The sequence below is a fragment of the Bradyrhizobium sp. SZCCHNS3002 genome, from assembly GCF_032377435.1.
GTDB lineage: Bacteria > Pseudomonadota > Alphaproteobacteria > Rhizobiales > Xanthobacteraceae > Bradyrhizobium.
The window spans coordinates 1-53,381 of the sequence record NZ_JAUHHY010000003.1 but is presented as its reverse complement, the minus strand read 5'-3'; the positions used below and the strand labels follow the sequence as shown (position 1 = coordinate 53,381).

Annotated in this window: 64 protein-coding genes and 1 pseudogene (1 of these 65 running past the window's edge); 53 read left to right on the top strand and 12 right to left on the bottom strand. The window is 66.2% G+C overall.

Annotation, left to right across the window (positions count from 1 at the left end; genetic code table 11):
• The 31 genes from tuf to QW845_RS07290 all read left to right on the top strand — a co-directional run.
• A protein-coding gene (tuf, locus tag QW845_RS07440) for an elongation factor Tu (protein ID WP_006611837.1) crosses the window boundary here: on the top strand, positions 1 to 700 show its 3' portion. 491 nt of this gene lie to the left of the window's left edge; the window shows 700 of its 1,191 coding nt (coding positions 492–1,191); its start codon lies beyond the left edge, outside the window; the stop codon is at positions 698 to 700.
• Positions 701 to 790: 90 nt separating this feature from the next.
• The gene (rpsJ, locus tag QW845_RS07435; protein WP_002712302.1) at positions 791 to 1,099 is read left to right on the top strand and encodes a 30S ribosomal protein S10; all 309 of its coding nucleotides are present in this window, start codon (positions 791 to 793) and stop codon (positions 1,097 to 1,099) included.
• A gap of 57 nt (positions 1,100 to 1,156) precedes the next feature.
• Complete coding sequence (gene rplC / locus QW845_RS07430; protein ID WP_006611838.1) at positions 1,157 to 1,876, top strand: 50S ribosomal protein L3; 720 nt, start codon at positions 1,157 to 1,159, stop codon at positions 1,874 to 1,876.
• A complete protein-coding gene (gene rplD, locus QW845_RS07425) occupies positions 1,877 to 2,497 on the top strand; it encodes a 50S ribosomal protein L4 (RefSeq protein WP_006611839.1) in 621 nt (206 codons plus the stop codon).
• Complete coding sequence (locus QW845_RS07420) at positions 2,494 to 2,793, top strand: 50S ribosomal protein L23 (RefSeq protein WP_172108066.1); 300 nt, start codon at positions 2,494 to 2,496, stop codon at positions 2,791 to 2,793. The genes rplD and QW845_RS07420 overlap by 4 nt, the downstream gene beginning before the upstream one ends.
• A 12-nt stretch (positions 2,794 to 2,805) precedes the next feature.
• Positions 2,806 to 3,639 carry a 50S ribosomal protein L2 gene (rplB, locus tag QW845_RS07415; protein ID WP_006611841.1) on the top strand — a complete coding sequence of 278 codons (834 nt, stop codon included), beginning with the start codon at positions 2,806 to 2,808 and terminating at the stop codon, positions 3,637 to 3,639.
• Between the two features lie 12 nt (positions 3,640 to 3,651).
• Positions 3,652 to 3,930, top strand: coding sequence for a 30S ribosomal protein S19 (gene rpsS / locus QW845_RS07410; RefSeq protein WP_006611842.1), 279 nt, complete (start codon positions 3,652 to 3,654; stop codon positions 3,928 to 3,930).
• Between the two features lie 10 nt (positions 3,931 to 3,940).
• Positions 3,941 to 4,321 carry a 50S ribosomal protein L22 gene (gene rplV / locus QW845_RS07405; protein WP_006611843.1) on the top strand — a complete coding sequence of 127 codons (381 nt, stop codon included), beginning with the start codon at positions 3,941 to 3,943 and terminating at the stop codon, positions 4,319 to 4,321.
• Between the two features lie 21 nt (positions 4,322 to 4,342).
• The gene (gene rpsC, locus QW845_RS07400; protein WP_012045041.1) at positions 4,343 to 5,053 is read left to right on the top strand and encodes a 30S ribosomal protein S3; all 711 of its coding nucleotides are present in this window, start codon (positions 4,343 to 4,345) and stop codon (positions 5,051 to 5,053) included.
• A gap of 40 nt (positions 5,054 to 5,093) precedes the next feature.
• A complete protein-coding gene (rplP, locus tag QW845_RS07395) occupies positions 5,094 to 5,507 on the top strand; it encodes a 50S ribosomal protein L16 (RefSeq protein WP_008963467.1) in 414 nt (137 codons plus the stop codon).
• A 5-nt stretch (positions 5,508 to 5,512) separates the two neighbouring features.
• A complete protein-coding gene (rpmC, locus tag QW845_RS07390; RefSeq protein WP_006611846.1) occupies positions 5,513 to 5,719 on the top strand; it encodes a 50S ribosomal protein L29 in 207 nt (68 codons plus the stop codon).
• A 10-nt stretch (positions 5,720 to 5,729) separates the two neighbouring features.
• Positions 5,730 to 5,978: a 30S ribosomal protein S17 gene (rpsQ, locus tag QW845_RS07385; RefSeq protein ID WP_015667612.1), complete on the top strand. Its 249-nt coding sequence runs from the start codon at positions 5,730 to 5,732 to the stop codon at positions 5,976 to 5,978.
• A gap of 99 nt (positions 5,979 to 6,077) precedes the next feature.
• Positions 6,078 to 6,446: a 50S ribosomal protein L14 gene (rplN, locus tag QW845_RS07380; RefSeq protein ID WP_006611848.1), complete on the top strand. Its 369-nt coding sequence runs from the start codon at positions 6,078 to 6,080 to the stop codon at positions 6,444 to 6,446.
• Complete coding sequence (gene rplX, locus QW845_RS07375) at positions 6,446 to 6,760, top strand: 50S ribosomal protein L24 (RefSeq protein ID WP_315737601.1); 315 nt, start codon at positions 6,446 to 6,448, stop codon at positions 6,758 to 6,760. The genes rplN and rplX overlap by 1 nt, the downstream gene beginning before the upstream one ends.
• Positions 6,753 to 7,310, top strand: a complete 558-nt coding sequence (gene rplE / locus QW845_RS07370) for a 50S ribosomal protein L5 (RefSeq protein WP_315800971.1) — start codon at positions 6,753 to 6,755, stop codon at positions 7,308 to 7,310. Before rplX ends, rplE begins: the two co-directional genes overlap by 8 nt.
• Before the next feature lie 43 nt (positions 7,311 to 7,353).
• A complete protein-coding gene (gene rpsN / locus QW845_RS07365) occupies positions 7,354 to 7,659 on the top strand; it encodes a 30S ribosomal protein S14 (protein ID WP_315800970.1) in 306 nt (101 codons plus the stop codon).
• 13 nt (positions 7,660 to 7,672) lie between these two features.
• Positions 7,673 to 8,071: a 30S ribosomal protein S8 gene (gene rpsH / locus QW845_RS07360; RefSeq protein ID WP_315714559.1), complete on the top strand. Its 399-nt coding sequence runs from the start codon at positions 7,673 to 7,675 to the stop codon at positions 8,069 to 8,071.
• Positions 8,072 to 8,084: 13 nt separating this feature from the next.
• A complete protein-coding gene (gene rplF, locus QW845_RS07355) occupies positions 8,085 to 8,618 on the top strand; it encodes a 50S ribosomal protein L6 (protein WP_172108074.1) in 534 nt (177 codons plus the stop codon).
• An 11-nt stretch (positions 8,619 to 8,629) separates the two neighbouring features.
• Complete coding sequence (gene rplR, locus QW845_RS07350) at positions 8,630 to 8,992, top strand: 50S ribosomal protein L18 (protein WP_006611854.1); 363 nt, start codon at positions 8,630 to 8,632, stop codon at positions 8,990 to 8,992.
• 48 nt (positions 8,993 to 9,040) lie between these two features.
• Entirely contained in the window at positions 9,041 to 9,613 is a 573-nt protein-coding gene (gene rpsE / locus QW845_RS07345; protein ID WP_006611855.1) for a 30S ribosomal protein S5, read from the top strand.
• Positions 9,614 to 9,657: 44 nt separating this feature from the next.
• On the top strand, positions 9,658 to 9,849 hold the full coding sequence (rpmD, locus tag QW845_RS07340) for a 50S ribosomal protein L30 (RefSeq protein WP_006611856.1): 192 nt from the start codon (positions 9,658 to 9,660) through the stop codon (positions 9,847 to 9,849).
• Positions 9,850 to 9,860: 11 nt separating this feature from the next.
• A complete protein-coding gene (gene rplO / locus QW845_RS07335; protein ID WP_009031841.1) occupies positions 9,861 to 10,346 on the top strand; it encodes a 50S ribosomal protein L15 in 486 nt (161 codons plus the stop codon).
• Between the two features lie 156 nt (positions 10,347 to 10,502).
• On the top strand, positions 10,503 to 11,837 hold the full coding sequence (gene secY, locus QW845_RS07330) for a preprotein translocase subunit SecY (protein WP_315714557.1): 1,335 nt from the start codon (positions 10,503 to 10,505) through the stop codon (positions 11,835 to 11,837).
• A gap of 84 nt (positions 11,838 to 11,921) precedes the next feature.
• Entirely contained in the window at positions 11,922 to 12,791 is an 870-nt protein-coding gene (locus tag QW845_RS07325; RefSeq protein WP_315800969.1) for an adenylate kinase, read from the top strand.
• Between the two features lie 195 nt (positions 12,792 to 12,986).
• Positions 12,987 to 13,355, top strand: coding sequence for a 30S ribosomal protein S13 (rpsM, locus tag QW845_RS07320; protein WP_315714555.1), 369 nt, complete (start codon positions 12,987 to 12,989; stop codon positions 13,353 to 13,355).
• Between the two features lie 129 nt (positions 13,356 to 13,484).
• On the top strand, positions 13,485 to 13,874 hold the full coding sequence (gene rpsK / locus QW845_RS07315; RefSeq protein WP_006611861.1) for a 30S ribosomal protein S11: 390 nt from the start codon (positions 13,485 to 13,487) through the stop codon (positions 13,872 to 13,874).
• A 112-nt stretch (positions 13,875 to 13,986) separates the two neighbouring features.
• A complete protein-coding gene (locus tag QW845_RS07310) occupies positions 13,987 to 15,018 on the top strand; it encodes a DNA-directed RNA polymerase subunit alpha (RefSeq protein WP_315800968.1) in 1,032 nt (343 codons plus the stop codon).
• Between the two features lie 117 nt (positions 15,019 to 15,135).
• Positions 15,136 to 15,549: a 50S ribosomal protein L17 gene (gene rplQ, locus QW845_RS07305; RefSeq protein WP_006611863.1), complete on the top strand. Its 414-nt coding sequence runs from the start codon at positions 15,136 to 15,138 to the stop codon at positions 15,547 to 15,549.
• A gap of 322 nt (positions 15,550 to 15,871) precedes the next feature.
• Positions 15,872 to 16,666 (top strand): SDR family oxidoreductase, encoded by a 795-nt coding sequence (locus QW845_RS07300; RefSeq protein WP_315800967.1) that lies wholly within the window; start codon positions 15,872 to 15,874, stop codon positions 16,664 to 16,666.
• An 8-nt stretch (positions 16,667 to 16,674) separates the two neighbouring features.
• Positions 16,675 to 16,971, top strand: coding sequence for a DUF1330 domain-containing protein (locus tag QW845_RS07295; protein WP_315800966.1), 297 nt, complete (start codon positions 16,675 to 16,677; stop codon positions 16,969 to 16,971).
• A 21-nt stretch (positions 16,972 to 16,992) separates the two neighbouring features.
• Positions 16,993 to 18,330, top strand: coding sequence for a chloride channel protein (locus tag QW845_RS07290; protein ID WP_315800965.1), 1,338 nt, complete (start codon positions 16,993 to 16,995; stop codon positions 18,328 to 18,330).
• Between the two features lie 139 nt (positions 18,331 to 18,469).
• Here QW845_RS07290 and QW845_RS07285 read toward each other — a convergent pair whose 3' ends face one another.
• On the bottom strand, positions 18,470 to 19,936 hold the full coding sequence (locus QW845_RS07285) for a hypothetical protein (RefSeq protein WP_315800964.1): 1,467 nt from the start codon (positions 19,934 to 19,936) through the stop codon (positions 18,470 to 18,472).
• 363 nt (positions 19,937 to 20,299) lie between these two features.
• On the opposite strand from QW845_RS07285, the gene QW845_RS07280 reads away from it, so the two are divergent.
• On the top strand, positions 20,300 to 20,596 hold the full coding sequence (locus QW845_RS07280; RefSeq protein WP_315800963.1) for a hypothetical protein: 297 nt from the start codon (positions 20,300 to 20,302) through the stop codon (positions 20,594 to 20,596).
• An 81-nt stretch (positions 20,597 to 20,677) separates the two neighbouring features.
• Here QW845_RS07280 and chrA read toward each other — a convergent pair whose 3' ends face one another.
• On the bottom strand, positions 20,678 to 21,907 hold the full coding sequence (gene chrA, locus QW845_RS07275; RefSeq protein WP_315800962.1) for a chromate efflux transporter: 1,230 nt from the start codon (positions 21,905 to 21,907) through the stop codon (positions 20,678 to 20,680).
• A 211-nt stretch (positions 21,908 to 22,118) separates the two neighbouring features.
• On the opposite strand from chrA, the gene QW845_RS07270 reads away from it, so the two are divergent.
• Positions 22,119 to 22,514 carry a hypothetical protein gene (locus tag QW845_RS07270; protein WP_315800961.1) on the top strand — a complete coding sequence of 132 codons (396 nt, stop codon included), beginning with the start codon at positions 22,119 to 22,121 and terminating at the stop codon, positions 22,512 to 22,514.
• A gap of 229 nt (positions 22,515 to 22,743) precedes the next feature.
• Here QW845_RS07270 and QW845_RS07265 read toward each other — a convergent pair whose 3' ends face one another.
• Entirely contained in the window at positions 22,744 to 23,760 is a 1,017-nt protein-coding gene (locus tag QW845_RS07265; RefSeq protein ID WP_315800960.1) for a zinc-binding alcohol dehydrogenase family protein, read from the bottom strand.
• Positions 23,761 to 23,877: 117 nt separating this feature from the next.
• Here QW845_RS07265 and QW845_RS07260 point away from each other — a divergent pair, with 117 nt between their 5' ends.
• The 3 genes from QW845_RS07260 to QW845_RS07250 are packed head-to-tail and all read left to right on the top strand — an operon-like array spanning position 23,878 to position 27,041.
• Positions 23,878 to 24,255, top strand: coding sequence for a helix-turn-helix domain-containing protein (locus QW845_RS07260; protein WP_315800959.1), 378 nt, complete (start codon positions 23,878 to 23,880; stop codon positions 24,253 to 24,255).
• A gap of 60 nt (positions 24,256 to 24,315) precedes the next feature.
• The gene (locus tag QW845_RS07255) at positions 24,316 to 25,710 is read left to right on the top strand and encodes a DegQ family serine endoprotease (RefSeq protein WP_315800958.1); all 1,395 of its coding nucleotides are present in this window, start codon (positions 24,316 to 24,318) and stop codon (positions 25,708 to 25,710) included.
• Entirely contained in the window at positions 25,707 to 27,041 is a 1,335-nt protein-coding gene (locus QW845_RS07250) for a replication-associated recombination protein A (RefSeq protein ID WP_315800957.1), read from the top strand. The genes QW845_RS07255 and QW845_RS07250 overlap by 4 nt, the downstream gene beginning before the upstream one ends.
• Positions 27,042 to 27,197: 156 nt before the next feature.
• On the opposite strand, the gene QW845_RS07245 is transcribed toward QW845_RS07250, so the two are convergent.
• On the bottom strand, positions 27,198 to 28,145 hold the full coding sequence (locus QW845_RS07245) for an alpha/beta hydrolase (protein WP_315800956.1): 948 nt from the start codon (positions 28,143 to 28,145) through the stop codon (positions 27,198 to 27,200).
• A gap of 106 nt (positions 28,146 to 28,251) precedes the next feature.
• Here QW845_RS07245 and QW845_RS07240 point away from each other — a divergent pair, with 106 nt between their 5' ends.
• Positions 28,252 to 29,634 (top strand): RluA family pseudouridine synthase, encoded by a 1,383-nt coding sequence (locus QW845_RS07240; protein ID WP_315800955.1) that lies wholly within the window; start codon positions 28,252 to 28,254, stop codon positions 29,632 to 29,634.
• Between the two features lie 51 nt (positions 29,635 to 29,685).
• Here QW845_RS07240 and QW845_RS07235 read toward each other — a convergent pair whose 3' ends face one another.
• On the bottom strand, positions 29,686 to 30,126 hold the full coding sequence (locus QW845_RS07235) for a hypothetical protein (RefSeq protein WP_315800954.1): 441 nt from the start codon (positions 30,124 to 30,126) through the stop codon (positions 29,686 to 29,688).
• Between the two features lie 89 nt (positions 30,127 to 30,215).
• On the opposite strand from QW845_RS07235, the gene QW845_RS07230 reads away from it, so the two are divergent.
• The 4 genes from QW845_RS07230 to blaOXA all read left to right on the top strand — a co-directional run bounded on the left by QW845_RS07230 (position 30,216) and on the right by blaOXA (position 33,879).
• Positions 30,216 to 30,998 (top strand): ATP12 family chaperone protein, encoded by a 783-nt coding sequence (locus QW845_RS07230; protein WP_315800953.1) that lies wholly within the window; start codon positions 30,216 to 30,218, stop codon positions 30,996 to 30,998.
• Between the two features lie 61 nt (positions 30,999 to 31,059).
• The gene (locus tag QW845_RS07225; protein ID WP_315800952.1) at positions 31,060 to 32,700 is read left to right on the top strand and encodes a flagellar hook-length control protein FliK; all 1,641 of its coding nucleotides are present in this window, start codon (positions 31,060 to 31,062) and stop codon (positions 32,698 to 32,700) included.
• Positions 32,697 to 32,978 carry an EscU/YscU/HrcU family type III secretion system export apparatus switch protein gene (locus QW845_RS07220; protein WP_315714536.1) on the top strand — a complete coding sequence of 94 codons (282 nt, stop codon included), beginning with the start codon at positions 32,697 to 32,699 and terminating at the stop codon, positions 32,976 to 32,978. The genes QW845_RS07225 and QW845_RS07220 overlap by 4 nt, the downstream gene beginning before the upstream one ends.
• Positions 32,979 to 33,060: 82 nt before the next feature.
• Entirely contained in the window at positions 33,061 to 33,879 is an 819-nt protein-coding gene (blaOXA, locus tag QW845_RS07215; protein WP_315800951.1) for an OXA-1091 family oxacillin-hydrolyzing class D beta-lactamase, read from the top strand.
• Between the two features lie 164 nt (positions 33,880 to 34,043).
• Here blaOXA and QW845_RS07210 read toward each other — a convergent pair whose 3' ends face one another.
• The 3 genes from QW845_RS07210 to QW845_RS07200 all read right to left on the bottom strand — a co-directional run bounded on the left by QW845_RS07210 (position 34,044) and on the right by QW845_RS07200 (position 36,340).
• Positions 34,044 to 34,529 (bottom strand): hypothetical protein, encoded by a 486-nt coding sequence (locus QW845_RS07210; RefSeq protein ID WP_315800950.1) that lies wholly within the window; start codon positions 34,527 to 34,529, stop codon positions 34,044 to 34,046.
• Between the two features lie 100 nt (positions 34,530 to 34,629).
• Positions 34,630 to 35,598 carry a dienelactone hydrolase family protein gene (locus QW845_RS07205; RefSeq protein ID WP_315801369.1) on the bottom strand — a complete coding sequence of 323 codons (969 nt, stop codon included), beginning with the start codon at positions 35,596 to 35,598 and terminating at the stop codon, positions 34,630 to 34,632.
• A 307-nt stretch (positions 35,599 to 35,905) separates the two neighbouring features.
• Positions 35,906 to 36,340, bottom strand: coding sequence for a DUF4260 domain-containing protein (locus QW845_RS07200; RefSeq protein WP_315800949.1), 435 nt, complete (start codon positions 36,338 to 36,340; stop codon positions 35,906 to 35,908).
• Positions 36,341 to 36,465: 125 nt separating this feature from the next.
• Between QW845_RS07200 and QW845_RS07195 the strand changes: the two genes are divergently transcribed.
• From QW845_RS07195 to QW845_RS07175, 5 genes and pseudogenes are all read left to right on the top strand, one after another.
• Positions 36,466 to 37,998 (top strand): acyl-CoA carboxylase subunit beta, encoded by a 1,533-nt coding sequence (locus tag QW845_RS07195; RefSeq protein WP_315800948.1) that lies wholly within the window; start codon positions 36,466 to 36,468, stop codon positions 37,996 to 37,998.
• A gap of 384 nt (positions 37,999 to 38,382) precedes the next feature.
• Positions 38,383 to 38,841, top strand: a complete 459-nt coding sequence (locus QW845_RS07190; RefSeq protein WP_315800947.1) for a hypothetical protein — start codon at positions 38,383 to 38,385, stop codon at positions 38,839 to 38,841.
• 221 nt (positions 38,842 to 39,062) lie between these two features.
• A complete protein-coding gene (locus tag QW845_RS07185; protein WP_315800946.1) occupies positions 39,063 to 39,722 on the top strand; it encodes an alpha/beta hydrolase in 660 nt (219 codons plus the stop codon).
• A gap of 56 nt (positions 39,723 to 39,778) precedes the next feature.
• A pseudogene (locus tag QW845_RS07180) lies at positions 39,779 to 40,092 on the top strand (hypothetical protein).
• A gap of 128 nt (positions 40,093 to 40,220) precedes the next feature.
• Entirely contained in the window at positions 40,221 to 40,580 is a 360-nt protein-coding gene (locus QW845_RS07175; protein ID WP_315800945.1) for a twin-arginine translocation signal domain-containing protein, read from the top strand.
• Between the two features lie 95 nt (positions 40,581 to 40,675).
• Here the strand turns inward: QW845_RS07175 and QW845_RS07170 are convergent, their stop codons facing one another.
• Positions 40,676 to 41,680, bottom strand: a complete 1,005-nt coding sequence (locus QW845_RS07170; protein ID WP_315800944.1) for an alpha/beta hydrolase — start codon at positions 41,678 to 41,680, stop codon at positions 40,676 to 40,678.
• A gap of 105 nt (positions 41,681 to 41,785) precedes the next feature.
• The gene (locus tag QW845_RS07165) at positions 41,786 to 42,484 is read right to left on the bottom strand and encodes a winged helix-turn-helix domain-containing protein (protein WP_315714525.1); all 699 of its coding nucleotides are present in this window, start codon (positions 42,482 to 42,484) and stop codon (positions 41,786 to 41,788) included.
• 75 nt (positions 42,485 to 42,559) lie between these two features.
• Between QW845_RS07165 and QW845_RS07160 the strand changes: the two genes are divergently transcribed.
• Together QW845_RS07160 and QW845_RS07155 are read left to right on the top strand one after the other, a co-directional pair.
• A complete protein-coding gene (locus QW845_RS07160) occupies positions 42,560 to 42,874 on the top strand; it encodes an NIPSNAP family protein (RefSeq protein WP_315800943.1) in 315 nt (104 codons plus the stop codon).
• Positions 42,875 to 42,920: 46 nt separating this feature from the next.
• Positions 42,921 to 43,739: an isocitrate lyase/phosphoenolpyruvate mutase family protein gene (locus tag QW845_RS07155; RefSeq protein WP_315800942.1), complete on the top strand. Its 819-nt coding sequence runs from the start codon at positions 42,921 to 42,923 to the stop codon at positions 43,737 to 43,739.
• Positions 43,740 to 43,806: 67 nt separating this feature from the next.
• On the opposite strand, the gene QW845_RS07150 is transcribed toward QW845_RS07155, so the two are convergent.
• Both QW845_RS07150 and QW845_RS07145 read right to left on the bottom strand, forming a co-directional pair.
• A complete protein-coding gene (locus QW845_RS07150) occupies positions 43,807 to 44,115 on the bottom strand; it encodes a hypothetical protein (RefSeq protein WP_315800941.1) in 309 nt (102 codons plus the stop codon).
• Positions 44,116 to 44,328: 213 nt separating this feature from the next.
• On the bottom strand, positions 44,329 to 44,742 hold the full coding sequence (locus QW845_RS07145; protein WP_315800940.1) for a hypothetical protein: 414 nt from the start codon (positions 44,740 to 44,742) through the stop codon (positions 44,329 to 44,331).
• Positions 44,743 to 44,891: 149 nt separating this feature from the next.
• On the opposite strand from QW845_RS07145, the gene QW845_RS07140 reads away from it, so the two are divergent.
• From QW845_RS07140 to QW845_RS07120, 5 genes are all read left to right on the top strand, one after another.
• Positions 44,892 to 45,536 (top strand): trimeric intracellular cation channel family protein, encoded by a 645-nt coding sequence (locus tag QW845_RS07140; RefSeq protein WP_315800939.1) that lies wholly within the window; start codon positions 44,892 to 44,894, stop codon positions 45,534 to 45,536.
• A 312-nt stretch (positions 45,537 to 45,848) separates the two neighbouring features.
• Positions 45,849 to 49,340: an indolepyruvate ferredoxin oxidoreductase family protein gene (locus QW845_RS07135; protein WP_315800938.1), complete on the top strand. Its 3,492-nt coding sequence runs from the start codon at positions 45,849 to 45,851 to the stop codon at positions 49,338 to 49,340.
• Between the two features lie 1,032 nt (positions 49,341 to 50,372).
• Complete coding sequence (locus tag QW845_RS07130) at positions 50,373 to 51,521, top strand: thiolase domain-containing protein (RefSeq protein WP_315800937.1); 1,149 nt, start codon at positions 50,373 to 50,375, stop codon at positions 51,519 to 51,521.
• The gene (locus QW845_RS07125) at positions 51,521 to 51,910 is read left to right on the top strand and encodes a Zn-ribbon domain-containing OB-fold protein (RefSeq protein WP_315800936.1); all 390 of its coding nucleotides are present in this window, start codon (positions 51,521 to 51,523) and stop codon (positions 51,908 to 51,910) included. Before QW845_RS07130 ends, QW845_RS07125 begins: the two co-directional genes overlap by 1 nt.
• Before the next feature lie 437 nt (positions 51,911 to 52,347).
• Positions 52,348 to 53,208 (top strand): MaoC family dehydratase, encoded by an 861-nt coding sequence (locus QW845_RS07120; protein ID WP_315800935.1) that lies wholly within the window; start codon positions 52,348 to 52,350, stop codon positions 53,206 to 53,208.
• Positions 53,209 to 53,381 lie beyond the last annotated feature (173 nt).

The following is a 53,381-nucleotide window of genomic DNA, read 5'->3' as shown; positions in this document are numbered from 1 at the left end:
GGGCGACAAGATCCCGATCATCAAGGGCTCGGCGCTCGCCGCTCTGGAAGATTCGGACAAGAAGCTCGGCCACGACGCCATCCTCGAGCTGATGCGCAATGTCGACGAGTACATTCCGCAGCCGGAGCGTCCGATCGATCAGCCCTTCCTGATGCCGGTCGAAGACGTGTTCTCGATCTCGGGCCGCGGCACCGTCGTGACCGGCCGTGTCGAGCGCGGCATCATCAAGGTCGGTGAGGAAATCGAGATCGTCGGCATCCGTCCGACCCAGAAGACCACCGTCACCGGCGTTGAAATGTTCCGCAAGCTGCTCGATCAGGGCCAGGCGGGCGACAACATCGGTGCGCTGCTCCGCGGCACCAAGCGCGAGGACGTCGAGCGCGGCCAGGTGCTGTGCAAGCCGGGTTCGGTCAAGCCGCACACCAAGTTCAAGGCTGAGGCGTACATCCTCACCAAGGAAGAGGGCGGCCGTCACACTCCGTTCTTCACCAACTATCGTCCGCAGTTCTACTTCCGCACGACCGACGTGACCGGCGTCGTTCACCTGCCGGAAGGCACCGAGATGGTGATGCCGGGCGACAACATCGCGATGGAAGTGCACCTGATCGTGCCGATCGCGATGGAGGAGAAGCTGCGCTTCGCCATCCGCGAGGGCGGCCGCACCGTCGGCGCCGGCGTCGTCGCCTCGATCATCGAGTAACAACAGCGAATAGGGAATGGCGGGTGGCGAATGGAGATATCCATTCGCCGTTCGCTACTCGCCACTCACTACTCAAAGAAAGATACGGCAATGAACGGCCAAAATATCCGCATCCGTCTCAAGGCGTTTGACCATCGTATCCTCGATACGTCGACGCGCGAGATCGTCAACACGGCGAAACGGACCGGCGCGCAGGTTCGCGGACCCATTCCGCTGCCGACCCGCATCGAGAAGTTCACCGTGAACCGTTCGCCGCACGTCGACAAGAAGAGCCGCGAGCAGTTCGAGATGCGCACCCACAAGCGCCTGCTCGACATCGTCGATCCGACCCCGCAGACCGTCGATGCTCTCATGAAGCTCGACCTGGCCGCCGGCGTCGACGTCGAGATCAAGCTCTAAGTTTTTGGATTCACGTTCGCCCCATCGCGGACATAGAGAAGAACAGGAAGCACGCCGATGCGCTCCGGAGTGATCGCACAAAAGGTCGGGATGACGCGGGTCTTCACGGAGACCGGCGAACATATCCCCGTGACCGTGCTGAAGCTCGGCAATTGCCAGGTGGTCGGTCACCGCACCACCGAGAAGAACGGCTATGTCGCGCTGCAGCTCGGCAGCGGCAGCCGCAAGACGGTCTACATGCCGAAGGCGGAGCGCGGCCAGTTCGCGGTCGCCAAGGTCGAGCCGAAGCGCAAGCTTGCCGAATTCCGTGTCAGCGAGGATTCGCTGATCCCGGTCGGCGCCGAGATCCAGGCCGACCACTTCGTCGTCGGCCAGTTCGTCGACGTTACCGGCACCTCGGTCGGTAAGGGCTTCGCCGGCGGCATGAAGCGCTGGAACTTCGGCGGTCTTCGCGCCACGCACGGTGTGTCGATCTCGCATCGTTCGATCGGTTCGACCGGTGGTCGTCAGGACCCCGGCAAGACCTGGAAGAACAAGAAGATGCCCGGTCACATGGGCGTCGACCGCATCACCACGCTGAACCTGCGTGTGGTGCAGACGGACGTCGAGCGCGGCCTGATCCTGGTCGAAGGCGCGGTGCCCGGCTCCAAGGGTGGCTGGATCTCGGTGCGCGACGCCGTCAAGAAGCCGCTGCCGAAGGAAGCGCCGAAGCCCGGCAAGTTCAAGGTCGCGGGTGAGCAGGCTGCCGAAGCGCCGGCCGTGCAGGAGGGCGCATAAATGGAACTGAAAGTCACCACGCTTGAGGGCAAGGAAGCCGGCTCCGTCCAGCTGTCCGACGCCATCTTCGGTCTGGAGCCGCGCGCTGACATCATTCAGCGTTGCGTCCAGTGGCAGCTGAACAAGCGTCAGGCCGGCACTCACAAGGCCAAGGGGCGCGCCGAGATCTGGCGCACCGGCAAGAAGATGTACAAGCAGAAGGGCACCGGCGGTGCTCGTCACGGCTCGGCTCGCGTGCCGCAGTTCCGTGGCGGCGGCCGCGCCTTCGGTCCGGTCGTGCGCTCGCATGCGACCGACCTGCCGAAGAAGGTCCGTGCGCTCGCTCTGAAGCATGCGCTGTCGGCCAAGGCCAAGGACGGTGATCTGGTCGTCTTGGAGAACGCCACCCTCGAGGCGGCGAAGACCAAGGCGCTGATCGGCCACTTCTCGGGTCTCGGCCTGACCAACGCGCTGATCATCGACGGCGCCGAGCTGCACAACGGCTTCGCCGCTGCGGCCCGCAACATCCCGAACCTGGACGTGCTGCCGATCCAGGGCATCAACGTCTACGACATCCTGCGCCGTCAGAAGCTCGTGCTGACCAAGGCGGCGATCGATGCGCTGGAGGCGCGCTTCAAATGAAGACCATCGATCCGCGCCACTACGACATCATCATCGCGCCGGTCGTGACCGAGAAGGCGACGTTCGCCTCGGAGCACAACAAGGTTCTGTTCAAGGTGGCCGCAAAGGCGACCAAGCCGCAGATCAAGGAAGCGATCGAGAAGCTGTTCGACGTCAAGGTCAAGAGCGTCAACACGCTCGTCCGCAAGGGCAAGACCAAGGTGTTCCGCGGCAATTTCGGTTCGCAATCGGACAGCAAGCGCGCGATCGTGACCCTCGAAGAGGGCCACCGTATCGACGTGACCACCGGACTGTAAGGCTGAGCTGCCATGGCACTGAAGACATTCAATCCCACGACGCCCGGCCAGCGCCAGCTGGTGATGGTCGATCGTTCGGCCCTGTACAAGGGCAAGCCGGTCAAGGCGCTGACCGAAGGCAAGCAGTCGAGCGGCGGTCGCAACAACACCGGCCGCATCACGGTTCGCTTCCTCGGCGGCGGCCACAAGCAGTCGTACCGCACGGTCGACTTCAAGCGCGACAAGGTCGACGTTCCCGCGACCGTCGAGCGCCTGGAGTATGATCCGAACCGGACCGCCTTCATCGCCCTGGTCAAGTATCAGGATGGCGAGCTCGCCTACATCCTGGCGCCGCAGCGCCTGGCGGTCGGCGACACCATCGTAGCCGGCAACTATGTCGACGTGAAGCCGGGCAACGTCATGCCGCTGGGCAACATGCCGGTCGGCACGATCGTGCACAACATCGAGGTCAAGATCGGGAAGGGCGGCCAGCTCGCGCGTTCGGCCGGCACCTACGCCCAGATCGTCGGCCGCGACCAGGACTACGTGATCGTCCGCCTGAACTCGGGCGAGCAGCGCCTGGTGCATGGCCGCTGCCGCGGCACCATCGGTGCGGTGTCGAACCCGGACCACATGAACACCTCGATCGGCAAGGCCGGCCGCAAGCGTTGGATGGGCCGCAGGCCTCACAACCGCGGCGTCGCGATGAACCCGATCGACCATCCGCACGGCGGCGGCGAAGGCCGTACCTCGGGCGGTCGTCACCCGGTCACTCCGTGGGGCAAGCCTACCAAGGGCAAGAAGACCCGCACCAACAAGTCGACCGATAAATTCATTCTCTTGAGCCGCCACAAGCGGAAGAAGTAAGGAACGACGGACATGGTTCGTTCAGTCTGGAAAGGCCCGTTCGTCGAGGCGTCGCTGCTCAAGAAGGCAGATGCGGCGCGCGCGTCCGGCCGTCACGACGTCATCAAGATCTGGAGCCGCCGCTCGACCATCCTGCCGCAGTTCGTCGGCCTGACGTTCGGCGTCTACAACGGCCAGAAGCACGTGCCGGTGGCGATCAACGAAGAGATGGTCGGCCACAAGTTCGGTGAGTTTTCGCCGACCCGCACCTTCCACGGCCATTCGGGCGATAAGAAAGCCAAGAAGGCTTGAGGATTAAGCGATGAGCAAACCAAAGCGCGAACGGAGCCTCCCGGACAACGAGGCCAAGGCTGTGGCCCGGATGCTTCGGGTGAGCCCGCAGAAGCTGAACCTGGTGGCGCAGATGATCCGCGGCCGCAAGGCGTCGGCCGCCCTCGCCGACCTGCAGTTCTCGCGCAAGCGGATTGCGGTCGACGTCAAGAAGTGCCTGGAATCGGCGATCGCCAATGCCGAGAACAATCACGAGCTCGAGGTCGACGATCTCGTCGTATCGCAGGCTTTCGTCGGCAAGGGAATCGTGATGAAGCGTTTCTCGCCGCGCGGCCGTGGCCGTTCGGGCCGAGTTTTCAAACCGTTTTCGCAGCTGACGATCATTGTGCGTCAGGTCGAGGCGAGCGCTTAAAGCAGGCGCTGGGAGAATACGATGGGTCAAAAGATCAATCCGATCGGTCTGCGTCTCGGCATCAACCGGACCTGGGATTCGCGCTGGTTCGCCGGCAAGGCCGAGTACGGCAAGCTGCTGCATGAAGACGTCAAGATCCGTGAGATCCTGCACAAGGAGCTCAAGCAGGCGGCCGTTGCCCGCATCGTGATCGAGCGTCCGCACAAGAAGTGCCGCGTCACGATCCACTCGGCACGTCCGGGCGTCGTGATCGGCAAGAAGGGCGCCGACATCGACAAGCTGCGCAAGCGCGTCGCCGACATCACCTCGTCGGACGTCGTCATCAACATCGTCGAGATCCGCAAGCCGGAGCTCGATGCCACGCTGGTCGCCGAATCGATCGCGCAGCAGCTCGAGCGTCGCGTTGCGTTCCGCCGCGCCATGAAGCGCGCCGTGCAGTCGGCGATGCGTCTCGGCGCCGAGGGCATCCGCATCAACTGCTCGGGTCGTCTGGGCGGCGCGGAAATCGCCCGCATGGAGTGGTATCGTGAGGGCCGGGTGCCGCTGCACACGCTGCGCGCCGACATCGACTACGGTGTGGCCACCGCGTTCACGACCTTCGGCACCTGCGGCGTGAAGGTCTGGATCTTCAAGGGCGAGATCCTCGAGCACGATCCGATGGCACAGGACAAGCGGATGAACGAAGGCGGCGGCGAGAGCTCGCAGCCCCGGTCGCGCCGCGACGCGGCCTGATCGATCAGCCGCGACAAGACAGGTTTGAGGGCTCAAAGCCATGATGCAACCAAAGAAGACCAAGTTCCGAAAGGCGCATAAGGGCCGTATCCACGGCGTTGCGTCCTCGGGCGCGACGCTGGCCTTCGGCCAGTTCGGGCTGAAGGCGATGGAGCCGGATCGCGTCACCGCGCGCCAGATCGAGGCCGCTCGTCGTGCCTTGACCCGTCACATGAAGCGCGCCGGCCGCGTCTGGATTCGCGTGTTCCCGGATCTTCCGGTGTCGAAGAAGCCGGCCGAGGTCCGCATGGGCTCCGGCAAGGGCTCGCCGGAATTGTGGGTGGCCCGCGTCAAGCCGGGCCGGGTGATGTTCGAGATCGACGGCGTGAGCAACCAGATCGCGCGCGAGGCGCTGCTGCTGGCGGCCGCCAAGCTGCCGATCAAGACGCGCTTCGTCGAACGCATTGCGGAGTAATGGTCATGGCCGAGATGAAGATTGCCGACATTCGCGCGATGAGCCCCGACCAGATGGACGATGCGATCGTCAATCTGAAGAAGGAGCGCTTCAACCTGCGCTTCCAGCGTGCCACCGGGCAGCTGGAGAATACCGCGCGGCTGCGTGAGGCGCGCCGCGACATCGCCCGTATCAAGACCATCGCCGCGCAGCAGCGCGCCAAGACGAAGTAAGAGGCTCGACATGCCGAAACGGACCCTTCAGGGCGTCGTCGTCAGCGACAAGCAGGCCAAGACGATCGTTGTGCGCGTCGACCGGCGCTTCACCCACCCGATCTACAAGAAGACCATCCGCCGCTCGAAGAACTACCACGCGCACGACGAGAACAACGAGTTCAAGCCGGGCGACATGGTGTGGATCGAGGAGAGCAAGCCGATCTCGAAGCTCAAGCGCTGGACCGTGATCCGGGGCGAGCACAAGAAAACCGCCTGAGGCGCGAGACGCGGCCCTGTCAAAGGGGCCGGTTTCGCTTTCGGGATCAAACAAGGCGCAGCTTTCCTGCGCAGCAGATGAAGAGGACGAGGTGCATCAATGATTCAGATGCAGACCAACCTCGACGTGGCCGATAATTCCGGCGCACGCCGTGTCATGTGTATCAAGGTGCTGGGCGGCTCGAAGCGCCGCTATGCCACCGTCGGCGACATCATCGTGGTGTCGATCAAGGAAGCCATTCCGCGTGGCAAGGTGAAGAAGGGCGACGTCATGAAGGCCGTCGTGGTGCGCGTCCGCAAGGACATCCGCCGCGCCGACGGCTCGGTGATCCGCTTCGACCGCAACGCGGCCGTCCTGATCAACAACCAGTCGGAGCCGGTCGGCACCCGCATCTTCGGGCCGGTGCCGCGCGAACTGCGCGCCAAGAACCACATGAAGATCATTTCGCTTGCGCCGGAGGTGCTGTGATGGCTGCCAAGATCCGCAAGGGCGACAAGGTGATCGTCCTGACCGGCCGCGACAAGGGTCGCACCGGGGAGGTGTTCGAGGTGCGTCCCGACGAGGGCACCGCGCTGGTACGCGGCATCAACCTGGTGAAGCGTCACCAGAAGCAGACCCAGAACCAGGAAGGCGGCATCATCTCCAAAGAGGCGCCGATCAACCTGTCTAACGTCGCGTATGTCGGCAAGGACGGCAAGCCGACGCGCGTTGGATTCAAGATTCAGGCGGACGGCAAGAAGGTCCGCGTTGCCAAGAGCTCGGGAGTTGAGATCGATGGCTGAGACCGCTTACACCCCGCGCCTGCGCGAGGAATATGATCGCAAGATCAAGAGCCAGCTGACCGAGAAGTTCGGCTACGCCAACGTCATGCAGGTGCCGCGGCTCGACAAGGTCGTGCTCAACATGGGCATCGGCGAGGCGGTCAACGACCGCAAGAAGGCGGAGACGGCGGCGGCCGACCTGTCGCTGATCGCCGGCCAGAAGGCGGTCGTGACCTATTCGCGCGTCGCCATCGCGACCTTCAAGCTGCGCGAGAACCAGCCGATCGGCTGCAAGGTCACCTTGCGCAAGACCAAGATGTACGAGTTCATCGACCGCCTGATCAACGTCGCGCTGCCGCGCGTCCGCGACTTCCGCGGCCTGAACCCGAAGAGCTTCGACGGCCGCGGCAACTATTCGCTCGGCATCAAGGAGCACATCATTTTCCCCGAGATCGACTTTGACAAGGCCGGGGAGAGCTGGGGCATGGACATCACGGTGTGCACCACCGCGACGACCGACGACGAGGCCCGTGCCCTTCTGACCGCATTCAATTTCCCGTTCCGGCAGTGAGACGCTGAACAGCCTCTCAAACGCGGATACCCAGGAGCCAAGCATGGCAAAGAAGAGTTCAGTCGAGAAGAACAACCGGCGCAAGCGGATGGCCAAGAACGCCGCCCCGAAGCGCGCCCGGTTGAAGGCGATCATCGCCGACAAGGAAAAGCCGATGGAGGAGCGCTTTGCCGCGACCCTGAAGCTGGCCGAGATGCCGCGCAATTCGTCGGCGACCCGCATCCGCAACCGGTGCGAGCTGACCGGCCGTCCGCGGTCGAACTATCGCAAGAACAAGCTGAGCCGCATCGCGTTGCGCGAGCTCGGGTCCAAGGGCCTGGTTCCGGGCCTCGTGAAGTCGAGCTGGTAAGGAGGATCGCACCATGTCAACGCACGATCCCATCAGCGATCTGATCACCCGCATCCGCAACGCGCAGATGCGCTCGAAGTCGAAGGTCTCGACTCCCGGCTCCAAGATGCGCGCCAGCGTGCTCGAGGTGCTGAAGTCCGAAGGCTACATCCGCGGCTATGCCACGCTGGAGCATCCGTCGGGCCGCAGCGAGATCGAGATCGAGCTGAAATATTTCGACGGCGAGCCCGTGATCCGCGAGATCGAGCGCGTCTCCAAGCCCGGCCGCCGCGTCTACACCTCGGTGAAGAACCTGCCGCGCGTGAACAACGGGCTCGGAATTTCTGTTTTGTCGACGCCGAAGGGAATCATGGCCGACCATAGCGCGCGTGACGCGAATGTCGGCGGTGAAGTTCTCTTCACGGTGTTCTAAGAAGGATTGAGCCATGTCACGTATTGGCAAGAAGCCTGTGGCGGTGCCGTCCGGAGTGACGGCCTCCGTCGACGGACAGACCGTCAAGATGAAGGGGCCGAAGGGCCAGCTTCAGTTCATCGTCCATGACGACGTGGACGTGAAGTTCGAGAACGGCCAGGTCAAGGTTGCCCCGCGCGCCGAGACCAAGCGCGCCCGGTCGCTGTACGGCACCGCGCGCGCCCAGATCGCCAACCTGGTCGAAGGCGTGACCAAGGGCTTCGAGAAGAAGCTCGAGATCACCGGCGTCGGCTACCGCGCCGCGATGCAGGGCAAGAACCTGCAGCTCGCGCTCGGCTACAGCCATGACGTCGTCTACCAGATCCCGGAGGGCATCACGATCGCGGTGCCGAAGCCGACCGAGATCACGGTCACGGGCATCGACCCGCAGCGCGTCGGCCAGGTGGCCGCCGAAATCCGCGCCTACCGGCCGCCGGAGCCCTACAAGGGCAAGGGCGTGAAGTACGCGGGTGAATTCATCTTCCGCAAGGAAGGCAAGAAGAAGTAACGGAGCCGGACATGTCGAGAGCAAAGGTTACGAATGCCCGGCGCAAGCAGCGCGTGAGGCTGTCGCTGCGCCGCTCCGCCGGCGGCCGTCCGCGTCTGTCGGTGTTCCGTTCGTCGAAGCACATCTACGCTCAGGTCATCGACGATCAGAAGGGCGAGACGCTCGCCTCCGCGTCGTCGATGGAGAAGGAGATGCGCTCGGCCGGCAACACCGGTGCCGACATCGATGCGGCGAAGGCGGTGGGCAAGCTGCTCGCCGAGCGCGCGGTGAAGGCGGGGATCAAGGAAGTCGTGTTCGATCGCGGCGGCTATCTCTATCACGGTCGTGTCAAGGCCCTGGCCGACGCGGCGCGCGAGAGCGGGCTGAGCTTCTAACATCAATGGATATGGGCGCGAGAGCCCCTCAGAAGATTGGATAGCACCATGGCAGGTGAACGGGAACGAGGCGGTCGCGATCGCAAGGAGCGCGAGGAGCGCGACAGCGAGTTCGTCGACAAGCTCGTCCACATCAACCGAGTCGCGAAGGTCGTGAAGGGCGGTAAGCGCTTCGGCTTTGCGGCGCTCGTCGTGATCGGCGATCAGAAGGGCCGGGTCGGCTTCGGCCACGGCAAGGCGCGCGAAGTGCCGGAGGCGATCCGCAAGGCGACGGACTCCGCCAAGCGCAACCTGACCCGCGTCGCGCTGCGCGAGGGCCGGACCCTGCACCACGACATCTTCGGTCGTCACGGTGCGGGCCGCGTCTATCTGCGTGCGGCTCCGGCCGGTACCGGCATCATCGCCGGCGGCCCGATGCGCGCCGTGTTCGAGACGCTGGGCATCCAGGACGTGGTGGCGAAGTCGATCGGCTCGTCCAACCCGTACAACATGGTGCGCGCGACCTTCAACGCGCTGAAGCACCAGGATTCACCGCGCTCGGTTGCCGCGCGCCGCAACATCAAGGTGTCGACCCTGCAGGCCCGCCGCGTCGGTGGCGATGCCGAGGCAGCTGCCGACTAACGAACGCGCGCCGCCTCTGGCCGGCGCATCTCGGAGTGAAGACCATGGCTAGCGCCAAGACGATCAAGATCGAGCAGATCGGCAGCCCGATCCGCCGGCATCACTCGCAGCGCGAGACGCTGATCGGGTTGAAGCTCAACAAGATCGGCCGCGTGACCGAACTGCCGGATACGCCGGCGGTCCGCGGCATGATCACCAAGGTTCATCATCTCGTCCGCATCGTCGACGAGAAGTAAGGAGAAGGGCGATGAAGCTCAGCGATATCGCCGACAACGCCGGCGCGCGCAAGAAGCGCATGCGCGTCGGCCGCGGCATCGGCTCCGGCAAGGGCAAGACCTCGGGCCGTGGCGGCAAGGGCCAGACCGCGCGCTCCGGCGTGCGCATCAAGGGCTTCGAAGGCGGTCAGATGCCGATGCATCGCCGTCTGCCGAAGCGCGGCTTCAACAACATCTTCGCGCTCGATTTCGTCGAGATCAATCTCGACCGGATCCAGCAGGCGATCGATGCCAAGAAGCTCGATGCCGGCAGCGTGATCAACGCCGAGTCCCTCGTGAAGTCCGGTGCGCTGCGCCGCGCCAAGGACGGCGTGCGTCTGCTCGGCCGCGGCGAGCTCAAGGCCAAGATCAACATCGAGGTGCATGGTGCCTCGAAGTCGGCGATCGCGGCGGTCGAGAAGGCCGGCGGCACCGTCAAGCTCCTGGCGCCAGCCAAGGACGAAGGCGAGGCGGCGTAACATCTGCGTCATTGCCCTGCTGCCGGCTTGTGCTGGAGAGGGCAGGGCAATGGACAGAACGCGCTCGCGTACCAGATAATATCCGACGTCTGCCCAAGCCTCGCGAGCCCTCGCGGGGCTGATGCGGTCAAGAAGGGCGGCGGGAGAAAGCTAGACATGGCCTCAGCAGCGGAACAACTGGCGGCAAACCTCAATTTCGGCGCGCTCGCGAAGGCCGATGAGCTGAAGAAGCGCATCTGGTTCACCCTCGGCGCGCTGCTGGTCTACCGCCTCGGCACCTACATTCCGCTGCCCGGCATCGACCCGAACATCTGGGACTCGGTGTTCCGCACCCAGGCCGGCGGCATTCTCGGCATGTTCAACATGTTCGCCGGCGGCGGCATTCACCGCATGGCGATCTTCGCGCTGAACATCATGCCGTACATCTCGGCATCGATCATCATTCAGCTGCTCACCACCGTCTCGCCCCAGCTCGAGGCCCTCAAGAAAGAGGGTGAGGCTGGCCGCAAGATGCTGAACCAATACACCCGCTATCTGACGGTGATCCTGGCTGCCGTGCAGTCCTACGGCATCGCCGTCGGCCTCGAAGGCGCCGGCAACGTCGTCGCCGATCCCGGCCTGTTCTTCCGCCTCTCGACCGCGATCACGCTGACCGGCGGCACCATGTTCCTGATGTGGCTCGGCGAGCAGATCACCTCGCGCGGCATCGGCAACGGCATCTCGCTGATCATCCTGTCCGGCATCGTCGCGGAGCTGCCCTCTGCACTCGCCAACATGCTGGAACTCGGCCGCCAGGGCGCGCTGTCGACCGGCCTGATCCTGATCGTCATCGTGATGGCGGTTGCCGTGATCGCCTTCATCGTGTTCGTGGAGCGCGCCCAGCGCCGGCTCCTGATCCAGTATCCGAAGCGCCAGGTCGGCAACAAGATGTTCGAGGGCCAGTCCTCGCATCTGCCGCTGAAGCTGAACACATCGGGCGTGATCCCGCCGATCTTCGCCTCGTCGCTGCTGCTGCTGCCGACCACGGTCGCCAATTTCAACGCCGGCAAGGGACCCGAGTGGTTCCAGTGGATCACCACCCAGCTCGGCCACGGCCGGCCGCTGTTCCTGGTGCTGTATCTGGCGCTGATTCTGTTCTTCGCCTTCTTCTACACCGCGATCGTGTTCAACCCGACCGAGACCGCCGACAATCTGAAGAAGCATGGCGGCTTCATCCCGGGCATCAGGCCGGGCGAGCGCACCGCGGAATATATCGATTACGTGCTGTCGCGGATCACCGTGCTCGGCGCCATCTATCTGGCGATCGTGTGTCTGATCCCGGAAATTCTGATTTCCTACGCTTCCGTCCCGTTCTACTTTGGTGGCACTTCGCTTCTGATCGTGGTCAGCGTTACGATGGATACCGTGGCGCAGGTTCAGGGTTATCTGCTCGCCCATCAGTATGAGGGGCTGATCAGGAAGTCGAAGTTGCGGGGGCGCCGCCGCGGATAGCGGCGGATCGCGGCCCGGGAACCACCAAGCCAAGAACAAGGTGTGCGGGAGGGTCGCTCACCGTGTGCCGGGGGGCGAAATTCGATGAGACTCATTCTTCTGGGGCCGCCCGGTTCGGGCAAGGGGACGCAGGCGCAGCGCCTGGTCCAGCAATACGGCATCGTTCAGCTGTCGACCGGCGACATGCTGCGCGCCGCGGTCGCCGCTCAGACGCCGATCGGGCTCAAGGCCAAGGACATCATGGCGGCGGGCGGTCTGGTGCCTGACGAGGTCGTGGTCGGCATCATCGCGGACCGGATCGAGCAGCCGGACGCTGCCAATGGCTTCATCCTTGACGGCTTCCCGCGCACGGTGCCGCAGGCGGAGGCGCTGGATGCGCTGCTGAAGCAGAAGCAGATGAAGCTCGACGCGGTGATCGAGCTCCGCGTCAACGAGGGCGTTCTGCTCGAGCGCGTCGAGCGCCGGGCCGCCGAGACCCGCGCGCGCGGCGAGGCCGTGCGGGCCGACGATACGCCGGAGGTCCTCACTAAGCGCCTCGCCAGCTACCGCGACCAGACCGAGCCTCTGATCCACTATTATTCGGACCACCGGATGCTGGCGACCGTCGACGGCATGATGCCGATCGAGCAGGTCACCGAGGAGATCGGACGGATCCTGGCCGCCGTCGGTAACACCGGCGGCAGCCGGGCGGCGAAGAAGGCGAGCCCGGCCAAGCGCAGTGCCAAGGCTGCGGGGAAGACCGCGCCGGCCAAATCGGCCAAGAAGGTCGCTAAAAAGGCTCCGAAGGCGCCTGCGCCGACGAAAAAGGCCGCAAAGACAGCCAAAAAGGGAGCAAAGGCGGCCCCCAAGAAAGCCTCCAAGGCCTCGAAGAAGGCTCACAAGCCCGCTGCCAAGGCGACCAAGGGAACCCGGAAAACCTCTGCAAAGGCTGCAAAAAAGCGCGCCAAGAGGTGATCGAATCTTGTAGGGGCGGTTGACGACCGCCGTGTGAATCCATTAATAAGCCCGCATCCAAGTCGGATGGTTTTCCAAAGATGCCGGGCCCCACGAATCGAGGGGTGGGCGTCTTGTTCGCGTTTGCGGACGCCTGCCCGAGATAGCGAGAACGAAGGCCGGTCCATCCTGGGATCGGTGACAGGAGAGAAGTCCGTGGCCCGTATTGCCGGTGTCAACATCCCGACCAACAAGCGCGTTCTGATCGCGCTCCAGTATATCCATGGCATCGGCCCGAAGATCGCGGGCGAGATCATTGACAAGGTCAAGATCGCCGAGGATCGTCGCGTCAACCAGCTGAGCGACCAGGAAGTCCTGCAGATCCGCGAAATCATCGACCGCGACTACGTCGTCGAGGGCGACCTCCGGCGCGAGACCGGCATCAACATCAAGCGTCTGATGGACCTCGGCTGCTATCGCGGCCTGCGCCATCGCCGCGGTCTGCCGGTGCGCGGCCAGCGTACCCACACCAATGCGCGCACGCGCAAGGGACCGGCCAAGGCGATTGCCGGCAAGAAGAAGTAATCTGGCGAACTGCTGATGGCGGGTGGCGGATAGGGGCGATCCCTATTCGCTACTCGCTATTCACCATTCGCCTTTCTGGTGTAGCCGCTGGCACTACGGCGGCGTTGAGATCTCGAGAAAGGTACTTATATGGCCAAGGAAGCCGCACGCGTCCGCCGTCGTGAGCGCAAGAACATCGCCTCCGGCGTCGCCCACGTGAATTCGTCGTTCAACAACACCACCATCACCATCACCGATGCGCAGGGCAACACCATTGCCTGGTCGTCGGCCGGCACGATGGGGTTCAAGGGATCGCGCAAGTCGACCCCGTATGCCGCGCAGGTCGCGGCGGAGGACGTGTCCAAGAAGGCTCAGGAACACGGCATGCGCACCCTCGAGGTCGAGGTTGCCGGCCCTGGCTCCGGCCGTGAATCGGCGCTCCGTGCGCTGCAGGCTGCGGGTTTCACCGTCACCTCGATCCGCGACGTGACGACGATCCCGCACAATGGTTGCCGCCCGCGCAAGCGTCGGCGCGTCTAATCTGAAAGAGGCGGACAGCATGTCCGCCTCGTCGTGCTTTTGAGACATTTCGACTGCCGCGATCTGAAGCGCGGTTCTCCAACGCCAGTCAGTCAGATCCCATGACTGGCCCATGGGTGAAACAGTGACGATCCAGAAGAATTGGCAAGAATTGATTCGGCCGAACAAGCTCCAGGTCACGCCGGGCTCCGACGCGACCCGTTTCGCCACCGTGGTTGCCGAGCCGCTGGAGCGCGGTTTCGGCCAGACGCTCGGCAATGCGCTGCGCCGCATCCTGCTGTCGTCGCTGCAGGGCGCCGCTGTGCAGTCGGTGCACATCGACGGCGTGCTGCACGAGTTCTCCTCGATCGCCGGTGTCCGCGAGGACGTCACCGACATCGTGCTGAACATCAAGGACATCGCGATCAAGATGCAGGGCGAAGGCCCGAAGCGGATGGTCGTGAAGAAGCAGGGTCCGGGCGCGGTCACCGCCGGCGACATCCAGACCGTCGGCGATATCGTCGTTCTGAACCCCGACCTGCAGCTCTGCACTCTGGACGAGGGCGCCGAGATCCGCATGGAGTTCACGGTCGCGACCGGCAAGGGCTATGTCGCCGCCGATCGTAACCGTCCCGAGGACGCGCCGATCGGCCTGATCCCGGTCGACAGCCTGTTCTCTCCGGTCCGCAAGGTCTCCTACAAGGTCGAGAACACCCGCGAGGGCCAGATCCTCGACTACGACAAGCTGACCATGACGATCGAGACCAACGGCGCGATCTCGCCGGAGGACGCGGTGGCCTATGCCGCGCGCATCCTGCAGGATCAGCTCAACGTGTTCGTCAACTTCGAAGAGCCGCGCAAGGAAGTCGCTCAGGAGATCATCCCGGACCTCGCCTTCAACCCGGCCTTCCTCAAGAAGGTGGACGAGCTCGAGCTGTCGGTGCGTTCGGCGAACTGCCTGAAGAACGACAACATCGTCTATATCGGCGACCTCGTGCAGAAGTCGGAAGCGGAAATGCTGCGCACCCCGAACTTCGGCCGCAAATCGCTGAACGAGATCAAGGAAGTGCTGGCCCAGATGGGTCTGCATCTCGGCATGGAAGTGCCCGGCTGGCCGCCGGAGAACATCGACGAGCTGGCCAAGCGCTTCGAGGATCACTACTGAGCGGAGGGCGGGTAGGGTCCTACCCGCCACCGTAACCACCCGGGCGAACGCAGGCAGCCCACCTGAGCAACATGTCCGACGAACCGTCGCGGCAGATTGAAATGAAGGACTAACACTATGCGTCACGGCAAGGTTCATCGGAAGCTCAACCGCACCGCCGAGCACCGCAAGGCGATGTTCGCTAACATGTGCGCCGCGCTGATCAAGCACGAGCAGATCGTCACCACGCTGCCGAAGGCCAAGGAGCTGCGGCCGATCGTCGAGAAGCTCGTCACCCTCGGCAAGAAGGGCGGACTCGCGCTGCGCCGTCAGGCGATCGCCGAGATGCGCGACGTCGACCAGGTCAAGAAGCTGTTCGACGTGCTGGCGCCCCGCTACAAGGACCGCAACGGCGGCTACACCCGCATCATCAAGGCCGGCTTCCGATACGGCGACAACGCCGCGATGGCCGTGATCGAGTTCGTCGACCGCGACGTCGATGCCAAGGGTCAGGATTCCGGCCCGGTGCAGGAGACCTCGGAAGCCGCGTAAGCGGCGATCCGACCCGAGTTTTCAGAACGGCGCCTTCGGGCGCCGTTTTCGTTTGAGGGTGGTCGCTTCTAGGGTGGGCAAAGGCGGGTCGACGCCGTCCCCTCACACGTGCTCTAGGTGGCACCGCGCCCGCCATCTCACCGAGAATTCGTCGATCGATGGTGGGCCCGCCGCCGCCTTCGGCGGCCGCTTTGCTCACCCTACGGAGGCCGCCGGCGGCATTTGCGCGCGCCATTCACCGTTCTTCTCGAGGATCAGCTCTGCGTTGCGTTGGCGCGACGACGCCCCACATCCGTTGCTTCAGCACAACGGAGAGCTGCTCATGCACATCGACCTCTCGGGAAAGACCGCCCTCGTCACCGGCTCCACCGCCGGCATCGGCTTTGCCATCGCCAAGGGGCTGGCCGCGGCCGGCGCGGAGGTCGTCATCAATGGTCGCAGCCAAGCCCGGGTCGACGAGACGGTCGCGAAGCTCAAGCAGCTTGTCCCGGCCGCCCGGCTGCGCGGCGTCGTCGGCGACGTCGCTCGGATCGACGGCTGCAACGCCATCGTCACCGCGCTCCCCGAGGTCGACATCCTCGTCAACAATGCCGGCATCTTCGAGCCCAAGGACTTCTTCGACATTCCCGACGCGGATTGGAGCCGCTTCTTCGAGACCAACGTGATGTCCGGCGTGCGCATGGCGCGCGCCTACATGCAGGGCATGCTGAAGCGCAACTGGGGCCGTATCATCTTCATCTCCTCGGAATCGGCGGTGAACATTCCGACCGAGATGATCCACTACGGCATGACCAAGACCGCCCAGCTCGCGGTCTCGCGTGGCCTCGCCAAGCTGACCCGCGGCACCGGCGTCACGGTCAACGCGGTGCTGCCGGGTCCGACGATGTCGGAGGGCGTCGAGACCTTCGTCAAGGATCTCGCCCGCCAGAACGGCCAGTCGGAGGGGGAGGCGGCCTCGTCCTTCGTCAAGCAGCACCGGCCGGCCTCGCTGCTGCAGCGCTTCGCCAGCGTCGACGAGATCGCCAGCATGGTCGTCTATGCCGCCTCGCAGCAGGCCTCCGCCACCAACGGAGCCGCGCTACGCGCCGAGGGCGGCATCCTCGACACCATCGCCTGAGGCCGGCCATGGCGGCTTACGTCATCTCCGAGGCCGAGGTTCGCGACGCCCAAGCGATGGAGCGCTACCGCATGCTCGCGGCGCGCTCGATCGCGCAGTATGGCGGGCGCTATCTGGTCCGCGGCGGGATCTCCGAGACGGTCGAAGGCGGTCTGCCGGCCAAGACCCTCATCATCGTCGAGTTCCCGTCGATGGCCCGGCTGCGCGAATGGTATGCGTCGGCCGCATACGCCGACGCCCTGGGCGAGCGCGGGAAGGCGCTGGACCGCCGGCTGATTTTCGTCGAGGGTGCTGCACCTGCGTAGAGAACGGACTCCGTTGCGCCCATGCTGACCATCACCCCCCGCCGCAAGCGTTGGCTCAAGCTGACCTCGGCGCGCTGGCAGCGGCGGGTGCTGTTCGTGGCCGGCGGCCTGGTGGTGGGCGCGGCGGCCGTGGCCCTGGCGGAGCTCGCCGACCTGGCCCAGCTCGCCTTCAACTGGCTGCTGTCGAAATCACGCTACGCCTCACTGATCGTGACGCCCGCCGGCTTCGCGCTGTCGGTCTACCTGACCCAGCGCTTCTTCCCGAACGCGCAAGGCAGCGGCATCCCTCAGGCGATCGCCGCTCGGCACCTGACCGACACGAGCGCGCGCAGCCCGCTGGTGTCGATCCGCATCGCCATCGGCAAGGTGCTCTTGACCCTGCTGGGGCTGCTGTGCGGCGGCTCGGTCGGCCGCGAGGGCCCGACAGTGCAGGTCGGCGCCTCCATCATGTTCGCGCTCGGCCGGCTATCGCCGCGGCGGCAGCCGGGCTTGATCCTGGCCGGCGCCGCCGCCGGGGTCGCGGCCGCCTTCAACACGCCGCTCGCCGGCATCGTGTTCGGCATCGAGGAGATGAGTCGTGCCTTCGAGACGCGGACCTCGAGCCTCATCATCGCCACCGTGATCGCTGCGGGCCTGACCTCGCTGGCCCTGATGGGCAATTACGCCTATTTCGGCACGACGCCGATCGCGCTCGGCAAGGGCATCGACTGGCTGGCGGTGCCCGTCTGCGGGGTCCTGGGCGGCGCCGCCGGCGGCCTGTTCAGCCGCATCCTGATCACCATGGCGCGCGGACTGCCCGGCGCCGGCGGCCGCCTCATCAAACGCCACCCGCTGCCGTTCGCGCTCGCCTGCGGCTTTGCCGTCGCGCTGTGCGGGCTGGCCTCGGGCGATACGGTCTACGGCACCGGCTATGCGCAGGTGAAAGGCGCGCTGGAGACCGGAACGCCGCTGCCGAGCGATTTCGGCGTGCTGAAATTCCTCGCCACCACCTTTGCCGCGATCAGCGGCATTCCCGGCGGCATCTTCGCGCCGTCGCTCGCAGTCGGGGCGGGCATCGGCGCCAACGTCGCCAGCCTGTTCCAGCAGTCGCCGCTGGCGCCGATCATGCTGCTCGGCATGGTCGCCTATTTCGCCGGCGTGGTGCAGGCGCCGATCACCGCCTTCGTCATCGTCACCGAGATGACCGACAACCACGCCATGGTGGTGCCGCTGATGATGGCGTCGCTGATCGCCTACGGCACCTCGCGCCTGATCTGCGAGGAGGGGCTCTATCACGCCCTCGCCAAGGGCTTCGTCGCCAGAGCTGAGACGAAGGCTGAGGCAGCGCAGGAGCCGAAGCAGGTTGCCGCGCCATCCTGATCCCAGCGCTCAAGCAGCGGTTCGGAGCGCGCCGATAACCGGCGTCGGTTCAATCGCTTGATGGCAGATCCTGAGATCTGCCATCGGCTCGAAACGGCGGCGGCCCCGTTGCCGGCGCCGCCGCGCAAGCGTCGTCGGTCTACTTCCTGAACGGATCCGGCCGCATCAGGAGCCGGCCGGAGATCGAGTTCGGCACCTCGTAGGGCGAGCCGATCGACAGCACGTGGCTCAACGCGATCAGCCGGTTCGGCAGCTTGGCCGGCGGCGGCGTCTGGAACGAATAGGACGTCGGGTTGTGGCACAGGAAGCAGTTCAGCACGTTCTTGATCGGCGTGTTGTCGGCGTTCTGCACGAAGGTCTCGGCGGTGGCGTTGGCGAGATTGACCGAGCCGACGGCGCTGGTCTGGTTGCTGTTCAGATTGTACGAGTTGGGGAGCATCCAGACGGTGCCGTCGAGGGCGTAGTTCGCGAACGTCGATTGCGGGCCCTTCAGGCCGGAGAGAAAGCCCTGGGCTTGCGCCGTGATCGCGAAGATGTTGCCGACGCCGTTGGGCTGGTTCTCGCCGCCGGTCTGGTTCTCGAGCACGACGTTGGTCACCGGCGTCAGCTTCTGGGTCGCCGGATCGAGCCGCAGTTGCGGCCGGTTGGCGCCGGGTGATGCTGCGATGTTGACCTGCGAGAACGGCGTGCCGCCCTTGTAGAGCGTATAGCTCTTCGGATCCGAGCGGCTTGCCGAGGGCGCGAAGGTGTTGTCCGGCGTCTGCGGCGAGTTGTTCTTCAGCTCGAACGTGCCCCACAGGAATTCAGGGTGGTTCTCGGTGTAGCCGACGACGTGCAGGCCGACCAGCGCCACCATCACCGTGACGAATTTGCCGGGCGCCGGCCGGATCGTGATCAGGCCGGGGGTGACGTTGTTCTCCAGCACCGGCACCTGTGCCTGGGTCGTATAGGCGCCCGCGGGCGGCGCCTGGCCGGGGTCGAGCCGCAGCCACGTCGCCTTGAACACTGCATCGCCCACGGCGAAGGAGGAATCTGCCGGCTGGCTCTGGTAGCCGCCGGTCGCGATCAGGTTCTTGCGCGCGGTGTTGAAATAGCTCTGGTTCATGTGAACCGAGGCGTAGACGGGATAGCCGTTCTGCGCGACCAGCATGTTGCCGTCGGCTTCGACGATGGCGCCGGCGCCTTCGGTGAAGCCGGCCATGCCGTGGAAGACCTGGGCACGGGCCGCCAAGGTCAGCGGGCGCGGCCGTGGGGCGCCGGCATTCTCGGCGTTGTTGAGCAACTCGTCGGGCGTCGCCAAGGTCATGAACCGCGGCACGGCGGCGCCGGAGCCCGAATCCTTCACCAGAGCCGTCGCCCAGACGAACGCCTCCCACGACCATTGATGGAAATTGCAGTCCGGCGTCGGGATGGTCTTGGTGTCGGAGGTGGGGAAGGCGGCGTCCGGCTTGAGATAACTGCCAAGTCCCTCCGACCAGCCGAAGGCCGGGCAGTTCTTCGCCGGCGGTGGCGGGGCGGCGCTGGCAGGGCTGAGGGCGCCGGCAAGGCCGCCGCTTGCAGTGACGGTCGTCGCGAAAGTGAGCATGAGCCACTGAATCGTCTTCATGGCCGGTCTCCATGGATGTGCGCGCTGGGATGGGCCGTTGGTCTCGCCGCCATGCGTCGCCAATGATTGTTAAAAATGATTCATTCAAAAGTAGTGCGCGGCGAACATGCACCCAAAGGTGAGATTTGCAAGACCGGCAGCTCACGCAAGCCGCAATTTTTTTGCGGAGACCCCCGGCGGCGTGACATGCGGCTCCACCCGACGATCGATCACTGCAGCATTCGTCGTCATCGGACGACACGGCCGCGTGTGAGCCCGGGCACGGTCGACACGGCCGATCGCGCGCATCCTGGCGGCCGTTCGCTGGAGCCGTGCGGACAATGACGTCTTCACGCCGGTGGACGACAACCACAGGAGAGTGAAATGAAGTCCATCATGGCCGCTGTGTTGCTGCTCGCGCTGACGTCGGGCGCAAGCCTTGCGGGCACGCCGCTGATCGATGCGCGTCAGCGCAACCAGTCACATCGCATCTACAATGGCATCGCGAGCGGGCGGCTGACCTATCCGGAGGCGCAGCAGCTCGTCCGCGGCCAGATCCACGTGCAGAAGCTGGAAAACAAGGCCAAGGCCGACGGCGTGGTGACGCCGTTCGAGCGGGCCCGCATCAACGTCGCGCAATCCGTGCAGGGCGCGCGCATCTTCTGGAAGAAGCATAATTAGCCGCGCACGGCAGCTCGCTGGGGGCAGAGCGCCGCTTCGGCGGCGCTTTGCCAACCACATGTGATGCGGCGGCGCCGCCGCTTACACCAGCGCGGCCGCGACGCCGGCAATGGCGCTGAACGTCACCACGACGAGCGGCGGCGCGCGCCAGGCGACCAAGAGGACGAAACCGACCAGCGCGATGCCAAAGTCTGCCGCGTCATGGACGGTGGTTGTCCAGACCGGGTTGTACAGGGCCGCTCCCAGCACACCGACGACCGCAGCGTTGACACCCCGCATCATGGCCTGGGCGCCGGCGCGCTTGCGGAACGAGTCCCAGAACGGCAGCGCGGCGAGCAGGACCAGCATGCCCGGAAGGAAGATTCCGAGGAGACCGAGCGCGGCCCCGATGATCCCATGCGGCTCCGGAGCGACCACGGTGCCGAGATAGGCGGCGAAGGTGAAGAGCGGGCCCGGGACGGCCTGCGCCGCACCGTAGCCGGCGAGAAAGGCGTCGTCGCTCAGCCAGCCTGGTCCGACGAAGGCTTCGCGCAACAGCGGCAGCACCACATGTCCACCGCCGAACACGAGCGCGCCGGAGCGATAGAACGCGTCGAACAAGGCAAGCGGCGTCGATCCCGTTGAGCCGCGCAGCAGCGGAAGTCCCGCCAACAGGACGACGAACAGCACGAGCGCCATGACCCCCACGCTCCGCGACACCGGGATCGCGACGTGTCCCGACGGCGCCGCCTCGCCGCGGCACAGCCAGAGGCCGGCGAGTCCGCCGAGCACGATGGCCCCGATCTGCGCGGCCGAGGCCGAACTGAGCAGAATGATCAACGTTGCGGCGACCGCGATCGAGGCGCGCGTGCGATCGGGACAGAGCGTGCGCGCCATGCCCCAGACCGCCTGTGCGACGATGGCGACTGCGGTCAGCTTCAGCCCGTGCAGCAGGCCGCTGCCGATCGGTCCACTCAATCGGCCCGCACCATAGGCGAACAGGATGAGCACGGCGGCCGACGGCAAAGTGAAGCCGGTCCAGGCGGCGAGCGCACCGAGATAGCCGGCGCGCATCAGCCCGATGGAGAAGCCGACCTGGCTGCTGGCGGGACCGGGCAGGAACTGGCACAGCCCGACCAGATCGGCATAGGCATGCTCGTCGATCCATTTTCGCCTGACGACGAACTCGTCGCGGAAATAGCCGATATGGGCAATCGGCCCGCCGAAGCAGGTGAGGCCGAGCTTGAGGAAGATGCTGAGGACCTCGAGCGGCGATCCGCTGCGCGGGCCGCGATCGGCGGACGAATGGGTCTCTTGCTCGAGGCTGCTCACGGACGCCGTTCCAGATGCGAATGTCGCGCTTCGTTAAAGGAGATCGGCCCGGCCGGCCAGTCCTCGCCCATCATGGCCTCGCAGCCCTCCGAATTATCGAATGCAGGGCGAATATGCAGCCCCTACATGCCGCGCTATGATCCATGATCAAGATCTGCCTGGAGGTTTCTTGTTTCCGGACCCTTCCATCAAATGGCGTCCTTACCCCTCGATGATCGACGGCATCGAACGACCGCCTGCGGTCTTCGATCAAGGTCTCTGGCGCGGCGTGCTCCACCTGATCGTCGTGGCATCGCCGCCCGGTTTGCGCGCCTACGGCATCGAGATCGCGTGCCAGATCTATGCCGGGTTCGAAGAGGTCGCTTACGCGGTGTCGGCGCATGGCGCCGACACCGTCGTGTACGACGGCGGCGTCTATATCAAGGAGGCCGGGCAATCGGCCTTGTTGAATGCCTATGAGGCGATCGATCCGGTCGGCCGTCGACCCCGGCATTTCAGTTTCGTCGGCAGTGAGTACTGCTACGAGGCGCTCGGCTTTTCCGAGCCGGTGATCAGGGCGTTCAGCACTCCCGATGAGGCCTACGCTTGGGGACCAGCGCGGCAATGAGCGACCGGACGCCGTTGCCGCTTCGCTCTCAATGACGGAAAGCTATGAAGCGCGGGCTTGTTAGTTGAGGGTGGCGGTGCCGTAGGTGGGCAAAGCAGCCGCCGTCAGGCGGCAGCGTGCCACCGTCCGTCAGCGAGTGCACCGGCGAGATGGTGGGCACGGCGCCACCGCGACCTCGAACGTGGAGAGACCTGAGCCACGCCTTTGCCCACCCTATGAGCGCTATTACTTAACTCCACCCCTCCAGCACGATCTTGCCGCGTGACTTATTGCTCTCGATCAGCGCATGGGCGCGCTTGAGGTTGGCGGCGTTGATGGTGCCGTAGTTGTCGCCGAGGGTGGTGCGGATCACGCCCTTGTCGATGAGATCAGAGACATCGTTGAGCAGGTTGTGCTGCGCGATGATATCGGGCGTCGTGAACGAGGAGCGCGTGAACATCGATTCCCAGTGGATCGAGATCGCCTTGCCCTTGAAGGCTGCGAGTGAGAACTCGGCGGGATCGTCGATCAGGCCGAACTTGCCCTGCGGCGCCATGAAGTCGGCGATCGCCTTGTAGTGCTGGTCGGTGTGGGTGAGGCTCGCGATGAGGCTGACCGGCGGCAGCTTCAGTGCGTCGATCTGCGCCTTCATCGGCTTGCCATGGTCGATCACGGCGTGGGCGCCGAGCTTCAGGCACCAGTCGCGCGACTCGGGCCGGGTGGCGGTGGCGAGCACGGTCAGGCCGGTGAGGCGGCGCGACAGCTGGATCAGGATCGAGCCGACGCCGCCGGCGGCGCCCGTGATCAGCAAGGTGCGGTCATCGAGGCTCTTGCCGGGGACGGCGCCGAGCCGGTCGAACAGCAGCTCCCACGCGGTGATCGAGGTCAGGGGCAGGGCGGCGGCCTCGGCGAACGACAGGCTCTTCGGCTTGCGACCGACGATGCGCTCGTCGACCAGATGGAATTCGGCATTGGTGCCCTGGCGCAGGATCGAGCCGGCGTAGAACACCTCGTCACCGGGCTTGAACAGGCTCACGTCCGGGCCGACAGCCTCGACCACGCCAGCGGCGTCATAGCCCAGGATCTTGGTTTCGCCGGCGGGCGGTGCGGCGCGCTTGCGCACCTTGGTGTCGACCGGATTGACCGACACCGCCTTCACTGCGACGCGGATGTCGCGTCCCTTCGGCTCGGGTTTGGCGGTCTCGAAGTCGAACAGCGCGCGGTCCTCGGTGATGGGGAGCGACTGCTGGTATCCGACGGCCTTCATGAACAACCTCCTGGTTGGCTTGGCGATAGGATCTGTTTGTCCTTCTGGCGTCATTTCAGCAAGTACTGTAAAAATGGGGAACTAGTCCCCGTTTGGATACTATTGGGCCAAAACGCGATGAAACGGAAGAATTTCACCCGCCGTCCGGGCTGCGCGGTCGAAGCCACGCTCGATCTGATCGACGGCAAGTGGAAGGGCGTGATCCTCTACCACCTGCAGGGCGGCAGCCGGCGCTTCGGCGAGCTGCGCCGCCTGATGCCCGGCATCACCCAGCGCATGCTGACCAAGCAGCTGCGGGCGCTCGAGGACGACGGGCTGGTGGTTCGCAAGGTCTATGCCGAGGTGCCGCCGCGGGTGGACTATACCCTGTCCGAGGTCGGCGAGAGCCTGCGGCCGGTGATCGAGGTCCTCAGGAGCTGGGGCGAGCGGCACCAGGAGCGGCTGTCCTGCGGCCCCGTTGCAGAGACCATCAAAACGCCGCATCAGGCCGCCTGAGCTTGGCCGCGGCGGCCGTTCCGCCTATATCCAAGCCGTCATTTTCCCAGGATTGTTCGCATGACGTTGATTCGCTCCACACTGGTCCTGCTGCTGTCTCTGCTGGCAGCCACTCCGCTCGCGGCGCAGGACCGGCGCGTGCCGCAGTCCGCGGCCGAGCTGCGGCTGTCCTATGCGCCGATCGTGCAGCGCGTGCAGCCGGCGGTCGTCAACGTCTATGCCGCCAAGGTGGTGCAGAACCGCAATCCCTTTCTCGACGATCCGATCTTCCGCCGCTTCTTCGGCCTGCAGGGCGGGCCGCAGGAGCAGATGCAGCGCTCGCTCGGCTCGGGCGTGATGATCGATGCGTCCGGTCTCGTCGTCACCAACGTGCACGTGATCGAGGGCGCCGACGAGGTGAAGGTCTCGCTCGCCGACAAGCGCGAGTTCGAAGCCGAGATCGTGCTGAAGGACAGCCGCACTGATCTGGCCGTGCTCAAGCTGAAGGGCACCAAGGAGCAGTTTCCGACGCTCGACCTCGCCAACTCCGATGATCTCCTGGTCGGCGACGTCGTGCTGGCGATCGGCAATCCCTTCGGCGTCGGCCAGACCGTGACCCACGGCATCGTGTCGGCGCTGGCGCGCACGCAGGTCGGGATCACCGACTATCAGTTCTTCATCCAGACCGATGCCGCGATCAATCCCGGCAATTCCGGCGGCGCGCTGGTGGACATGACCGGACGTCTCGTCGGCATCAACACCGCGATCTATTCCAAGTCCGGCGGCTCGCAGGGCATCGGCTTCGCGATCCCTGCCAACATGGTGCGCGTGGTCGTGGCTTCGGCGAAGAGCGGCGGCAAGGCGGTGAAGCGCCCGTGGCTCGGCGCGCGGCTGCAGGCGGTGACGCCCGAGATCGCCGAGAGCCTCGGCCTGCGCTCGCCGACCGGCGCGCTGGTCGCCTCCGTGGTCGCGAACAGCCCGGCGGCAAAGGCGGGCATCAAGTCGTCGGACCTGATCGTGTCGATCGACGGCCAGACCGTCGATGATCCGAACGCGTTCGACTATCGCTTCGCGACCCGGCCGCTCGGCGGCACGGCGCAGATCGAGCTGCAGCGCGGCGGCAAGCCGGTGAAGGTCGCGGTCGCGCTGGAGACCGCGCCGGACACCGGACGCAACGAGATGGTGATCAACGGCCGCTCGCCGTTCCAGGGCGCCAAGGTCGCCAACATCTCTCCGGCGGTCGCCGATGAGCTGCATCTCGATGCCGACACCGAGGGCGTGGTCGTGCTCGAGCCGGGCGACGGCACCACCGCGGCCAATGTCGGCTTCCAGAAGGGCGACGTGATCATGGCCGTGAACAACCAGAAGATCGCCAAGACCGCCGACCTCGACAAGGCGTCGCGCGAGGCCGCGCGCATCTGGCGCATCACCGTGCTGCGCGGCGGCCAGCAGATCAACGTCACGCTCGGCGGATGAGCCCGAAGCGTCCCCAGCAGGGAGGCCCGAGCCTCTTCGCCGCGGCGGGGATGGAGCACGATGCGCCGCGGCCGCTGCCGGAGCGGCTGCGCCCGCACAAATTGTCCGACGTCGTCGGGCAGGACCACATCCTCGGTCCCGACGGCGCGCTGACGCGCATGCTGGAGACGCGCACGCTGGGCTCGCTGATCTTCTGGGGCCCTCCTGGCACCGGCAAGACCACGGTGGCGCGGCTGCTGGCCGATGCTACCGAGCTGCATTTCGAGCAGATCTCGGCGGTGTTCTCCGGCGTCGCCGACCTGAAGAAAGTCTTCGACGCCGCGCGCGCGCGACGCGAGACCGGGCAGGGCACGCTGCTGTTCGTCGACGAGGTGCATCGCTTCAACCGCGCGCAGCAGGACTCTTTCCTGCCGGTGATGGAGGACGGCACCGTCGTGCTGGTCGGCGCCACCACCGAGAATCCGTCGTTCGAGCTCAACGCCGCTTTGTTGTCGCGTTCGCGCGTGCTGGTGTTCCACTCGCTCGATGCCGCCGCGATCGAGAAGCTCTACAGCAACGCGGAAGCCGCCGAGGGCCGCAAGCTGCCGCTTGACGACGAGGCGCGCGCCGTGCTGATCCGCATGGCCGACGGCGACGGCCGCGCCGCACTGACGCTCGCCGAGGAAGTCTGGCGCTCGGCGCGCAAGGACGAGATCTTCAACGCGGTGCAGTTGCAGGACATCCTGCAGCGCCGTGCGCCGATCTACGACAAATCGGCCGACGGCCACTACAACCTGATCTCGGCCCTGCACAAATCGGTGCGCGGCTCCGATCCGGATGCGGCGCTGTACTACTTCGCCCGCATGCTCGACGCCGGCGAGGATCCGCTGTTCCTTGCTCGCCGCATCGTTCGGATGGCGGTGGAGGACATCGGCCTCGCCGATCCCCAGGCGCTGGTGATCGCCAACGCCGCCAAGGACGCCTATGATTTCCTGGGCTCTCCCGAGGGCGAGCTCGCGATCGCGCAGGCCGTGATCTACGTCGCGACCGCGCCAAAATCGAACGCCGCCTACAAGGCGTTCGGCGCCGCCAAGCGCGTGGCGAAGGAGGGCGGCTCGCTGCTGCCGCCAAAGCACATCTTGAACGCGCCGACTAAGCTGATGCAGGGCGAAGGCTACGGCGCGGGCTATCAGTACGACCACGATGCGCCGGACGCGTTTTCGGGCCAGGACTACTTCCCCGACGCCCTCGGCCGCCAGCAGTTCTACGATCCCCCCGAGCGCGGCTTCGAGCGCGAGATCAGGAAGCGGCTGGACTACTGGGCGAAGCTGCGGAAGGAGCGGGGTGGGTAGGAGCCCCGACGCCGCTCGTTCTGTCACCGCGTGTCGCGCTGCTTATGTTGCGTCATGCTCTCTCCACGTCATTGCGAGCGCAGTGAAGCAATCCCGAGTCCTCGCGACGCCCTGGATTGTTTCGCTGCGGGTAATGACGGTGGAGGGAGCGCGCTACTACTTCCCCGTCTTGACGAACTCCGCAATCTCCCGCGTCAGCCGGTCGTCCTCGGTGTTGATCGCATACACCTCCGACATGTGGCTGTGCTGCGGCAGCATCACCGCGCGGGCGCAGCCGGACGGTCGCTTGCAGGCGGCCTGCTTGAGCAGATCGAACTGCTCGACAAAGCGCGGCGGGTCGAGCTCGGCGGAGACGATCATCAGCGGCAAGGGCGAGGCTTGCAGCCCCTGCAGCGACGAGCGCTCCTTGAAGCGCGAGGGATCGGTGCCGAAATAGGCCATCTCCTGGTCGCCAAGCGGCGTCGCGGTGAGGTCGTAGACGCCCGAGGCCATGATCGCGCCCGCAAGGCCGCCGCCGGCGACCTTGTGGAATTCGGGATGCGCCACATAGGTCGCGACGTGCACCGCGCCGGCCGAATGGCCCATCAGATAGATGCGCGCGGGATCGCCGCCGTTCTCGGCGGCGTGGGCGGCCACCCATTGCACCGCGCTGGCGACATCCTCGACGCCGGCAGGCCAGGAGAATTTCGGCGCCAGGCGGTAGGTGATGTTGACGCCGACGAAGCCGCTCTTCACCGCCCACAGCATGATGTTGTCGTAGAACGGGCCGTCCGGCGTGGTGCGCTTGTTGCCGCCGATGAAGGCGCCGCCATGCACGAAGATCAGCACGGGCCGGGGCGCGGCCGCGGCATCCGGCGTGAAGACGTCGAGCAGATTGCGTTCGGCCGTGCCGTATCTCACATCGCGCTGCACCTTGACGCCGGTGTAGGGTTCCTTGGCCTGCAGCGGCGCGTAGATCGCGGCGGTCTTCGGCGGGGCGATGACCCGGCCGATCTCGATCAGCTTCCAGGCGATGTCGTCGGGCATGGGGCTCTGCTGCGCCTGCGTGGCGGTCGTCGCCAGCGTGGCTGCCAGGATCGCCAGGCCCAGTCGCGTGAGCGTCATTCGAATTCGCTCCGATCAGTATCGATGGCCCAAGCGGCCGACTCACAAGCGGATTTATCGCGATTTCGCCGTGACTGGCAGGGGCTTTTGAGATACGCAACCTGCCATGAGCCGCCGTATCAAGCGAACCCAGACCCGATCCGATCGCCCGACCGATCGCCGCAGCGAGCGGCCGAAGGCCGAGGCCGCCCGCAGCGCAGGCGCCGCGGCCAAGCGTGAGTCTGCGAAGCGTCCCGATGCCGAGCGGCCGCGGCGCGACCGTTTTGCCGGTGACCGCGAGGCGGCACCGCGCGGCGATTTCGGGCGCGGCAAGGCCGAGCGCAGCCGTGCGCCGCGCGCCGAGGGAGAGGATCGCCGCGACAGCTTCGCCCCGCGCGAGCGGCCGCCGGCCAAGCGCGCCGGTGCCGGCAAGCCCGCGCGGTTCAGCTCGGAGCGTGCCGAGCGCAGGCCTGCGGCGCTGCCGCCGAAGAAGGTCGAGCCGGAGACGCCGCTGCTGCCGACGAAGGTGCAGACCGTGGTGGTCACGGCCGACGAGAACAACATGCGCGTCGACCGCTTCCTCGAGGCGCGCTTTCCCGGCCTGTCGTTCTCGCACATCCAGCGCATCGTCCGCAAAGGCGAGCTGCGCGTCGACGGCAAGCGCGCCGACTCCAAGGATCGCCTTGAAGAAGGCCAGAGCGTGCGTATTCCGCCGCTCAAGCTGGACGCGCCGAAGGAGCGCGCCGGCCTCACCGAGGGCGAGCGCAAGACGCTGGAGAGCCTCAAGGCAATGACCTTGTACGAGGACGACGACGTGCTCGTCCTCAACAAGCCGGCCGGGCTCGCGGTGCAGGGCGGCTCCGGCATGACCCGCCACATCGACCAGATGCTGGAGGTGATGCGCGACGCCAAGGGCCAGAAGCCGCGGCTCGTGCACCGCATCGACCGCGAGACCTCCGGCTGCCTGCTGATCGCCAAGACCCGCTTCGCTGCCACGCATCTGACCGGCGCCTTCCGCAGCCGCTCGGCGCGCAAGATCTACTGGGCGCTGGTGGCGGGCGTGCCCAAGCCCAAGCAGGGCCGCATCTCCACCTATCTTGCCAAGGAGGAGAGCGAGGACGACACCATCATGCGCGTCGCCGCCCATGGCGACGAGGGCGCCAGCCACGCCGTGACCTATTACGCCGTGGTCGAGGCCTCCGCCAGCAAGCTCGCCTGGGTGTCCTTGAAGCCGGTGACGGGGCGCACCCATCAGCTGCGCGCGCACATGGCCCATATCGGCCATCCCATCGTCGGCGATCCCAAATATTTCAACATCGAGAACTGGGCGCTGCCCGGCGGCCTGCAGAACCGGCTGCATCTGCTGGCGCGCCGCATCGTCATCCCGCATCCGCGCGGCGGATTCATCGACGCCACCGCGCCGCTGCCGCCGCACATGCTGCAGTCGTGGAACCTGCTCGGCCTCGAGCACGACCGCTTCGACCCGATCGAGAACGCGCCGGAGGAGTGAGCGGCCTCTCGTAACACGGATATCGCTTCGCTCATCGGGCTACGCAGCGGCTCAATTCCGGAACTGCCGCAAAAACTCCCGCAGCGAATCGTGCGGGGTCTCAACGTCGAGGATGACCCAGCCGTCCGGTCCCTTCACGACGATGAAGTTCAGCGTGACGCGGTGGCCCTGGTTGTCGAAGCTGGCCGCCACATACGTCTTGTCGAACTGCTTGCGCAAGATCGAGATCGCGACCGGGCCGAGCTTCCAGCGTGGGCTCTGCACCAGGAAATCGTAGGGCTCACGCCGCGGCGCCGCCCAGGCCCCGGCGAGGCTCGGATCGAAGAACTGCCGCGCGGTCTCGGCCGTCCGCGGCAGCCCGGCGGAGAGCTCCGGCGCGCCCCGGCCGTAATGCGCATAGACGTTGCGCACCAGCGATTCCGGCGAGCGGAAGCCGGCGGCGGCCTCAACGGCGCTGCCGAGCAGGACGAGGGCGGAGAGCAGCGGACGCATCGGCAGCTCGCATTTCGGGCGGACAGGGCTTATCTACCGCGAAAACAACGGATCCCGTGTGATCATCCCGCGAGAGGGCTGGAATTCTGATGCGTGAACTGTTTGACGAGGTCGTCGGCCGGTCGCCGCTCGATCCGCAGGAATCGGCGCGCCAGGCGATGCGGACGCCGCTGCGCAAGCGCTTCTACAAGGAGGCCGGGACCGCCGCGGCCGAGGGCGGCTTCAACGTCACCCTCGACGGCCGGCCGATCCGCACACCGTCGGGGCGCGTCGTCATCGTTCCCGCTGGGGAGCTGGCGGAGGCCGTCGCCGCCGAGTGGCAGGCCCAGGGTGAGAACATCGATCCCGCCACGATGCCGCTGACGCGGTTCGCCAACAGCGTCGTGCAGTCGGTGGTCGACCGCGTCGATGACGTCCGCGAGGACATCGCCAAATATCTCCAGTCCGACCTGCTGTTCTACCGGGCCGGTCATCCCGAGGGGCTGGTCGCGCGCGAGGCCGAGCATTGGGACCCGGTGCTGGACTGGGCGCGCGACGGCCTGGGCGCGCATTTCATCCTGTCCGAAGGCATCATGCATGTGGCCCAGCCGGAGGCTGCGGTCCAGGCCGCGCGCGCTGCGCTGCCGACCGGCCCGTGGACGGTGGCGGCCGCGCATGTCGTCACCACACTGACCGGCTCGGCGCTGCTGGCGCTGGCGCTGGTGCATGGGGTGCGCGACGCCGATCAGGTCTGGGCGGCAGCCCATGTCGACGAGGACTGGAACGTCGCGCAATGGGGGGCCGACGAGGAGGCGATGAGCCGCCGCGCCGCCAAGCAGATCGACTACCAAGCCGCCGTTCGCATCCTCCGGGCAGTCGACGCCGCGCTCTGAGGCCGGTTAACGCCGGGTTTAGGGGCACCCGCTAGGCTGTGCGCGTAACCCGAGTACGCGCATGGTCCAGAGTGTCACCCCGTCGCCTTCCGTGAGCGCCGTCCGCGGCGTCGGCAGCTCGCCGGCCGGAACCACGGTGGCGGCAGCGACCACGCTGCAGGCCGGCGCACTGGTCAGCGCCAGGGTGCAGCAGGTGCTCGCCGAGAACCTGGTCCAGGTCGCGATCGGAAACCTGTCGATGGAGCTCGCCAGCGAGCTGCCGCTGCAGGCCGGGCAGACGGTGCAGGTCGCCGTGTCGCAGACCGCGCAAGGGCTGCAGCTCGCCATCGTCGGGCAGGGCGGCAGCGCTGCCACTGGCACCCCGACCCCGGCCGCCACCGTCGTCGACGTCACCGGCCGGCTGGCACCGGCGCTGCCTCCGCCGCCGGATCCGCTGACCGGGCTGGAGCGGCTCGCATTGTCGATCGCCAGCGAGGAGGCGGCGACCCGCCAGGGCAGCCAGGGCCAATTGTTCGCCGATCTCCAGGCCGTCGCCGACTCGCCGAACCTTCCACCGGCCTTGCGGGCCGCCGTGGCGCAGGTGCTGGCGCAGCAGACGCCGCTCTCGCCGGCGCTGACCGCGGAGGATGTGCAGACCGCCGTGCAGCAATCCGGCCTGTTCCTGGAATCCTCGCTCGCCAATGGCACTACCGGCGCCGGCACGCCCGACCTGAAGGCGGCGCTGATCGTGCTGCGCCAGACGCTGGCGACGGTGCTGCAGACCGCCGAGCCCGGCATGGCGGCATCGGCGCAGCCGTCGCCCGGTGGCTCCTATGCCTCGGTGCTGTCGGAGGCCGGCCGCGCCGCTGCCGCGCAGCAACAGAGCGGGACTCCCTCGCTGGTGCCCGACATCGAGATCGAGCTGCCGCCGCAGCCCTGGGCCACGGGAATGGGGCGGCCCGACGCCGCGTCTGCCGGCTTCACCGGCTCGGCGCTGATCGAGGCCCTGACGGGCGCCAAGGCGCAGTCGCTCACGCCCGGCACGGTGCTGGCCGTGCTGCAGGAAGCGCAGCAGCAGATTCCGCGCGCCGCGGGCCTCGTTCCCGGACGCAACGCCAACGGCCGCGCCGACATGGTCGTGCGTACCAACACCCCGCCGCCGCCGTTCCGCGGGGCTGCACCGATGCCGCAGGCCGTCGCGATGCCGACGCTCGGTCCCGACACGCCGCTGTCGGCGATCGCCCATCGCCTGCTCGACGAGACCGACCAGGCGCTGTCGCGCCAGACCCTGCTCCAGGTCGCCTCGCTGCCGGATCGCCCGGACGCCTCGACCGCGCGCACCGACCCGGCGCCGCCGCGCTGGAACTTCGAGATTCCCTTCGCCACCCCGCAGGGCACGGCCATGGCGCAGTTCGAGATCGCGCGCGACGGCGGCACGCAATCGCCGGACGCGGCCAAGCGCGTCTGGCGGGCGCGCTTCTCGCTCGACGTCGAGCCGGCCGGCCCGGTGCACGCGATGATCTCGTTCAGCGCCGAGCGCACCTCGGTGCGGATGTGGGCCGAGCGTCCGGTCACCGCCGCGCGGCTGCGCGCCGGCCTTGCCGACCTCAGCCAGGCCCTCAGCCGTGCCGAGCTCTCGCCGGGCGATCTCGTGGTGCAGGACGGCGCGCCGCCGGCCGTGATGCCGCCCAGGGCCGGCCATTTCCTGGATCGCGCGCTATGAGCATCGAGGTGAAGGCCGCCAACAAGACCCAGCTCGCCGTCGCCTTGCACTACGACAAGGGCCAGGGCGCGCCGCGCGTCGTCGCCAAGGGCAAGGGCACGATCGGCGCCAAGATCATCGAGGTCGCGAAGGCGCACGACATCCCGATCGAGGAGAACGAGGTGCTGGCCGGCGCGCTCTCCAATGTCGAGCTCGGCGACGAGATCCCGGAGGAGCTCTACAAGGCCGTCGCCGAGGTGCTGGTGTTCGTGCTCAACCTGTCGCGGCCGATGCGCTGAGCGCGCCGCATTTGTGATCTCCGTCATGCGTCGGTCGTCACCGCCCTGTGGTAGGGAGGGCGAACGACGACGGAGATTTGCGATGCCCATGATGAGCCGCCGCCACGCGCTCGCCCTGATGACCGGCGCCAGCCTGTTGCCCGCGCGCGCATTTGCGCATGTCGCACCGCCGCGCAACGAGATCCGCGGCGATCTCGCCAAGCGCTTCACCGACGAGGGCACCAAGGGCACGTTCCTGGCGTACAAGGTCGAGGAATATCTCATCATCGCCAGCGATGCCGATCGCTCCGGCGAGGCGAAGCTGCCGGCCTCGACCTTCAAGATCGCGAACTCGCTGATCGCGCTGGAGACGGGCGTCGTCGAGGATCCCGACAAGGACGTGTTCAAATGGGATGGCGTCACGAGATCGATCGAGGCCTGGAACAAGGATCACACCTTGCGCAGCGCGATCGCGGTCTCCGCCGTGCCGGTCTATCAGGAGATCGCGCGCCGCATCGGTGCTGAGCGGATGCAGAAATATCTCGAGGAGCTCGACTACGGCAATCACGACATCGGCGGCGGCATCGACCAGTTCTGGCTCACCGGCGCGCTTCGCATCGATCCGGTGGAGCAGGTCGATTTCATCGATCGCCTGCGCCGTGGCGCGCTGACGGTGTCGAAGCGCAGCCAGGATCTGACGCGCGACATCATTCCGACGACCAAGGTCGGCGACGCCGTCATTCACTTCAAGTCGGGATTGCTCGGCAAGGAGCAGGGCTCACTCGGCTGGATGGTCGGCTGGGTCGACAAGGGTGACCAGCCGACCGTGTTCGCGCTCAACATGGACTGCCCGGAGCCGCGCCACGTCGAAGCCCGCATGACGTTGACCCAAGCGTGCCTGAAGGAGATCGGCGCGTTGTGAGCGTATCGTGAGGCGCGCATGCTCTCACCACCGTCATTGCGAGCGCAGCGAAGCAATCCAGTGTGGTGTGTGGGACTCTGGATTGCTTCGCTGCGCTCGCAACGACGTGGATAGAGCGGCGCGTTGCTACGCGAAGCAACGATATCGTGGCGACCTAGCGTGCTTCACCGCCGCGCCAGCTCCAAGTCGACGCCCCTGATGTCCGTGCCGGCCGGGCGGATCGACACGGTCTGCCGGCGTCCCTGCGTCGTCAGCGACAGGCCGGCGGAAAACGTCTGCCCGCGCGCCTGGGCCTCGATGCGGTTGCCGACGGCGCGGCCCTCGATCGTGCCGGACGCGTTGTGGCTCGACTCGCTCCATTGCCCCGAGATCTCGCCGCCGCGATAGGCGACGTCGCTGGAGAGATCGATGTTGTAGCTGTCGCTGGCGCAGCGGATGTTGAGCCGGAGCTGCTCGCCGGCGCCGCCGACGTCATAGGCCGCGCGGCAGCGCAGCCGCTCCTGGTTGCCGTCGGACAGGCTGATCACGCCGCCGCCGGTCCAGGAGCCCTCCAGCCCCCGGAACGGCGCGGCAGGCGCCGCATGGGCCGTGCCGCCCAAGGCGAGGGCGGTCAGCAAAGTGGGGATCGCAAGGCGAGAGGCGCGCATCATCGGGCTCCGTTTCATCGTCGAAAAGCGAGCGACAACGCAGCAAGACCCGATACGTTCGATCTGTCACCTCAAAAATTGATCCAAATCGTTCTATTTTTGCTCACGACAGCTTGAACAGCGCGCGCAGGAAATCCGTCACCGCCTGGCGCGCCGCCTCGGCCGTGGCCGGATTGCCGCCGACATGCGGATCGAACTCGACGCAGGCGTCCTGATAGGTGAAGGGCTGCTGCGTGTCGGCATTGATCAGCATCCCGCCGTCGCTCTCCTTGATGCGGCAGTTGCGCACGGTCTGCGCCTTCGGCGCGACGGCGAGCATGTTGGCGCCGAGCAGGCCGAGATCGAAGCCGTGCGGCGAGTCCGCGTATTCCGTCAGCGCGACGTCGCGGCCCGCGGCCTTCAGCCGCTCGACATAGGCCTTGCAGGTCCGCACCGGATTGTAGTCGTCCGGCCCGCCGTGAAAGATCCGGATCGGCCGCGCCACGACGTCGGTGTCGCCGAGATAGGTCGTCGAGCAGTCGGGATAGAACGGGATATAGGCGGCGAACTGCAGCCCCGAATTGTTCCAGCGCCTGTGGAAGCGCTCGAGGCTCGCATACAGCGCCGCCTGACCGCCGCGTGAAAAGCCCATCAGCACGATGCGCTCGGGATCGACGCGCGGATGCTTCGCCAGCACGTCCAGCGCACGGTAGATGTCCATGATCAGGTTGAGCCGGCCGAGCTGGGCCTGGTTGGTGCTGGTGGCGGTGATGCCGCGCCCGGTGAAGCCGTCGATCGCGAAGGTCGAGATCCCCATCGCATTGAAGGTGCGGCTCCAGGCCGCGATGTTGGCGCCGACGCCGCCGGAGCCGTGCATCAGCACCACCACCGGCAGCCTGCCGCTGCCCTGCGCGACGCGCATTTCGCCGACGACGGTCACCGGCTTGCCGCCGTCGTCGCCGGAGAGGAACTGCCGGTCGGACAGGGTCAGCGACGGGATCGGATACATCTCGACCCGAGCGGGCATATCCTTGGTGAAGCCCTGGGCGCTGGCGCTGCTGCCGAAGTCACCGGCCAAGGTTGTCAGCAGCATCGTCACGGCCACCGCTGCCTGTCGGCAACGGGACCCTCCAACGGCGCGGTGCGGTCGATGCGAGAGGGCGACACGAGCGCCCAGGGCAAGCATCGATGAGGCAGCAACAATGAGTCGCTCCATGACCGTCTTCCTGGCTCGCCGCTTGTGGCGCGGCTTTGCAACCAAGTAGAACGAGCGATCGCGGAGCTGTCAAACAGCCGTGCGCGGCGCGCTGGCTGACAGCGGTGGACAACACCGAGCCTGGTGCGCCGCGAAACAATGGGCGGCGGGCCTCTTTGAGACTCCGGCATCTCGGACCGCGGTGTCAGGGTCGACGAACTCCGCCGATCCGGCCGAGATGGGTGAAGCCGAAGCCGTCGGCATATTTCAGGCCGTAGCCGGCGAGCCGGTCGACGCCGACATGGGCCAGCCAGATCGTGGCGATCTCGACCACCAGTGGCTGTCCGGCCGCCAGCCCGATCGCGAGCAGGGCGGCGGGTGCCAGCGTGCTGTGGACGGCATTGTAGGCCACGGCGCCGATCCGCGGGCCGCCGAGATAGGCGGCGAAGCTGACGTCGGGCGCCAGGAACAGGGCCGCGAACAGCCACCACGAGCCGCTTTGGTGGGCGTAGAAGGCGATCGCCGCGGCCGCCAGCACCAGCCCTTCGAGCCGCAGCAGCAGGCGCAGGCCGCCCTGGACGGCGCCACGGGATGTGCCCAAGGGCTCAGTGACCAGATCCGGTCGAGCGGCCATATCCATGATTCTGCTTCCAATTCCGAACTGTGGGAGGAGGGGCGGCACGGCCGAAAGCGGCTTTCCGGCTCCGAAATAGCCGTGATAGAAGGCCGCCAACAGTCACGACATCGGGAACGGGCGGGAAGCGCATGAAGGACATTCTGGACACCCTCGAGGAGCGGCGCAAAGGCGCCAAGCTCGGCGGCGGCGAGAAGCGCATCGAGGCGCAGCATGCGCGTGGCAAGCTGACGGCGCGGGAGCGCATCGAGCTGCTGCTCGACAAGGGCTCGTTCGAGGAGTTCGACATGTTCGTCGAGCACCGCTCGACCGAGTTCGGGATGGAGAAGACCAAGGTGCCCGGCGACGGCGTCGTCACCGGCTGGGGCACCGTCAACGGCCGCAAGACGTTCGTGTTCGCCAAAGACTTCACCGTGTTCGGCGGCTCGCTGTCCGAGACCCACGCGCTGAAGATCACCAAGCTGCAGGACATGGCGATGAAGGCGCGTAGCCCCATCATCGGCCTCTATGACGCCGGCGGCGCCCGCATCCAGGAGGGCGTCGCGGCGCTCGCGGGCTATTCCTACGTGTTCCGCCGCAATGTGCTGGCCTCGGGCGTGATCCCGCAGATCTCCGTCATCATGGGTCCCTGCGCCGGCGGCGACGTCTATTCGCCGGCCATGACCGACTTCATCTTCATGGTGAAGAACACCAGCTACATGTTCGTCACCGGCCCCGACGTCGTGAAGACCGTCACCAACGAGGTCGTCACCGCGGAGGAGCTCGGCGGCGCCTCGGTGCACGCGACGCGCTCCTCGATTGCCGACGGCGCCTTCGACAACGACGTCGAGACGCTGCTGCAGATGCGCCGGCTGATCGACTTCCTGCCGAGCAACAACAGCGACGGCGTGCCGGAATGGCCGAGCTTCGACGACATCGAGCGCGTCGACATGTCGCTCGATACCCTGATCCCGGACAATCCGAACAAGCCCTATGACATGAAGGAGCTGATCCTGAAGGTCGTCGACGAGGGCGATTTCTTCGAGATCGCGGACGCCTTCGCCAAGAACATCGTCACCGGCTTCGGCCGCATTGCGGGGCGCACCGTCGGCTTCGTCGCCAACCAGCCGATGGTGCTGGCGGGCGTGCTCGACTCCGACGCGTCGCGCAAGGCCGCGCGCTTCGTGCGCTTCTGTGATGCCTTCAACATCCCGATCGTCACCTTCGTCGACGTTCCGGGCTTCCTGCCGGGCACCGCGCAGGAATATGGCGGCCTGATCAAGCACGGCGCCAAGCTTCTGTTCGCGTACTCGCAATGCACGGTGCCGCTGGTGACGGTGATCACCCGCAAAGCCTATGGCGGCGCCTTCGACGTCATGGCCTCCAAGGAGATCGGGGCCGACATGAACTATGCCTGGCCGACGGCGCAGATCGCGGTCATGGGCGCCAAGGGCGCGGTCGAGATCATCTTCCGCGCCGACATGGCGGACCCGGACAAGATCGCCGCGCGCACCAAGGAATACGAGGACCGCTTCCTGTCGCCGTTCATCGCCGCCGAGCGCGGCTATATCGACGACGTCATCATGCCGCACTCCACCCGCCGCCGCATCGCGCGTGCGCTCGCGATGCTCCGCGACAAGAAGATGGAGATGCCGGCGAAGAAGCACGACAATCTGCCGCTGTAGGCATCGGCTCAAGCCGTCGTCCTCGCGGGCGGCGGCGACAAAATCATTGCGAGCTGCCGCGTGGCCCTGGATTGCTTCGCTTCGCTCGCAATGACGGAGAACGCGGCGCGCGCGCCGGGCGCCGTCGCCGTCCTGCTGCGTCGGCCGGGGGATGAGAGCCCGCCGCACCCATCGTCATTGCGAGGAGCGCAGCGACGAAGCAATCCGGGGGCCTCGTGCCCGGCTCTGGGTTGCTGGTCGCATTGCGGGAATTGCGGCAATCCGGAGCCGGGTCGGGCCCTGGCGTTAAGCCTGTCGCTTAACTAACCTTTAACGATGGGTTTGCGGGAACTGGGCCGCTGGCCTAGCCTTGTCGGGTGGGTCGGAAGAGTAGGGTCGCGTATCATGGCTGACAGAACATCGGCATTTCGGAATTCAGGCGTTTTCGTCGTCTGCGCGGCGGCCGCTGCGCTGATCTTCTCGACCGAGGCCGCATCGGCCCGGTCTGGCGCCGCGGTGGCTGCCGGTCCCGTTGGACCGAGCCAGGTCGTCCGGCCGGCGCCTGGGATCAGGCCCGGCCTGCGTCATCGCCATTATCGCGGCGCTCGCGCCTATCTGCCGGCCGCCGGCGCCTTCGCCTATGGCGGTTATGACGAGCCCGTGCCGCAGCAGATCCCGGAGCGGACCTCGGCCGACGTGCGTTACACCTATACCTACGACGTCCCGTGGGACTGGGCCCACCGCTTTCCACCGAACGTCGTGCCATCCGATCGCCCCTACGTATCGAGCTGCCCGATGCAGACCGTGACGGTGCCGGGACGCCGCGGCGGCGATCACACCGTCACGATCACGCGCTGCTACTGACGTCTTGAGCCAGCTCAATGCGATCGGCGTGATCGGACGCTAGACATTGTCAAATACCGACCGGCTTCGCTCGCGCGAGGTCGCGAGGTGACGAGGCCCGGACTCCTAGGCACTCCGGGCCTCGTTGATTTCTGATAGCCTCCCGCGGCAGCGCGAGTCCGCGCGGGGAGGCTCCGATGATCAGACCGGCGAATTGGATACGTATCTGGCTGGCAGTTGCGATGTCGGCTGTCGCAGCCGGAGCAGCCTTCGCCGATGAGACCGTGACGATCGGCGGCTCCCGCGTCGCGCTGATCAGGCCGGCCTCGGTGCGCGCCAGCGTGATCCTGCTGCCCGGCGGTGACGGCGCCATCCATGTCGGCGAGCGCGGCGACATTCACGGCCTGCTCGGCAACCAGCTGGTGCGCACGCGCAACGCTTATGCCGCACGCGGGCTCGCCGTGATGGTCGCGGACACCAGTACCGATCTGAAGGCCGCGGTGGACTACATGGCCACGATCAAGCGGCCGGTGACGGTGATCGGCACCAGCCGCGGCACGTTGCGCGCCGCGGAAGGCATCGCGCGCGGTGCCCGGCCGGATGCGTTGGTGCTGACCTCGGGCTTCCTCAGTCCGGAGTCGGGGAGCTCCTCGAACGTGATGTCGATCCTCGGCTCGCCCTCGGCCTTGCCGCGGACGCTGGTCATCCATCACACCAGCGACGCCTGCAAGTTCACGCTGCCGGCAGGCGTCGACCCGTTCATCAGATGGTCCGGCGGCCGGGCGCGCGCGAAGTGGCTGTCGGGCGGCGCGGAAGAGGGGGATCCCTGTCAGGCGCGCGGCCATCACGGCTTCAACGGGCTCGACGGGCAGGTGGTCGGCCTGGCCGCGGGGTTTCGCTGAGCTGCGGATTGCGGGTCGACTCCGGAACAACACCAACGTGGTCCGGAGGAAACTCGATGCCGTCAGCCATCTTCGTCGTGCGCGCGACCGTGCCTGATCCCGCCCGGCGCGATGCGTTCGATCGCTGGTATCGCGACGTTCATCTGCCCGACGCGATCAGGAGCTTCGGCGTGCGCAAGGCGTGGCGGGTGTGGAGTCTCGCTGATCCCAGGGTGCATCAGGCGATGTATCAGTTCGATGCCATCGCCGCGGTGGAGCGTGCGATCGGCGGCGCGAGATGAAACGCCTGACCGCCGATTTCAATCGCGACTGGCCCGACGTGACCCGGACGCGCGAGAGCTTCGTGCTGGCGCAGACGGTCGACGGCTGAGCTTGCGTTGCCTTCGACGACGAAGGCGTGGCGCTTCCATCACCGTACTGCGATCCGGTTCAGCTCACGTTCAGGTGATCGGCCGAATACTCCGTCATGCTCTGGCTCGTGGATCATGGAGGCGTGCGATGGAACGACGGAATTTCCTCAAGCTGGCATTGGGGCTCGGCTGTGCAGCGGCGGCCGGCGCCGTGCTTCGCACCAGCGATGCGGTCGCCGCGCCGCTCTCGCCGTCGCCGCTGAACGAAGCCGCGCCTTCAGCCAGGGATCAGCACGTCGAGCGCGCGGTCGGCTCGCAGGACGAGGCCGATCGGCTCGCGCCGGAGCAGGTGCGCTGGGGACACCACGGTCATCATCACGGACATCACGGCCACGGCCATCACTGGGGCTGGCGCCGGCGGCATTGGGGTTGGCGGCGCCGCCATTGGGGCTGGCGTCACCATCATCGGCAGTGGCGCCGCCATTGGCATCGGCGCCACTCCTGGTGATCGGCCCGGCCGCGTTGCGGCCAGGCGCCGTTTCGGACTCGTGATTGCGGCACGGCAGGGATCGGCGCGATCCCTGCCGGTCGTGTCCGTTTGAACTACCTGCCGAGGAAGTCCAGCAGCAGCGCGTCGTATTTGTCCGGCGCGTCGAGGAAGACGAGGTGGCCGGCATTGGCGACCACCTCGGCGCGGGCATCGCGCATCCGGCTGGCCAGGTCCTTTGCCAGCTCGGCGTTCTGGCCCATCTTCGCTCTCAAGGCTTCCGGCGCGTTCGGCCGTCCCGGCGCGTTGTGATCGTCCGCGCCCATGATGAACAGCGTCGGCTGCGTCAGCAGCGGGATCTCGTGCACCACCGGCTCGCGGTAGATCATCTGATAGGAGCTGACGAAGCTCTTCAGCCAGCGCGGATAGTCGGCGCTTTGCTTCAGGTTGAAGCGGGCATCGATGAACGGCGTGACCTGCTCCGGTGGCAGCTTCAGCGCGTAGTTGGTCTCCAGCTGCTTGCGATAGCCGTCCGACGTCAGCCGGTCCTCGCTCTCGCTGATCTTTTCCGACGGGACCGGCGGCACGTAGGCGCGGTAGTCCTCGAGCCCGATCGGCGCGGTCAGCACGAGATGCGCGACCCGGTCGGGATAGGCGCGGGCGATGCGGACGGCCAGCATGCCGCCCATCGAATGCGCGACGATGTCGGCCTTGGCGATGCCGAGGTGATCGAGCAGCGTCATCGTGTTGCGCGCCAGCGTGTCGAAATGCAGTTCGCCCGACGGCTTGGATGATTTGCCGAAGCCGACCTGGTCGGGCACCACGACGCGGAAGCCGGCGTCGGTCAGTGTCTTGATCACGGGCGCCCAGTAGCTCGAGGGGAAGTTGCGGCCGTGGAGCAGCAGCGCAACGCGGCCGTTCGGCTGCGCCGGCGCGACATCCATGTAGGCCATGCGCAGCTGCTCGCTGTCGTTGACCAGGGGCAGCAGGCTGACCGGGTAGGGATAGGCGAAGCCTTCGAGGTTGATGCCATAGGGCTCGCGCGGCATCTCCGCAGCGCGGGCGGCGATCGGCGCGACGGTGAGCAGGGCAGCGCAGAGCGCGGCAGCGAAACGGGACATGGAGACTCCGGGAGCGAGATGGGGTCGTCAACCGTCTCGCCGTGCCCTGCGTTCGCTCTGGCCGCAATGCACGAAGGCATTGCTGCGATAAACAGCACGTGATCGTCAGTCCTCGGCCGGACCGAACAGCGCCGCGAAATGCTTTTCGCCGGCGCGGCTGAAATTGACCACGCGACTGCCTGGAGTGGCATCGCGCGCCGCCCATTTCAGCTCGGTGAAGCGCTTCATCAACGCTGCGCCGAGCGTGCCGGCGAGATGATGCCGCCGCGCGCTCCAGTCGAGGCAGGCCTTGCAGACGGGCCGGCGCGGATGCGCCAGCATTTCCGGCGAGATCCGCAAATGCTGCGCCAGGAAATGTTTGCCGTCCTCGGTCAGCACGATCTCCTGCTTGCGCCGGCGCACCAGCTTCTGCCGGGTCATGCTATCGAGCATCTGCACGCCGAGATCGCCGGCAAGATGATCGTAGCAGATGCGCGCCCGCCGCAGCTCCGGCTCCTTCGGCCCGGTGCGCACCCGCATGTGGCCGGCGCGCGCGGCAAGGCCGGCGAGCTTCTCCAGCACGTCGGCGACGTCCGGATCGGCGAGCCGGTAGTAGCGGTGACGGCCCTGTTTTTCCGGCTCGACCAGGCCGCCGCCTTCGAGCTTGGCAAGATGCGAGCTCGCCGTCTGCGGCGTCACGCCCGCTTCCTGGGCGAGCTCGGTCGCGGTCAGCGCCCGGCCCGAGAGCAACGCCGTCAGCATGTTGGCGCGGGCGGGATCGCCGACCAGCGCCGCCACCATCGCAATGTCCGGACCTGATTTCATAGTTCGATGCTAGCCGAAGCATTCTCGCCCCGCAAGCGGATAGTGTCGATGATACGAAACTTACCGGAGGTTGTCATGACCATCACCGTCTTCATCCGCTATCGCATCGATCCGCATCAGCGCGACCTGTTCGAGGCCTATGCCAGGCGCTGGCTGTCGATCATTCCCCGCTGCGGCGGCGACCTGATCGGCTATTTCATGCCTCATGAAGGCACCAACGACGTCGCCTATGGCCTGATTTCATTCGACAGTCTCGCGGCTTACGAGCGCTATCGCGCAACCTTGCGAAGCGATGGCGAGGGACGGGCGAACTTCGCACTCGCGGAGGAGCACAAACTCATTCTGGGCGAAGAACGAACATTTCTGCGCAATGTCGTGGCGGCGCCATGAGAGCGGGACTATCCTGGTGCAACGAAGAGATGCATGGGAGGATGACATGACGGTGACCAGCACGGCGGACAAGCGCGCGGCCTTTCGCAAATTGCACGAGGCCGGCTGCTTTATTTTGCCGAACCCGTTCGATGCCGGCACGGCGAAAATGCTGCAGCATCTCGGCTTCAAGGCGATCGCCTCGACCAGCGCCGGCTTCGCGTGGTCGATTGGCAAGGCCGACACCGGCACGACGCTCGACGAGATGCTCGCGCATCTAGCGGCGCTGTCAGCGGCGGTCGACATTCCCGTCAATGCCGATTTCGAGGGCGGCTTCGCCGATGCCCCCGAGGGCGTGGCCGCCAACGTCACGCGTGCGGTCGCGACCGGCGTCGCGGGTCTGTCGATCGAGGACTCCACGGGTGACAAGGATGATCCGCTCTACGAACGCGAACTGGCGGTGGCGCGCATCCGCGCCGCGCGCCAGGCGATCGATGCCAGCGGCGGCGATGTCCTGCTGACCGGCCGCTGCGAGGCTTTTCTCTGGGGCAAGCCCGACCTCGCGCTGGTGACCGAGCGTCTCACGGCCTATGCCGAGGCTGGCGCGGATTGTCTCTACGCCCCCGGGATCAAGTCGGTCGAGGAGATCATAGCGGTCGTCAAAGCGGTGGCGCCAAAGCCGGTCAACCTGCTGATCGGGGCGTCCGGTCTCTCACTCAGCCAGGCCGCCGAGCTCGGCGTGCGCCGCATCAGCGTCGGCGGTTCGCTGGCTCGGATGGCCTGGGCCGGCTTCATGCGCGCGGCCAGGGAGATGGCCGAGCAGGGCACCTTCACCGAGCTGGCAGGCGGCTATCCCGGCGGCGAGCTGAACAAGCTCTTCGGTTGAGTTGGGCCACGCATGTAGAAAAGCCGCGGACTTGCCGCGGCTTTTCCAATCCGTTCGCTACGACTGTTCAGTAGCGGTCCGTTCCGATGCCGACGCTCACGCCGGGGGCGCGGATGCCGATGCCGTCGCGGTGTTCATAGGTGCGACGCTCGATGTAGCGCTCGCGCGGCGCATAGGCGTAGGAGTCGCGGTCTTCGTGAATGATCACACGGCGCTCATGGCGCTCGCGCCAGCAATGGCCGTCCTCGTTGCAGACCATGCGGACGGTCTGGACGTCGCGCTGGGGGACGGCCGACACATCGACCGAGAGCGGCGCAGCCTGTGCTGCGGTCATCACGAGCGTGCCTGCTGCGGCCGCGAGAATGAAAGCCTTCATCACAAATCTCCTCCAATCAGTGTGGGTCAAAGTGCCGCACAGGCAATCGGCAAGCGCGCAGATCGTTCCACCTTGAAACTCGTTTGTTGGCGCCATAACGCGCGCGCCGATATCAGCCTTGGTGATGAGCGGGCGCAAAAAGGCGGCGGACGATCGCTCATCCGCCGCCCGAGTTGAGAACGGCGGTACGCCGTTCGTGGGATAGTTGACGAATTACTTCGCGTTGTTGGTGTTGGTCGGAGCCTTCGGGGCCGGCGGCGGCGTGGTGCGGTCGCCCGCGGCGCCGGTGGTCACGCCGGACGAGCTGTTGCTGCTGCCATTGCTCGTCGACGCCGACTGCGAGGCGGGCGTCGTGCTCGCCTGATCGCTACGCATCGACATGTTGTTGAGGCCGTAGAACACGGCGCCGAGCAGGATCGCGATGCCCAGGGCGTAGGCGGCAATACGGCCGGTCGAGGCGGAGCCTTCCCTCAGCTCGGGATCGGGCTGCAGCTGGCTGTCCATCCGCGCCGCGCGCTCGTACTCGGCAGCGGTCATGTCAGCACCGGCCATGCCGGGGCGCGTGGTCATGTCCGGCCGGTTGATGCCGTCGGGATAGCGTTCGTTCGGGAGCCGTTCGTTGGCCATGATGTCCTCCTTTGCGATTGTCACCCGACAACCAGCGCAGCCCCGGCTCTGTTCCGCGAAACCTTGCGAATTCCCCAGTCGATCCGTTGCGTGCCGCGCTAAGGTTCCTCGCCTACTTTGCGATTCTCTGTCCAGCTGGAGCCCCCTCGATGTGGAACCTGCCGCCCGGTGACAGCGTGCTGCATCTGTTGACCTGGGTGGCGCTGGCGGCGCAGGCGATGACGGCCGCGCTCGCGGCGGGACGCCGCAGCATGGACTGGATGGGCGTCTGTTTGTTGGGGGCGATCACCGCGCTCGGCGGCGGCACCTTGCGCGACGTTCTGCTCGGCCACTATCCGCTCGCCTGGGTCGAGCGGCCGTCCCTGCTGCTGCTCACCGTGCTGGCGCCGTTCGTGACGATCGCCATGGCGCGCCTGGTTCACCGGCTGACGATGGCGTTCCTCGTTCTCGATGCCGTCGGCCTCGTCGTGTTCACGATGACCGGCTGCGACATCGCCTGGCAGATGAACGTGCCGATCGGCATCGTCATCGTCGCCGGGATGATCACCGGCTGCGCCGGCGGCGTGCTGCGCGACATCCTGTGCAATGACGTGCCATTGCTGTTTCGCGCCGAGCTCTACGCCAGCGTCTCCCTCGTCACGGGCCTGGTCTATGCGACGGGGCTGTCGCTCGGCATCGGCAGCGGATGGTGGACGGCGCTGACCTTCGCGCTCGGATTGTCGTTCCGGCTGCTCGCGATCCGCTATAAATGGAACATGCCGCGCTTCGTCTTTTCAGGTGAGGAGCGCGGCTGAACGGCGGCGGTCCTATCGCATTGCACAATTCGTTGGGGCCAGAATCGCGCCGGCCAAAACGGTTCAGTCACCGTCCGCCGAGCCGCCAAAGCCATGGCGCGCATCATCCCATTTCGCGGCAGCCGCCGTTTTCGACACAAACCGCAAAAGCCGCAGCCGGCTGCCGCCATTGCGATTTCGGTTGGCTGCCCTGCGCGGACGAGATTTGTGATGCGCATTCTTCAAAAGCAGACATAAATGATTGGCAGAACGCGCGCTTCCGCCGTCTGGCGGCAGCCGCGCACCCCTGATAAAGCACGGCAAGAGGGCGGAATGGGCATCAACGAGAGCGAGATCAATCTCGACCAGAAATACACCGCAAGCTCCGGCCACATCTTCCTGACCGGCATCCAGGCGCTGGTGCGGCTGCCGATGGCCCAGATCCGGCGCGACCGCGCCGCCGGCCTCAACACCGCCGGCTTCATCTCCGGCTATCGCGGCTCGCCGCTCGGCGGCTACGACCAGCAGCTGTTCTCCGCGCGCAAGCATCTCGAGCAGTACAACATCAAGTTCCAGCCCGGGGTGAACGAGGACCTGGCAGCGACCGCCGTGTGGGGCTCGCAGCAGCTTCATTTGTCGCCCGGCGGCAAGTATGACGGCGTGGTCGGCATCTGGTACGGCAAGGGCCCCGGCGTCGACCGCTGTGGTGACGTGTTCCGCCACGGCAATGCCGCGGGCTCCGCCAAGAACGGCGGCGTGCTCTGTCTCGCCGGCGACGACCACGGCGCCAAGTCCTCTACCGTGCCGCACCAGTCCGACCACGCCTTCATGTCGGCGCTGATGCCCTACCTCTATCCCTCGTCGATCCACGAGATGATCGAGATGGGCCTGCTCGGCATCGCCATGTCGCGCTATTCCGGCTGCTGGGTCGGCATGAAGGTGATCACCGAGACGGTGGAGACCACCGCCGAGATCAACCTCAACGACGAGATGACGCCGTTCGTCATTCCCACCGACTTCGAGCTGCCGCCGGGCGGCCTCAACCTGCGCTGGCCCGACGACCGCTTCGACCAGGACCGCCGGCTGCAGGACTACAAGGGCTTTGCCGCGATCGCCTTCGCCCGCGCCAACAAGGTCAACCGCATCACGATGGACTCGCCGAACGCCCGCTACGGCATCATGGCGTCGGGCAAGAGCTACGAGGACATCCGTCAGGCGCTGCGCGAGCTGGGGATCACCGAGGAGGTCGCCGCCAAGATCGGTCTCAGGCTCTACAAGATTGGCATGCCCTGGCCGCTGGAGCCGGAGGGCGTGCGCCAGTTCGCGGTCGGGCTCGAGGAGATCTTCATCGTCGAGGAGCGCCGCGAGATCGTCGAGAACCAGGTCAAGCAGGAGCTGTTCAACTGGCGCGATGACGTCCGCCCGCGCATCGTCGGCAAGATGGACGACCACGACAAGCGCTTCCTGCCGTTCGCGACCGAGCTCTCCGTCGCCTCGCTCGCGACATCGCTCACGGAACGCCTTCTCCGCCTCGACCTCAATCCCGAGATCAAGGCGATGCTGCGCGCCAAGGCCGACTGGTTCAACGGCCGCGACGCCTCGCAGATGCAGCTGGTCTCGCCGGTGGCGCGCACGCCGTATTTCTGCTCCGGCTGTCCGCACAACACCTCGACGAAAGTGCCCGAGGGCAGCCGCGCGCTCGCCGGCATCGGCTGCCACTTCATGTCGCTGTGGATGAACCGCAACACCGAGACCTTCACGCATATGGGCGGCGAGGGCGTGCCGTGGGTCGGCATCGCGCCGTTCACCAATGAGGAGCACATCTTCGCCAATCTCGGCGACGGGACCTATTTCCACTCCGGCAGCCTCGCGATCCGCCAGGCGGTCGCCTCCAAGGCCAACATCACCTACAAGATTCTCTATAACGACGCCGTCGCGATGACCGGCGGCCAGCGCCATGACGGCGATCTGTCGCCGCAGCAGATCACCTTCCAGCTGCATTCGGAAGGCATCCGCGAGATCTACCTGGTCTCGGAGAATCCAGACTCGTACCCGAGTGACAGCATCGCGCCCGGCGTCAAGCTGGCGCATCGCGACGAGCTCGACAACGTCATGAAGACGCTGCGCCAGACCAAAGGCGCTTCCGCCATCGTGTTCGTGCAGACCTGCGCCGCCGAGAAGCGCCGCCGCCGCAAGCGCGGCACGATGGAGGATCCGCAGCGCCGCGTCTTCATCAACCCGGCCGTCTGCGAAGGCTGCGGCGACTGCTCGGTGCAGTCGAACTGCATCTCGGTCGAGCCGCTGGAGACCGAACTCGGCCGCAAGCGCGTCATCAACCAGTCGTCCTGCAACAAGGACTATTCCTGCGTGAAGGGCTTCTGCCCGTCCTTCGTGACCATCGACGGCGGCAAGCCGCGCAGCCGTGCGCCCGCTGAGCTCGGCGACATCGGCGTGATGCCGGAGCCCCTGACCAAGCCGTCGCTGGAGCGGCCCTACAATGTCGCCGTCGGCGGCGTCGGCGGCACCGGTGTGCTGACCATCGGCGCGCTGCTCGGCATGGCCGCCCATATCGAGGGCAAGGCCTCGATGATCCTCGACATGTCGGGCCTCGCGCAAAAGGGCGGCGCGGTGCTCAGCCACGTCCGCCTGTCGGAGAACACCGCCGACGTGACCTGCTCGCGCATCGTCACCGGCACCGCAGATCTCGTCATCGCCGCCGACGAGGTGGTCGCGGGTGCCAAGGAGACGATCACGCTGTGCGATGCCGAGCGCACCCATGGCGTCATCAATAGCCATCTCATTCCCACCGCCGACTTCGTGCTCAACCGCGACTTCAACTTCCAGAACCGCAAGGTGACGAGCCTGCTGGAAACGGCGCTGCGCAAGGACTCGACGTTCTTCGACTTCACCAAGCCGGCAGAGGCACTGCTCGGCGACTCCATCGCCACCAACATGATGATGATGGGCTATGCCTATCAGAAGGGCCTACTGCCGCTCTCGGCCGAGGCCATCGAGAAGGCGATCGCGATCAACGGCGTCGCGGTCAAGATGAACACCGAGGCATTCCGGCTCGGCCGCCTCGTGGTGGTCAACCCCGAGCGCGTCGCCGGCATGATGACCGGACAGGACGAGACGGTGCCGCCGAAATCGCTCGACGCGATGACGCTGGACGAGATCATCGCCCATCGCATGACCTATCTCGCGGCCTACCAGAACGCCCGGCTCGCCAAGCGCTACCGCAAGCTGGTCGACCAGGTGCGCGAGGCCGCCGACAAGGGCGGCTACGGCGAGGCACTGCCGCGCGCCGTTGCGATCAACTACGCCAAGCTGCTCGCCTACAAGGACGAGTACGAGGTGGCGCGGTTGTTCTCCGACGGCACCTTCGAGAAGCAGCTCCACGACGCCTTCGAAGGCGATTACAAGATCTCCTTCAACCTGGCGCCGCCGATCTTCAATTCCGGCCTCGATCCCCAGGGCCGGCCGAAGAAGAAGAGCTATGGCCCGGGCATGATGAAGATGTTCCGGCTGCTGGCGAGGCTGAAGGGCCTGCGCGGCACGCCGCTCGACATCTTCGGCTATTCCGCCGAGCGCAAGATGGAGCGCGACCTGATCGCCGGCTACGAAAAGGACGTCGCGACGGTGCTCAGCCTCTTGTCGCCCGCCAATGCCGACATCGCCGTCGAATTCCTGTCGCTGCCCGACAAGATCCGCGGCTACGGCCCGGTGAAGGACAAGGCCGTGCAGGACGCCAAGGCGCGCTACGCGCAACTGGCGGCCGACCTCGCCAACCCGCCGTCGGCGCCACGCCAGATGGCGGCGGAGTAGGGCCGTAGGGTGGGCAAAGCGCCGCCCCTGGCGGCGCGTGCCCACCGTCTCACCGCAAGCTCGGAACCCTACGGTTTCAACGTCATTGCGAACAGCGCAGCGACGAAGCAATCCAGAGTCCTACGGGCCGTCCTGGATTGCTTCGCTTCGCTCGCAATGACGCGGAGAGAGCCGTAGCCCGCATGAGCGAAGCGATATGCGGGACGGCTGTCCCGGGTGTCGCTGCGCTCACCCGGGTGACAGGCCTCGTTCAAATTCTGATTTACAGATTTATATTGACGAATATCGGAAATCATGCTTTATTGCCGCCATCCCGCCTCACTCGGAAGGGGCGTTGCGCGCGATCGTCACGACACGCGGGGCGGGGAGCGATGGCCGCGATGGAGCCGCAGCGTGTCCTTGAGGGATGCGCGGACGAACGGTTCGGCGCGGACGTGAAGTCGCAGCGTGCTGGCACCCCGACGCTGGTGTCACGTTCGTGACGGCGCTGACGCGCCGCGCGGATCATGGTGGCCAACAAGCCCGGCGCACCAGGCAGACTGCGTATAAGCGTGAAGACCATCGCGCAGGGAAGGCCGGGTGTTCTCGGCTGCACCTGTGGTACCTGCCGCCTGCATTTTTTTCGCAGGCGGGCCGCAGGCGTCAGCCGACGCCTGGCCTTCCCTGCGCCCTCCGATCTGAAGAGGGCGAATGCGACCAGCATGACTCGGGCAGAGATGTCGCGGGAGTGCTGGGTCACGTGTAGTTCGATATGTGCTCGCTCGCGCCACACGATCGCTGTCGTCCCGGGCTTGACCCGGGACCCATAACCACCGGCGGGTGTGAGAGGGCACGCGGGGCGACCATCGAGTCCAACAAGATCCGCCGGTGGTTATGGGTCCCGGGTCAAGCCCGGGACGACGGCGGAGTGAAGGGCGAGACCATGCGTCATCTCCACCGCGCGGAATATTTTCACCGCTTGCCAAGCCTCATGCGAGGGTCCAGAAAATCTCCAACCATTTGGGGACGAAACGACTGAAAGCGGAGACGGAATTGACCATCAAGGGCAAGGCCTACATTGCCGGGATCTATGAGCATCCGACCCGGCACGCACCGGACAAATCGACCGCACAACTGCATGCCGAGGTCGCCAAGGGGGCGCTGGAGGATGCCGGGTTGAGCGCGAAAGATGTCGACGGCTATTTCTGCGCCGGCGATGCGCCGGGCGGCGCGTGGCCGATGGTCGACTATCTCGGTTTGAAGGTGCGGCACATCGATTCCACCGAGACCGGCGGCTGCTCCTATCTGATCCACGTCGGCCACGCCGCTGAGGCGATTGCCGCCGGCAAATGCTCGATCGCGCTGATCACGCTGGCCGGCAAGCCGCGCACCGGCCCGATGCCGCCGCGCGCCGCCGGCGCGGAAGCCGACTTCGAGATGGCCTATGGCGCCACCACGCACAATGCCTACGGCATGTGCGCCATGCGCCACATGCACGACTATGGCACCACGTCGGAGCAGCTCGCCTGGATCAAGGTCGCGGCCTCGCATCACGCGCAGTACAATCCGCATGCGATGCTGAAGGAGGTCGTGACGGTCGAGGACGTGATCAACTCGCCGATGATCTCCGATCCGTTGCACCGCATGGATTGCTGCGTCGTTACCGACGGCGGCGGTGCGCTGATCGTGACCACGCCGGAGATTGCCAAGAGCCTGAAGAAGCCGCTGGTGCGGCTGATCGGCCATGGCGAGGCGATGAAGGGGCCGCGCGGCGGCAAGGACCTCGATCTCACTTATTCCGCCGGTGTGTGGTCCGGCCCGCGCGCCTTCGAGGAGGCGGGCGTGACCCCGAATGATATCAAATACGCCTCGATCTATGACAGCTTCACCATCACGGTGCTGATGCAGCTCGAGGACCTCGGCTTCTGCAAGAAGGGCGAGGGCGGCAAGTTCGTCGCCGACGGCAACCTCATCTCCGGCGTCGGCAAGCTGCCGTTCAACACCGATGGCGGCGGCCTGTGCAGCAACCATCCGGTCAACCGCGGCGGCATGACCAAGGTGATCGAGGCCGTGCGCCAGCTGCGCGGCGAAGCTCATCCGAAGGTCCAGGTGCCGAATTGCGACCTCGCCATCGCCCATGGCACCGGCGGCCTGCTCGGCGTGCGCCACGCCGCCTCGACCTGCGTTCTGGAGCGCGTCTGATGTCCGAAGCCAAGAAACTTCCGGCCCCCGTCACCAATCCCGAGACCAAGGCGTTCTGGGATGCCGCCGCCGAGGGCAAATTCATGATCAAGCGCTGCACGGCATGCGGCGAGGCGCATTATTTCCCGCGCTCGATCTGCCCGTTCTGCTTCTCCGACCAGACGGTGTGGGAGCAGAGCGCGGGCGAGGGCGAGATCTACACGTTCTCGATCATGCGCAAGTCGCCGACCGGGCCCTATGCGATCGGCTACGTGACCTTGAAGGAGGGGCCGTCGCTGCAGACCAATTTCGTCGATTGCGATTTCGATGCGTTGAAGATCGGCCAGAAGGTGAGGGTTGTGTTCAAGCCCACCGACGGCGCCCCGCTGCCGTTCTTTACACCGGCGTAGGTGAGTGAGCACGGATGCGGCTCCACGTCATTGGAGCGAAGCGACGAAGCAATCCAGAGTCCTCGCGCAGCCCTGGATTGCTTCGCTCCGCTCGCAATGACGATGGGGCATGCATCTGCGTGCTCCAACAATGGTGTACCCTCTCCCTTTGTGGGAGAGGGTGGCGAGATCGAGCGAAGCGAGATTGAGCCGGGTGAGGGGTCTCTCTCCGCGCAGACAGTGCGGCTGTGGAGACAACCCCTCACCCGAGTGAGGTCGGAATTGATAGTTGCGCTGCCCTCTCCCACAAGGGGAGAGGGCGCAGCAATGGGCATCGGAAGACGTGCGTAGGGTGGGCTAAGGCGCGGAGCGCCGTGCCCACCGATATACAACAAGAAAGGTGGTGGGCACGCTTCGCTTTGCCCACCCTACAAGAGAACGAGGTTCGGGGAGGCGACATGCCGATCAACTACGATGAGCTGATGGCGATGAAGGCGATCGGGCAGCCCTATGCCTACGGTGATCGCGAGGTGATGCTGTACGCCTATGGCATCGGCATGGGGGCCGATCCCATGGATGAGAAGGAGCTCGCCTTCGTCAACGAGGCCACCGCCGAGCCGCGGCCGCTGAAGGTGGTGCCGACCTTTGCCTCCGTCGCGGCCTGGGGCGCCGGTCCCGGCGACATGAAGCTCAACCGCGTGCTGGTGGTCGACGGCGAGCGCGACATCACCTTTCACAAGCCGCTGGCGGTGGCCGCGAAGATCACGGCCGACTCCTCCGTGCTCGCGGTGTCCGACAAGGGCAAGGACAAGGGCGCCGTCATCCGCCATCAGACCATTCTGCGCGACGAGGGCGGCGCGCCGCTGGCGACGCTGGTCGCCTCACGCTTCGCCCGCGGCGACGGCGGCTTCGGCGGTCCGTCTGGCGGCATTCCCGAGCCGCACCCGGTGCCGACCCGCGCACCGGACCGCAGCGTCGACATCTCGACACGGCCTGACCAGGCGCTGATCTACCGCCTGTGCGGGGACCGCAACCCGCTGCACTCCGATCCCGAGTTTGCCCGTCGCGCCGGTTTCCCACGGCCGATCCTGCACGGCATGTGCACCTACGGCCTCACCTGCCGCGCCGTGCTGCAGACCTATGCCGACTACGACGCCTCGGCGTTCCGCCAGCACGCCGCGCGGTTCTCGTCGCCGGTGTTCCCCGGCGAGACCGTGACGGTCGATCTCTGGAAGGATGGCGATGTGATCTCCTTCGAAGCGCGCGTGAAGTCGCGCAACGTCACGGTGATCAAGAACGGCAAGACAGTGCTGGGATGATCCTCGTGATGTGAGGCACAGCTGTTAGTTATCGTCATGGCCGGGCTTGACCCGGGCATCCATCCTCTTCTGGTGATGGATGGACGGTTCAGGAGATGGATGGCCGGGTCAAGCCCACGGCTGTCCGGTTCAGCTTCCGCATATTGCGAGGCTCAACTGTTGTGGGTTTTTGG

Coding starts and splice junctions, on each gene's coding strand:
- rplR (WP_006611854.1), top strand. CDS start 8,630: ATGTCGAGAGCAAAGGTTACGAATGCCCGGCGCAAGCAGCGCGTGAGG.
- QW845_RS07190 (WP_315800947.1), top strand. CDS start 38,383: ATGGCTGACAGAACATCGGCATTTCGGAATTCAGGCGTTTTCGTCGTC.
- QW845_RS07240 (WP_315800955.1), top strand. CDS start 28,252: ATGAGCCGCCGTATCAAGCGAACCCAGACCCGATCCGATCGCCCGACC.
- QW845_RS07245 (WP_315800956.1), bottom strand. CDS start 28,145: ATGACGCTCACGCGACTGGGCCTGGCGATCCTGGCAGCCACGCTGGCG.
- QW845_RS07175 (WP_315800945.1), top strand. CDS start 40,221: ATGGAACGACGGAATTTCCTCAAGCTGGCATTGGGGCTCGGCTGTGCA.
- QW845_RS07250 (WP_315800957.1), top strand. CDS start 25,707: ATGAGCCCGAAGCGTCCCCAGCAGGGAGGCCCGAGCCTCTTCGCCGCG.
- rpsH (WP_315714559.1), top strand. CDS start 7,673: ATGTCAACGCACGATCCCATCAGCGATCTGATCACCCGCATCCGCAAC.
- QW845_RS07165 (WP_315714525.1), bottom strand. CDS start 42,484: ATGAAATCAGGTCCGGACATTGCGATGGTGGCGGCGCTGGTCGGCGAT.
- QW845_RS07155 (WP_315800942.1), top strand. CDS start 42,921: ATGACGGTGACCAGCACGGCGGACAAGCGCGCGGCCTTTCGCAAATTG.
- rpsQ (WP_015667612.1), top strand. CDS start 5,730: ATGCCGAAACGGACCCTTCAGGGCGTCGTCGTCAGCGACAAGCAGGCC.
- QW845_RS07420 (WP_172108066.1), top strand. CDS start 2,494: ATGAAGACCATCGATCCGCGCCACTACGACATCATCATCGCGCCGGTC.
- QW845_RS07255 (WP_315800958.1), top strand. CDS start 24,316: ATGACGTTGATTCGCTCCACACTGGTCCTGCTGCTGTCTCTGCTGGCA.
- QW845_RS07300 (WP_315800967.1), top strand. CDS start 15,872: ATGCACATCGACCTCTCGGGAAAGACCGCCCTCGTCACCGGCTCCACC.
- QW845_RS07140 (WP_315800939.1), top strand. CDS start 44,892: ATGTGGAACCTGCCGCCCGGTGACAGCGTGCTGCATCTGTTGACCTGG.
- rpsS (WP_006611842.1), top strand. CDS start 3,652: ATGGTTCGTTCAGTCTGGAAAGGCCCGTTCGTCGAGGCGTCGCTGCTC.
- QW845_RS07285 (WP_315800964.1), bottom strand. CDS start 19,936: ATGAAGACGATTCAGTGGCTCATGCTCACTTTCGCGACGACCGTCACT.
- QW845_RS07235 (WP_315800954.1), bottom strand. CDS start 30,126: ATGCGTCCGCTGCTCTCCGCCCTCGTCCTGCTCGGCAGCGCCGTTGAG.
- QW845_RS07325 (WP_315800969.1), top strand. CDS start 11,922: ATGAGACTCATTCTTCTGGGGCCGCCCGGTTCGGGCAAGGGGACGCAG.
- rplB (WP_006611841.1), top strand. CDS start 2,806: ATGGCACTGAAGACATTCAATCCCACGACGCCCGGCCAGCGCCAGCTG.
- rplN (WP_006611848.1), top strand. CDS start 6,078: ATGATTCAGATGCAGACCAACCTCGACGTGGCCGATAATTCCGGCGCA.
- QW845_RS07200 (WP_315800949.1), bottom strand. CDS start 36,340: ATGGATATGGCCGCTCGACCGGATCTGGTCACTGAGCCCTTGGGCACA.
- rplX (WP_315737601.1), top strand. CDS start 6,446: ATGGCTGCCAAGATCCGCAAGGGCGACAAGGTGATCGTCCTGACCGGC.
- rplQ (WP_006611863.1), top strand. CDS start 15,136: ATGCGTCACGGCAAGGTTCATCGGAAGCTCAACCGCACCGCCGAGCAC.
- rplV (WP_006611843.1), top strand. CDS start 3,941: ATGAGCAAACCAAAGCGCGAACGGAGCCTCCCGGACAACGAGGCCAAG.
- QW845_RS07210 (WP_315800950.1), bottom strand. CDS start 34,529: ATGATGCGCGCCTCTCGCCTTGCGATCCCCACTTTGCTGACCGCCCTC.
- blaOXA (WP_315800951.1), top strand. CDS start 33,061: ATGCCCATGATGAGCCGCCGCCACGCGCTCGCCCTGATGACCGGCGCC.
- QW845_RS07260 (WP_315800959.1), top strand. CDS start 23,878: ATGAAACGGAAGAATTTCACCCGCCGTCCGGGCTGCGCGGTCGAAGCC.
- rpmC (WP_006611846.1), top strand. CDS start 5,513: ATGGCCGAGATGAAGATTGCCGACATTCGCGCGATGAGCCCCGACCAG.
- QW845_RS07230 (WP_315800953.1), top strand. CDS start 30,216: ATGCGTGAACTGTTTGACGAGGTCGTCGGCCGGTCGCCGCTCGATCCG.
- QW845_RS07135 (WP_315800938.1), top strand. CDS start 45,849: ATGGGCATCAACGAGAGCGAGATCAATCTCGACCAGAAATACACCGCA.
- QW845_RS07195 (WP_315800948.1), top strand. CDS start 36,466: ATGAAGGACATTCTGGACACCCTCGAGGAGCGGCGCAAAGGCGCCAAG.
- rpsJ (WP_002712302.1), top strand. CDS start 791: ATGAACGGCCAAAATATCCGCATCCGTCTCAAGGCGTTTGACCATCGT.
- QW845_RS07265 (WP_315800960.1), bottom strand. CDS start 23,760: ATGAAGGCCGTCGGATACCAGCAGTCGCTCCCCATCACCGAGGACCGC.
- rpsC (WP_012045041.1), top strand. CDS start 4,343: ATGGGTCAAAAGATCAATCCGATCGGTCTGCGTCTCGGCATCAACCGG.
- QW845_RS07280 (WP_315800963.1), top strand. CDS start 20,300: ATGAAGTCCATCATGGCCGCTGTGTTGCTGCTCGCGCTGACGTCGGGC.
- rplC (WP_006611838.1), top strand. CDS start 1,157: ATGCGCTCCGGAGTGATCGCACAAAAGGTCGGGATGACGCGGGTCTTC.
- QW845_RS07125 (WP_315800936.1), top strand. CDS start 51,521: ATGTCCGAAGCCAAGAAACTTCCGGCCCCCGTCACCAATCCCGAGACC.
- QW845_RS07270 (WP_315800961.1), top strand. CDS start 22,119: ATGATCGACGGCATCGAACGACCGCCTGCGGTCTTCGATCAAGGTCTC.
- QW845_RS07160 (WP_315800943.1), top strand. CDS start 42,560: ATGACCATCACCGTCTTCATCCGCTATCGCATCGATCCGCATCAGCGC.
- QW845_RS07225 (WP_315800952.1), top strand. CDS start 31,060: ATGGTCCAGAGTGTCACCCCGTCGCCTTCCGTGAGCGCCGTCCGCGGC.
- QW845_RS07120 (WP_315800935.1), top strand. CDS start 52,348: ATGCCGATCAACTACGATGAGCTGATGGCGATGAAGGCGATCGGGCAG.
- QW845_RS07185 (WP_315800946.1), top strand. CDS start 39,063: ATGTCGGCTGTCGCAGCCGGAGCAGCCTTCGCCGATGAGACCGTGACG.
- secY (WP_315714557.1), top strand. CDS start 10,503: ATGGCCTCAGCAGCGGAACAACTGGCGGCAAACCTCAATTTCGGCGCG.
- rpsE (WP_006611855.1), top strand. CDS start 9,041: ATGGCAGGTGAACGGGAACGAGGCGGTCGCGATCGCAAGGAGCGCGAG.
- QW845_RS07310 (WP_315800968.1), top strand. CDS start 13,987: ATGGGTGAAACAGTGACGATCCAGAAGAATTGGCAAGAATTGATTCGG.
- rplF (WP_172108074.1), top strand. CDS start 8,085: ATGTCACGTATTGGCAAGAAGCCTGTGGCGGTGCCGTCCGGAGTGACG.
- rplE (WP_315800971.1), top strand. CDS start 6,753: ATGGCTGAGACCGCTTACACCCCGCGCCTGCGCGAGGAATATGATCGC.
- rplD (WP_006611839.1), top strand. CDS start 1,877: ATGGAACTGAAAGTCACCACGCTTGAGGGCAAGGAAGCCGGCTCCGTC.
- QW845_RS07170 (WP_315800944.1), bottom strand. CDS start 41,680: ATGTCCCGTTTCGCTGCCGCGCTCTGCGCTGCCCTGCTCACCGTCGCG.
- rpsN (WP_315800970.1), top strand. CDS start 7,354: ATGGCAAAGAAGAGTTCAGTCGAGAAGAACAACCGGCGCAAGCGGATG.
- QW845_RS07150 (WP_315800941.1), bottom strand. CDS start 44,115: ATGAAGGCTTTCATTCTCGCGGCCGCAGCAGGCACGCTCGTGATGACC.
- QW845_RS07220 (WP_315714536.1), top strand. CDS start 32,697: ATGAGCATCGAGGTGAAGGCCGCCAACAAGACCCAGCTCGCCGTCGCC.
- QW845_RS07145 (WP_315800940.1), bottom strand. CDS start 44,742: ATGGCCAACGAACGGCTCCCGAACGAACGCTATCCCGACGGCATCAAC.
- rpmD (WP_006611856.1), top strand. CDS start 9,658: ATGGCTAGCGCCAAGACGATCAAGATCGAGCAGATCGGCAGCCCGATC.
- rplP (WP_008963467.1), top strand. CDS start 5,094: ATGATGCAACCAAAGAAGACCAAGTTCCGAAAGGCGCATAAGGGCCGT.
- QW845_RS07295 (WP_315800966.1), top strand. CDS start 16,675: ATGGCGGCTTACGTCATCTCCGAGGCCGAGGTTCGCGACGCCCAAGCG.
- QW845_RS07205 (WP_315801369.1), bottom strand. CDS start 35,598: ATGCTGCTGACAACCTTGGCCGGTGACTTCGGCAGCAGCGCCAGCGCC.
- QW845_RS07290 (WP_315800965.1), top strand. CDS start 16,993: ATGCTGACCATCACCCCCCGCCGCAAGCGTTGGCTCAAGCTGACCTCG.
- rpsK (WP_006611861.1), top strand. CDS start 13,485: ATGGCCAAGGAAGCCGCACGCGTCCGCCGTCGTGAGCGCAAGAACATC.
- rplO (WP_009031841.1), top strand. CDS start 9,861: ATGAAGCTCAGCGATATCGCCGACAACGCCGGCGCGCGCAAGAAGCGC.